The organism is Fontimonas thermophila (assembly GCF_900113085.1).
GTDB classification, from domain to species: domain Bacteria; phylum Pseudomonadota; class Gammaproteobacteria; order Nevskiales; family Nevskiaceae; genus Solimonas; species Solimonas thermophila.
This window is the reverse complement of sequence record NZ_FOOC01000002.1, coordinates 283,138-339,606: the sequence shown is the minus strand read 5'-3', so window position 1 is coordinate 339,606 and position 56,469 is coordinate 283,138. Positions and strand designations below refer to the sequence as shown.

General features: G+C 62.3%; 51 protein-coding genes and 5 tRNA genes (1 of these 56 only partly in view). 21 read left to right on the top strand and 35 right to left on the bottom strand.

The window, feature by feature from the left end:
* Positions 1-45: 45 nt before the first annotated feature.
* The 3 genes from BMZ48_RS03325 to BMZ48_RS03315 form a co-directional block, all read right to left on the bottom strand.
* Complete coding sequence (locus BMZ48_RS03325; protein WP_234981502.1) at positions 46-648, bottom strand: YeeE/YedE thiosulfate transporter family protein; 603 nt, start codon at positions 646-648, stop codon at positions 46-48.
* 14 nt (positions 649-662) lie between these two features.
* On the bottom strand, positions 663-1,178 hold the full coding sequence (locus tag BMZ48_RS03320; RefSeq protein ID WP_091531944.1) for a YeeE/YedE thiosulfate transporter family protein: 516 nt from the start codon (positions 1,176-1,178) through the stop codon (positions 663-665).
* 176 nt (positions 1,179-1,354) lie between these two features.
* Positions 1,355-1,741 (bottom strand): metal-sensitive transcriptional regulator, encoded by a 387-nt coding sequence (locus tag BMZ48_RS03315; protein WP_234981501.1) that lies wholly within the window; start codon positions 1,739-1,741, stop codon positions 1,355-1,357.
* Between the two features lie 78 nt (positions 1,742-1,819).
* Between BMZ48_RS03315 and BMZ48_RS03310 the strand changes: the two genes are divergently transcribed.
* Positions 1,820-2,251, top strand: coding sequence for a YeeE/YedE family protein (locus tag BMZ48_RS03310; RefSeq protein ID WP_091531800.1), 432 nt, complete (start codon positions 1,820-1,822; stop codon positions 2,249-2,251).
* A 13-nt stretch (positions 2,252-2,264) separates the two neighbouring features.
* A complete protein-coding gene (locus tag BMZ48_RS03305; RefSeq protein WP_091531936.1) occupies positions 2,265-2,726 on the top strand; it encodes a YeeE/YedE family protein in 462 nt (153 codons plus the stop codon).
* A 27-nt stretch (positions 2,727-2,753) separates the two neighbouring features.
* Here the strand turns inward: BMZ48_RS03305 and trxB are convergent, their stop codons facing one another.
* Positions 2,754-3,704: a thioredoxin-disulfide reductase gene (trxB, locus tag BMZ48_RS03300; RefSeq protein ID WP_091531796.1), complete on the bottom strand. Its 951-nt coding sequence runs from the start codon at positions 3,702-3,704 to the stop codon at positions 2,754-2,756.
* Between the two features lie 111 nt (positions 3,705-3,815).
* On the bottom strand, positions 3,816-4,412 hold the full coding sequence (locus BMZ48_RS03295; protein WP_091531793.1) for a peroxiredoxin: 597 nt from the start codon (positions 4,410-4,412) through the stop codon (positions 3,816-3,818).
* 242 nt (positions 4,413-4,654) lie between these two features.
* Here BMZ48_RS03295 and phoB point away from each other — a divergent pair, with 242 nt between their 5' ends.
* The 9 genes from phoB to dksA all read left to right on the top strand — a co-directional run bounded on the left by phoB (position 4,655) and on the right by dksA (position 16,025).
* Positions 4,655-5,347 (top strand): phosphate regulon transcriptional regulator PhoB, encoded by a 693-nt coding sequence (gene phoB, locus BMZ48_RS03290; protein ID WP_200769502.1) that lies wholly within the window; start codon positions 4,655-4,657, stop codon positions 5,345-5,347.
* A gap of 3 nt (positions 5,348-5,350) precedes the next feature.
* Positions 5,351-6,739 carry a phosphate regulon sensor histidine kinase PhoR gene (phoR, locus tag BMZ48_RS03285; RefSeq protein WP_091531784.1) on the top strand — a complete coding sequence of 463 codons (1,389 nt, stop codon included), beginning with the start codon at positions 5,351-5,353 and terminating at the stop codon, positions 6,737-6,739.
* Between the two features lie 146 nt (positions 6,740-6,885).
* Positions 6,886-7,857 carry a PstS family phosphate ABC transporter substrate-binding protein gene (locus tag BMZ48_RS03280; protein ID WP_091531780.1) on the top strand — a complete coding sequence of 324 codons (972 nt, stop codon included), beginning with the start codon at positions 6,886-6,888 and terminating at the stop codon, positions 7,855-7,857.
* Positions 7,858-7,867: 10 nt separating this feature from the next.
* Positions 7,868-9,124 carry an OprO/OprP family phosphate-selective porin gene (locus tag BMZ48_RS03275; RefSeq protein ID WP_143383606.1) on the top strand — a complete coding sequence of 419 codons (1,257 nt, stop codon included), beginning with the start codon at positions 7,868-7,870 and terminating at the stop codon, positions 9,122-9,124.
* Between the two features lie 140 nt (positions 9,125-9,264).
* Entirely contained in the window at positions 9,265-11,532 is a 2,268-nt protein-coding gene (locus BMZ48_RS03270) for an ABC transporter permease subunit (RefSeq protein ID WP_091531773.1), read from the top strand.
* Positions 11,533-11,547: 15 nt separating this feature from the next.
* Positions 11,548-13,260 (top strand): phosphate ABC transporter permease PstA, encoded by a 1,713-nt coding sequence (gene pstA, locus BMZ48_RS03265; protein WP_091531769.1) that lies wholly within the window; start codon positions 11,548-11,550, stop codon positions 13,258-13,260.
* A 41-nt stretch (positions 13,261-13,301) separates the two neighbouring features.
* Positions 13,302-14,147 carry a phosphate ABC transporter ATP-binding protein PstB gene (gene pstB / locus BMZ48_RS03260; protein WP_091531932.1) on the top strand — a complete coding sequence of 282 codons (846 nt, stop codon included), beginning with the start codon at positions 13,302-13,304 and terminating at the stop codon, positions 14,145-14,147.
* A 24-nt stretch (positions 14,148-14,171) separates the two neighbouring features.
* A complete protein-coding gene (gene phoU, locus BMZ48_RS03255; protein ID WP_091531765.1) occupies positions 14,172-14,888 on the top strand; it encodes a phosphate signaling complex protein PhoU in 717 nt (238 codons plus the stop codon).
* A 351-nt stretch (positions 14,889-15,239) separates the two neighbouring features.
* Entirely contained in the window at positions 15,240-16,025 is a 786-nt protein-coding gene (dksA, locus tag BMZ48_RS13140) for an RNA polymerase-binding protein DksA (protein ID WP_234981498.1), read from the top strand.
* A 58-nt stretch (positions 16,026-16,083) separates the two neighbouring features.
* On the opposite strand, the gene BMZ48_RS03240 is transcribed toward dksA, so the two are convergent.
* Positions 16,084-16,168 (bottom strand) — tRNA-Leu (locus BMZ48_RS03240).
* 44 nt (positions 16,169-16,212) lie between these two features.
* Complete coding sequence (locus tag BMZ48_RS03235) at positions 16,213-17,625, bottom strand: hypothetical protein (protein WP_091531756.1); 1,413 nt, start codon at positions 17,623-17,625, stop codon at positions 16,213-16,215.
* Positions 17,626-17,808: 183 nt separating this feature from the next.
* Here BMZ48_RS03235 and BMZ48_RS03230 point away from each other — a divergent pair, with 183 nt between their 5' ends.
* Positions 17,809-20,694: a hypothetical protein gene (locus tag BMZ48_RS03230; RefSeq protein ID WP_143383605.1), complete on the top strand. Its 2,886-nt coding sequence runs from the start codon at positions 17,809-17,811 to the stop codon at positions 20,692-20,694.
* Between the two features lie 66 nt (positions 20,695-20,760).
* Here BMZ48_RS03230 and BMZ48_RS03225 read toward each other — a convergent pair.
* The 3 genes from BMZ48_RS03225 to mtnA all read right to left on the bottom strand — a co-directional run bounded on the left by BMZ48_RS03225 (position 20,761) and on the right by mtnA (position 22,075).
* Positions 20,761-20,834 (bottom strand) — tRNA-Cys (locus BMZ48_RS03225).
* A 104-nt stretch (positions 20,835-20,938) separates the two neighbouring features.
* Positions 20,939-21,014: transfer RNA gene (locus tag BMZ48_RS03220), tRNA-Gly, on the bottom strand.
* A gap of 35 nt (positions 21,015-21,049) precedes the next feature.
* Complete coding sequence (gene mtnA, locus BMZ48_RS03215; protein WP_091531749.1) at positions 21,050-22,075, bottom strand: S-methyl-5-thioribose-1-phosphate isomerase; 1,026 nt, start codon at positions 22,073-22,075, stop codon at positions 21,050-21,052.
* A 50-nt stretch (positions 22,076-22,125) separates the two neighbouring features.
* On the opposite strand from mtnA, the gene BMZ48_RS03210 reads away from it, so the two are divergent.
* From BMZ48_RS03210 to BMZ48_RS03195, 4 genes are read left to right on the top strand one after another with little or no spacing between them, the layout of a single operon-like run.
* The gene (locus BMZ48_RS03210) at positions 22,126-23,439 is read left to right on the top strand and encodes a TRZ/ATZ family hydrolase (protein ID WP_091531746.1); all 1,314 of its coding nucleotides are present in this window, start codon (positions 22,126-22,128) and stop codon (positions 23,437-23,439) included.
* Positions 23,436-24,161 carry a bifunctional 2-polyprenyl-6-hydroxyphenol methylase/3-demethylubiquinol 3-O-methyltransferase UbiG gene (gene ubiG, locus BMZ48_RS03205; RefSeq protein ID WP_200769486.1) on the top strand — a complete coding sequence of 242 codons (726 nt, stop codon included), beginning with the start codon at positions 23,436-23,438 and terminating at the stop codon, positions 24,159-24,161. Before BMZ48_RS03210 ends, ubiG begins: the two co-directional genes overlap by 4 nt.
* Positions 24,158-24,829: a phosphoglycolate phosphatase gene (gene gph / locus BMZ48_RS03200; protein ID WP_091531734.1), complete on the top strand. Its 672-nt coding sequence runs from the start codon at positions 24,158-24,160 to the stop codon at positions 24,827-24,829. The genes ubiG and gph overlap by 4 nt, the downstream gene beginning before the upstream one ends.
* Before the next feature lie 26 nt (positions 24,830-24,855).
* The gene (locus tag BMZ48_RS03195) at positions 24,856-25,602 is read left to right on the top strand and encodes an SDR family NAD(P)-dependent oxidoreductase (protein ID WP_091531730.1); all 747 of its coding nucleotides are present in this window, start codon (positions 24,856-24,858) and stop codon (positions 25,600-25,602) included.
* Here BMZ48_RS03195 and BMZ48_RS03190 read toward each other — a convergent pair.
* The 6 genes from BMZ48_RS03190 to BMZ48_RS03165 are packed head-to-tail and all read right to left on the bottom strand — an operon-like array spanning position 25,583 to position 30,351.
* The gene (locus BMZ48_RS03190) at positions 25,583-26,431 is read right to left on the bottom strand and encodes a pseudouridine synthase (RefSeq protein ID WP_091531726.1); all 849 of its coding nucleotides are present in this window, start codon (positions 26,429-26,431) and stop codon (positions 25,583-25,585) included. The two genes, BMZ48_RS03195 and BMZ48_RS03190, sit on opposite strands and share 20 nt — an antisense overlap.
* Positions 26,432-26,445: 14 nt before the next feature.
* On the bottom strand, positions 26,446-27,162 hold the full coding sequence (gene scpB / locus BMZ48_RS03185) for an SMC-Scp complex subunit ScpB (protein ID WP_091531723.1): 717 nt from the start codon (positions 27,160-27,162) through the stop codon (positions 26,446-26,448).
* On the bottom strand, positions 27,155-27,991 hold the full coding sequence (locus BMZ48_RS03180; protein ID WP_091531720.1) for a segregation and condensation protein A: 837 nt from the start codon (positions 27,989-27,991) through the stop codon (positions 27,155-27,157). The genes scpB and BMZ48_RS03180 overlap by 8 nt, the downstream gene beginning before the upstream one ends.
* Positions 27,988-29,004, bottom strand: a complete 1,017-nt coding sequence (gene trpS / locus BMZ48_RS03175; protein ID WP_091531716.1) for a tryptophan--tRNA ligase — start codon at positions 29,002-29,004, stop codon at positions 27,988-27,990. Before trpS ends, BMZ48_RS03180 begins: the two co-directional genes overlap by 4 nt.
* 16 nt (positions 29,005-29,020) lie before the next feature.
* A complete protein-coding gene (locus BMZ48_RS03170) occupies positions 29,021-29,689 on the bottom strand; it encodes a site-2 protease family protein (protein ID WP_091531713.1) in 669 nt (222 codons plus the stop codon).
* A gap of 38 nt (positions 29,690-29,727) precedes the next feature.
* The gene (locus BMZ48_RS03165) at positions 29,728-30,351 is read right to left on the bottom strand and encodes an L-threonylcarbamoyladenylate synthase (protein WP_091531709.1); all 624 of its coding nucleotides are present in this window, start codon (positions 30,349-30,351) and stop codon (positions 29,728-29,730) included.
* 41 nt (positions 30,352-30,392) lie between these two features.
* On the opposite strand from BMZ48_RS03165, the gene ispZ reads away from it, so the two are divergent.
* Together ispZ and BMZ48_RS03155 are read left to right on the top strand one after the other, a co-directional pair.
* Positions 30,393-30,932, top strand: a complete 540-nt coding sequence (gene ispZ, locus BMZ48_RS03160; RefSeq protein ID WP_091531706.1) for a septation protein IspZ — start codon at positions 30,393-30,395, stop codon at positions 30,930-30,932.
* Positions 30,933-31,052: 120 nt separating this feature from the next.
* Positions 31,053-31,328, top strand: coding sequence for a BolA family protein (locus BMZ48_RS03155; protein WP_091531924.1), 276 nt, complete (start codon positions 31,053-31,055; stop codon positions 31,326-31,328).
* Here BMZ48_RS03155 and BMZ48_RS03150 read toward each other — a convergent pair.
* The 4 genes from BMZ48_RS03150 to smc are packed head-to-tail and all read right to left on the bottom strand — an operon-like array spanning position 31,325 to position 38,752.
* A complete protein-coding gene (locus BMZ48_RS03150; RefSeq protein ID WP_159431057.1) occupies positions 31,325-32,467 on the bottom strand; it encodes a mechanosensitive ion channel family protein in 1,143 nt (380 codons plus the stop codon). The two genes, BMZ48_RS03155 and BMZ48_RS03150, sit on opposite strands and share 4 nt — an antisense overlap.
* A 1-nt stretch (position 32,468) precedes the next feature.
* Complete coding sequence (gene ligA, locus BMZ48_RS03145) at positions 32,469-34,544, bottom strand: NAD-dependent DNA ligase LigA (protein WP_091531699.1); 2,076 nt, start codon at positions 34,542-34,544, stop codon at positions 32,469-32,471.
* A 12-nt stretch (positions 34,545-34,556) separates the two neighbouring features.
* A complete protein-coding gene (locus BMZ48_RS03140) occupies positions 34,557-35,246 on the bottom strand; it encodes a cell division protein ZipA (protein ID WP_091531696.1) in 690 nt (229 codons plus the stop codon).
* Positions 35,243-38,752 (bottom strand): chromosome segregation protein SMC, encoded by a 3,510-nt coding sequence (gene smc / locus BMZ48_RS03135; RefSeq protein WP_159431056.1) that lies wholly within the window; start codon positions 38,750-38,752, stop codon positions 35,243-35,245. The genes BMZ48_RS03140 and smc overlap by 4 nt, the downstream gene beginning before the upstream one ends.
* A gap of 143 nt (positions 38,753-38,895) precedes the next feature.
* Here smc and queF point away from each other — a divergent pair, with 143 nt between their 5' ends.
* Positions 38,896-39,318, top strand: coding sequence for a preQ(1) synthase (gene queF / locus BMZ48_RS03130; RefSeq protein WP_091531689.1), 423 nt, complete (start codon positions 38,896-38,898; stop codon positions 39,316-39,318).
* 40 nt (positions 39,319-39,358) lie between these two features.
* On the opposite strand, the gene BMZ48_RS03125 is transcribed toward queF, so the two are convergent.
* The 5 genes from BMZ48_RS03125 to BMZ48_RS03105 are packed head-to-tail and all read right to left on the bottom strand — an operon-like array spanning position 39,359 to position 45,262.
* Positions 39,359-40,921, bottom strand: coding sequence for an FGGY-family carbohydrate kinase (locus BMZ48_RS03125; protein WP_091531921.1), 1,563 nt, complete (start codon positions 40,919-40,921; stop codon positions 39,359-39,361).
* A gap of 19 nt (positions 40,922-40,940) precedes the next feature.
* Positions 40,941-42,470: a glycerol-3-phosphate dehydrogenase/oxidase gene (locus tag BMZ48_RS03120; protein WP_091531687.1), complete on the bottom strand. Its 1,530-nt coding sequence runs from the start codon at positions 42,468-42,470 to the stop codon at positions 40,941-40,943.
* Positions 42,454-42,813, bottom strand: a complete 360-nt coding sequence (locus BMZ48_RS03115) for an antibiotic biosynthesis monooxygenase family protein (protein ID WP_091531684.1) — start codon at positions 42,811-42,813, stop codon at positions 42,454-42,456. Before BMZ48_RS03115 ends, BMZ48_RS03120 begins: the two co-directional genes overlap by 17 nt.
* Positions 42,810-44,402 (bottom strand): FAD-binding oxidoreductase, encoded by a 1,593-nt coding sequence (locus tag BMZ48_RS03110; RefSeq protein WP_091531681.1) that lies wholly within the window; start codon positions 44,400-44,402, stop codon positions 42,810-42,812. Before BMZ48_RS03110 ends, BMZ48_RS03115 begins: the two co-directional genes overlap by 4 nt.
* Before the next feature lie 59 nt (positions 44,403-44,461).
* Positions 44,462-45,262 carry an HAD-IA family hydrolase gene (locus BMZ48_RS03105; RefSeq protein ID WP_091531677.1) on the bottom strand — a complete coding sequence of 267 codons (801 nt, stop codon included), beginning with the start codon at positions 45,260-45,262 and terminating at the stop codon, positions 44,462-44,464.
* Between the two features lie 127 nt (positions 45,263-45,389).
* Here BMZ48_RS03105 and gluQRS point away from each other — a divergent pair, with 127 nt between their 5' ends.
* Positions 45,390-46,310, top strand: a complete 921-nt coding sequence (gluQRS, locus tag BMZ48_RS03100) for a tRNA glutamyl-Q(34) synthetase GluQRS (RefSeq protein ID WP_091531674.1) — start codon at positions 45,390-45,392, stop codon at positions 46,308-46,310.
* 47 nt (positions 46,311-46,357) lie between these two features.
* Positions 46,358-46,876, top strand: a complete 519-nt coding sequence (gene phaR, locus BMZ48_RS03095; protein WP_091531670.1) for a polyhydroxyalkanoate synthesis repressor PhaR — start codon at positions 46,358-46,360, stop codon at positions 46,874-46,876.
* Positions 46,877-47,295: 419 nt separating this feature from the next.
* Here the strand turns inward: phaR and pnp are convergent, their stop codons facing one another.
* The 10 genes from pnp to secG all read right to left on the bottom strand — a co-directional run.
* Positions 47,296-49,404: a polyribonucleotide nucleotidyltransferase gene (pnp, locus tag BMZ48_RS03090; RefSeq protein ID WP_091531666.1), complete on the bottom strand. Its 2,109-nt coding sequence runs from the start codon at positions 49,402-49,404 to the stop codon at positions 47,296-47,298.
* Positions 49,405-49,618: 214 nt separating this feature from the next.
* Entirely contained in the window at positions 49,619-49,888 is a 270-nt protein-coding gene (gene rpsO / locus BMZ48_RS03085; RefSeq protein ID WP_091531662.1) for a 30S ribosomal protein S15, read from the bottom strand.
* 76 nt (positions 49,889-49,964) lie between these two features.
* A complete protein-coding gene (gene truB / locus BMZ48_RS03080; protein WP_091531657.1) occupies positions 49,965-50,894 on the bottom strand; it encodes a tRNA pseudouridine(55) synthase TruB in 930 nt (309 codons plus the stop codon).
* 26 nt (positions 50,895-50,920) lie between these two features.
* Positions 50,921-51,298 (bottom strand): 30S ribosome-binding factor RbfA, encoded by a 378-nt coding sequence (gene rbfA / locus BMZ48_RS03075; protein WP_091531653.1) that lies wholly within the window; start codon positions 51,296-51,298, stop codon positions 50,921-50,923.
* 31 nt (positions 51,299-51,329) lie between these two features.
* Entirely contained in the window at positions 51,330-53,972 is a 2,643-nt protein-coding gene (gene infB / locus BMZ48_RS03070) for a translation initiation factor IF-2 (RefSeq protein WP_091531650.1), read from the bottom strand.
* 32 nt (positions 53,973-54,004) lie between these two features.
* Positions 54,005-55,495 (bottom strand): transcription termination factor NusA, encoded by a 1,491-nt coding sequence (gene nusA, locus BMZ48_RS03065; protein ID WP_091531646.1) that lies wholly within the window; start codon positions 55,493-55,495, stop codon positions 54,005-54,007.
* Positions 55,496-55,500: 5 nt separating this feature from the next.
* Positions 55,501-55,965, bottom strand: coding sequence for a ribosome maturation factor RimP (rimP, locus tag BMZ48_RS03060; RefSeq protein WP_091531642.1), 465 nt, complete (start codon positions 55,963-55,965; stop codon positions 55,501-55,503).
* Between the two features lie 69 nt (positions 55,966-56,034).
* Positions 56,035-56,111, bottom strand: a tRNA-Met gene (locus tag BMZ48_RS03055).
* Positions 56,112-56,237: 126 nt separating this feature from the next.
* Positions 56,238-56,322: transfer RNA gene (locus BMZ48_RS03050), tRNA-Leu, on the bottom strand.
* A 61-nt stretch (positions 56,323-56,383) separates the two neighbouring features.
* A protein-coding gene (gene secG, locus BMZ48_RS03045) for a preprotein translocase subunit SecG (protein ID WP_091531639.1) crosses the window boundary here: on the bottom strand, positions 56,384-56,469 show its end. Its footprint extends 274 nt past the window's final position; 86 of the gene's 360 nt are visible here — the last part of the coding sequence; its start codon lies beyond the right edge, outside the window; its stop codon occupies positions 56,384-56,386.

Sequence of the window (56,469 nt, the reverse complement as noted above, 5' to 3'; positions counted from 1 at the left end):
ACAGGCGGGATGCAGTGTGGGCAGGAGACCGGCTGGACGGTTTGTTCACTGGAAGCTCCGTGCAGTGGTACCGTGTGCGAGCGTGGGAGAAGCATTCGAAGGTGTGGTGCCGGTTGGAACTGGTGTGCGCGTGAACCAGGCGACCGCGCCGAACACGACCCCCAGTGCGACCAGCACAATCCAGTCCGGCACACCCAGCAATTCGGAAACAGTCTGAGCCTCGGGGCCGGGCAGGGCGTGCATCAACGGCTCGATCCAGGTGTAAACACCGGCAAAAGCGGCCGTCCCGACAAGAATCCCAAGGAAGAACACCAAACCGTCGAGGCGACCCGACATGAAACTCACCACTGAGGTTCCCGGGCAATAACCGCCGATCGCCATGCCGGCTCCGACGCCGACACCGCCGAGCAAAGTGGCCCAGAAATAAGTGGTTGGGATGAAAATATCTTCCTTGGACAGCAAGCCCAACACCTGCAACAGCCAGATGCCGGTCGCCGCCACCAAAATCGCGGTGAACATCACCTTGAAGACAGCCCAGTCCGTGAAGCGGAGCTGGGCGGTGAGTTTGCACCCACTGGCGAAACCGGCTCGCTCCAGCGCAAACCCGAAGATACCGCCGCAAACCAAACCCGAGACCGGACCGGTCAAATCGAGGGGGAGCGTCATTGCCAATACCTCCTCATGAGTAATCCCAGGGTAGCGCCCGTGACAAAGAATCCAATCAGGAACAAGAAACCGGCCGATGCGAGGGTCGCCGCGCCGGACAACCCCAAGCCACTGGTACAACCTAGCGAAAGACGCGCACCAAAACCCGCGATCGCGCCGCCGACGCCGGCCAGAACCAGGCGTCGCGCGATGGATAAACGCGTTGGGCCGTCTATGCTCCAGCGGAAGCGGCCGGCACTCATTGCGCCGATCAGCGCACCGATCGCGACACCGAATACCTGCCAGGTGATCCACAGGTCGAGGAGGCTACCGTTCTCCACCATCGGGCCGAAATATGCGTTGGCCTCGGTGGCCGCAGGCGCGAGGATATGACTGGTGGCCGCTGTCAGCGCCGTCGAAAAACCGCTGGCGCCGAGCCCATGTCCAGTCAGAATGAAGGTGAGCAGTAACCCAAGGCCGAGAAGAACACCGGCGGCATAGGGATTCCACAACGGTTTGCTCGTGCCACTCATGGGGCGCTCCTGCCGTCTGTCGCGGCGCTGGGTGTTTATTTGATCTCCTCCGCTGGAGATACCCATGCGGGTACGGGTGTTTTACACCAGTGTGGAACGCCCGTCAATCAAACGGAAATGCGCGCCATCGGCGGCGCGGCTGAGGTCTGGAGCGGCCGTGCGACGGACGGGTTGCTTCAGCCGTACTTGACCAATAGGTCTGAAACCGAGTGGAGTTTGCGGATGATTTTTTCGTTTGCGTGTTCGGAGCAGGCCTCGGCTTCATACGCGCAAGCGACCGTGGCAAAGAATGCCCGCTCCAGGGCTTTGCGCGCAGCGGCCATCTGCTGCAGCACCTGCTCACAACTCTCCTCGCGCTCGATCATGTTCTGGATGCCTCGTAGCTGCCCTTCGATGCGCCGTAGGCGTGCAATCAGGGCTTGCCGTGGGTTCGCGGCGGGATTCAGTGCGGCGGCTTTCATCGGGATGCTCGGGATAAATGGAATACGATAGACAGCGACGATACGGCAAGGAGTATCATGGGAATCATGGCGCGCAGCGCTGGCGCTCCTCTGGTTGCGCATCGGTTTTGCGCCACTTGCTGCAGTATCCTGGCGGCAGGAGAAAACAGTCAATGACTTCCTATTGGATGGAATAAGCGTATGACTATAGTGGATTTTACGCCGCTGTCGTCGGCGGCAGGCGGGTTGATCATCGGGCTGTCCGTGGTGCTGCTGATGCTCGGCATCGGCCGTATCGCAGGCATCAGCGGGATCTTGGGCGGCGCGCTCGGACCTTTGTCGGACGGCGATCGTGGTTGGCGGCTGTATTTCCTAGTAGGGCTGGTGGCGGGCGGGGTGTTGTATTCACTCGTCGCTGGTCCGGTCGGGCCGCTGCTGAAGGGTACCGAGCAATTGGTGCCGGCAATGATCGGTGCTGGACTGGTCGGTTTCGGCACCCGCATGGCCAATGGATGCACGTCAGGGCACGGCATCTGTGGTATCTCGCGTTTTTCTGCCCGATCAATCGTCGCGACCTTGAGCTTCATGCTGTCGGGCGCCGCAACGGTTTTCGTTGTCCGTCATCTGGTCTAAGAGGGGCATGCCGATGAAGGGACGTGATGCACTGGCGCTGTCGTCCGGTATTTTGTTCGGTATCGGCCTTGCGCTCTCGGGTATGACCAACCCCAACAAAGTCAAGAATTTCTTGGACTTTTCGGGAACGTGGGATCCGTCACTCGCGTTCGTGATGGGGGGGGCATTGCTGGTGGCGACGGTGGGATTCCGCGTGGTGCTGCGCAGGCCACAGCCGCTGTATGCGCCGAAGTTTCAGTTGCCGACCGCAACCGACCTCGATGCACGGCTGATCGCAGGCTCGATGATTTTCGGGATCGGCTGGGGCCTGAGCGGGTACTGCCCTGGGCCGGTGGTGACGTCGCTATCGACGTTCAGCACCGGCGCAGTGGCGGTGTTCGCCGCGCTGGCAGCAGGTATGCTCGCGCACGACCTGACTCTGGGGCATGCGCGCAGAAACAAGACAGAAACCCGCGATTCCACGGCATCCAGCTGATATCCCGCCGGCTCCGCGGGGCAGAGCTTATGCGTCCGCGAGCTGCTCGAGATAACGCTCGGCGTCGAGGGCGGCCTGGCAACCGGTGCCGGCAGAGGTGATCGCCTGACGATAGACGTGATCCATCACGTCGCCGGCAGCGAACACCCCCGGCACACTGGTTGCCGTCGCGTTGCCTTCGGTGCCGCCCTTGACCTTGATGTAACCGCCGGCCATTTCGAGCTGTCCCTCGAACATCGCGGTATTCGGCTGATGGCCGATGGCGATGAACACGCCCTTGACCGGGATTTCCCGGGTATCCCCAGTCAAAACGTTCTTCAACCGCACACCGGTGACCCCGCTTTCGTCGCCGAGTACTTCGTCAAGCGTCGAATTCCAGACGATGTCGACCTTGCCTTCGGCAGCGCGCTTGAACAGCTTGTCGTGCAGAATCTTTTCGCCCTTGAACTTGTCGCGACGATGCACGATGGTGACTTTGTTGGCAATGTTGGCGAGGTAAAGCGCTTCCTCGACGGCGGTGTTGCCGCCGCCGATGACGACCACGTCCTGGTTTTTGTAGAAAAAGCCGTCGCAGGTTGCGCAGGCGGAAACGCCCTTGCCCCGGAACGCTGTCTCACTGGGGATCCCTAGATACTTGGCGCTGGCGCCGGTGGCGATGATCAACGCATCGCAGCGGTACTCGCCTTGATCGCCTTTGAGAATGAACGGGCGGTTTTTCAGATCGACCGAGTGAATGTGGTCGTAGATGAATTGTGTGTCGAAGCGGGCGGCATGCTTCTGCATGCGCGCCATCAGATCCGGGCCCAGCAAACCTTCGACATCGCCGGGCCAGTTATCGACCTCGGTAGTCGTCATCAGCTGACCGCCGACTTCCAGACCCGTGATCAGCACGGGCTTGAGATTGGCACGTGCCGCATAAATCGCAGCGGTATAGCCGGCAGGACCGGAGCCAAGAATGATCAGACGGTGATGGTTCATGACGTGATCGTGTCCGAGACGTAAGACGGGTGGCGCAGGACAAGAGAGAAATCTGCAGCGGAAGATGAGGCGCTCGGGCATGCGCCTCATCCCCACCGCTGGAGGCGCCGATCAGAGTTTGGCAGCGTTCTTCGCGAGGTACTCGGCCACACCTTCCGGCGTTGCCTTCATTCCGGCGTCCCCCTTCTTCCAGCCTGCAGGGCAGACTTCGCCGTGCTGTTCAGTGAATTGCAATGCGTCGATCAGGCGCAATGCTTCATCGACGTTGCGGCCGAGCGGCAGGTTGTTGATCGTTGCGTGCTGCACGATTCCGGCCTTGTCGATCAGGAACGTGGCACGGAAGGCGACGCCATCCTGATGTTCGACGCCATAGGCCCGGGTGATCTCGTGATGGATGTCGGAGACCAGCGGGAACTTGACCGGACCGATGCCGCCCTTCTCAACAGGCGTATTGCGCCAGGCAAAGTGCGAGAAGTGGCTGTCGATCGACACGCCGATCACCTGCACGTTGCGCGATTCGAATTCCTTGATGCGATGATCGTGCGCGATGATTTCCGACGGGCAAACGAAAGTGAAGTCCAGCGGATAGAAAAACAGCAGGACGTACTTGCCCTTATAGTCGGAGAGCTTGATTTCCTTGAAGCTGCCGTCTGCCATGACGGCGGTGGCCTTGAAGTCGGGGGCGGGACGATTAACAAGCGTGCTCATGTTTCCAATGTCCTTCTTGGGTGTTGAGTCATTCCAGGGGTATTCGGATAAACCCTCGCCGCAGCCATGGAGGTGCGGTGACTGCGGGAGGGGCGCCATGCTACGCAGCCTCGTTCGATAGGTCAAAACATTTTTGTTCATATGCCCCATAGACGTCGATAATCGATGCGGGCGCCGCGCTGTCATCGAAATTTCATCTCTTGTTCATATGCTGCACCTGATTTCTAATGATCTGAATGACGATGCAAGGCAAGCTGATTTTGATCGTCGAGGACGAGACGCCGGTGCGGGAGATGCTGCGTCTTGCCTTGGGGCGGGCCGATTTACGCGTGGCCGAGGCGGGCTCGGCGCAGGAGGCGCGTCTGCAGATCGCGGATGCCCGACCGGACTTGATTCTGATGGACTGGATGCTGCCAGGGCTCTCCGGCGTTGAGTTCACGCGCGAGCTGAAGAACCAGGTGACGACACGCGACATCCCGATCATCATGGTTACGGCGCGGGCCGAGGAAGAGGACAAGGTGCGCGGCCTGAACATCGGCTGCGACGATTACGTCTCCAAACCGTTTTCCTATCCCGAACTGCTCGCGCGGATCCAGGCAGTCTTGCGCCGGACCACGCCTGGCGGCGAGGACGAGCGGCTGTGCATCAACGGGCTGGAGGTCGATGTCGCCAGCCAGCGGGTCACGGCGCGCGGACAACCGGTGCGTCTTGGTCCCACCGAGTATCGTCTGCTCCATTTCTTCATGAGCCATCCTGACCGGGTTTATACGCGCGAGCAGGTTTTGGACCGCGTCTGGGGGCAGAACGTCTATGTCGAAGAGCGTACAGTGGATGTGCACATCCGCCGCCTGCGTAAGGCGCTGGAACCTTTCGGGTATGATGCAATGATCCAGACCGTACGCGGTTCGGGTTATCGTTTCTCCGACAAGATCTGATCGATGAGCGACCGGCCGCCATCGCCGCCGGTCATCCCGGCTACCCCCACAGATCCCCCGGCGCGCGCGCTCTGGCGCGTAGCGCTCGGCCGGCTGGCGCTTGTTGCCCTGCTCGGCGCAGGTGCGGGCTGGCTGTTTGGCGTGCCGGCGATGGGCTGTAGCCTTGCGTTGGCGCTATACGCAGGGGCGCAGATCCGCAACCTGATCCGCCTCCGCATCTGGCTGCGCCGTCCCAAACACTACGAATTGCCCGAGAGCCGGGGGCTGTGGGGGGAAGTGTTCGATGGCCTTCTCGAACTGCAGCGGAAAAATCGCAAGAAGAAAAAACGGCTGGCCGCCATCGTCGCCGAATTTCAGGCCTCGACCGCCGCCTTGCCGGATGGAGCCGTAGTGCTGGGAGAGCGGGGTGAGATCTCATGGTTCAACAATGCCGCGCGCCGGCTGCTGGGGCTACGCATGCCGCAGGACGTGGGCATTCGTGTCCCCAACCTGATCCGTCATCCGGAGTTCACCGCCTACTTCGAACGGGGTGAGTTCGAACGGGAAGTCGAAGTGCCCTCTCCGGTCAATGCGGCCAAGACGCTGTCGCTGCGCATCATCCCCTACGGACAGAATCAAAAGTTGCTGATCGTCCGGGATATCTCCGAGCGGCAGATGCTCGACGCCGCGCGCCGCGATTTCGTCGCCAACGCTTCGCACGAGTTGCGCACGCCACTGACCGTGCTGCGCGGCTATCTCGACATGATGGAAATGGACGCGCAGGAGCAGGGACCGCTTGCGCCATGGCGTGTGCCGATTGCCGAGATGCGCAACCAGGCGTTGCGTATGGAGGCGCTCGTCAACGACATGCTCAAACTCGCGCGGCTTGAATCGGGCCGCGCACAGATGCGCGAGGAATTACTCGATGTGCCGGCCATGGTTCAGCGCGCCGTCGAGGATGGCCGCCGGCTTTCCGACGGTCAACACCGTTTCGAGGCGGACATTGACACCGGCCTGCTGCTCTACGGCGGCGAGACCGAACTGCACAGCATCTTGACCAACCTGATCACCAACGCCGTGCGCTATACGCCAGCGGGCGGTGCGATCCGGGTGAGTTGGACCGAGGTGCCGGGGCAGGGAGGGCGTCTCTGTGTCGCCGATACTGGGATTGGCATCGCCCAGCAGGACATCCCCCGGTTGACCGAACGTTTTTATCGTGTCGATGTCGGCCGCTCGCGCGCAAGCGGTGGCACAGGTCTTGGGTTGTCGATCGTCAAGCATGCACTGGAAGCATTTGACGGTCGCTTGGACATCGAGAGCGAGGTCGGCGTCGGCAGCACTTTCAGCTGCATTTTTCCGCCGCAACGAATCACGCGCCGATCCTCGAAGCCGGCAGCTGCTACGTCACAGTAAGGCAAGGACCTCCTTCGTCGCTCGCTCTGGCTGGGCGGAGCCGACTTGTCATCGAACCGTCATCGATTCTTCATACGCTGTACACCATCGGCGTCGAAACTGTGTGCCGCCGTCGATCCAACCTGAATCAACGAGGAAAAGTAATGATGAAACTCAAGGCGATTGTCGCTGCGCTGGGGTTGACTGCAGGCCTGACGGCCGGAGCGGTTTCTGCCGCCGTCGATCCCGCGCTGCCCGATTACACTCCCGCACCCGGAATCTCTGGCAACTTCTCCAGCGTCGGCTCCGATACGCTGAACAACCTGATGACGCTGTGGGCCGAGGCGTTCCAGAAGTTCTACCCGAACGTCAACATCCAGATCCAGGGCGCAGGTTCATCGACGGCTCCGCCTGCTCTGACCGAGGGCACGGCCAACTTCGGTCCGATGTCGCGCAAGATGAAGGATCAGGAAATCCAGGCTTTCGAGCAGAAATATGGCTATAAGCCGACCGGCGTCGGTGTGGCCATCGATGCGCTCGCGGTCTTTGTCAACAAGGACAATCCGATCAAGAGCCTGTCGATTCCGCAGGTCGATGCGATCTTCTCGGCCACGCGCAAGTGCGGCGCGCCCAAGGACATCACGCGCTGGGGCGATCTGGGTTTGACCGGCGACTGGGCCAACCGGCCGATCCAGCTATACGGCCGCAACTCGGTGTCCGGCACCTATGGCTACTTCAAAGAACACGCCCTGTGCAAGGGCGACTTCAAAGCTAATGTCAACGAGCAGCCCGGTTCGGCTTCGGTCGTGCAGTCGGTTTCGACCGGCCTCAACTCGATCGGCTACTCCGGGATCGGATACACGACGTCTAGCGTGCGCGCACTGCCCCTGTCGAACAAAGATGGCGAGCCGCCCGTTGAGCCGACACATGAGAATGCTATCAGTGGCAAGTATCCGCTGGCTCGCGTGCTCTACGTCTACGTCAACAAGGCGCCGAACAAGCCGCTGCCGCCGATGGAGCGCGAGTTCTTCAAGATGGTGCTGTCCAAACAAGGGCAGCAGATCGTCGAGAAAGACGGCTACGTGCCGCTGTCCGAGAAGATCGCAGCCAAATACCGAGCAGAACTCGGGATCCAGTGAAGGACGGGCAGTGGGCGCTGTATTTGCGGCCGCGCCACTGGTCAGCCAGGTCTTCATTCCCCCAGCGTTTATCAGATTCATGGGAGTTTTTATGCACAATCTATTCAAATACGCAGCGCTCGCTGTGTTTGCCGGTGCCAGCGCGGTCGCGCATGCCGACACCGCGGAATCCAGAGGCGGTATCACGGTCAAATCGGACGATGGCCGTTTCGAGGCCAAGATCGGCGGGCGCATCCATTTCGATACGTATATCCCGGTGGATGATGACGATGTCGGTGACCTCACCGGCCAGACCAACTTCCGTCGTACGCGACTGATCCTCGACGGCAAAGCCTACGGTTGGGCTTATAAATTTGAGTGTGATTTCACCGGCACCGGAACGGGATGTTTCCGCGAAATGTGGTTGGGCAGCACACTCGGCCCGGTCAACTTCCGCATCGGCCAGGCCAAGCCTTATCGTGGCATGGAAGAGCTGACCAGCTCCAATGAGATCCTGTTCATGGAGCGCCCTTTTGCCACCGCATCCGGAATTTATAGCGGCAATCAATATGCTCAAGGCGTGTTTCTCGACAGTCACGGCGCCAACTGGACCTGGGCTGTGTCGGGTTACAGCCTGCGTAATGAGGAAGCTCCTCCCACCGAGGGTGTCGGGGCGGCGGCGCGTGTGACGTTTGCGCCCGTACTGAACGACGAAACGGTCTTGCACCTGGGTCTTTCGGCGAGCACAGACCGGCCGCAGGGTGAACAGCGCGATGGCAGCGGCAACCCAACCGGTATCTCTGTCCGGGATGCGTCGGGGCGTGCCTTTGGCCGAATCTCCGGTGGCACCCGTATCGCGCGTACGTCTGACGAGCGCACCGGATTGGGCGGAGAACTCGCTTTCCGCACGGGCCCGTTCTACGCACAGGGCGAGTACGCGAAGGTCGATTACAAGAGCGATACCGCCGGCGATGAATCGGTCGATGCCTATTATCTGCAGGCGAGCTGGCTGCTGACCGGCGAGACCAAACCCTATGATGTGAAAAAAGGTGTGTTCAAGAGCCCCAAGCCCAAGGCTGCCAGCGGTGCCTGGGAGCTCAAGGCGCGCTACGACGTGATGGAAGGCGAGACCGCTCCCAACGACAAGATCAGCAACTGGATCGTGGGCATGAACTGGTTCGTCAATCCCAACGTCCGCTTCATGCTCGAGTACCTCTCGGGCAAGATTGAACAAACGACGGATACGGAGACCCAGATCCTCCAGCTTCGCAGTCAGTTCAATTTCTGACGAGCAGCGCTGTTCTTTTTCCCGGCGGTGTCCGCGCACACCGCCGGGCCATTTTCTCAAGGTGCGTGCTGGGCAGTCGCCTGGAGAAAGTGCGGCGGGATAAACTTTCCGCGCTCATCGGACCCACTCATTTCCCATCCATGCACGAGTCTTCCTCTCTTTCTACCGCCAGAAGCTTCGAATCGATCGTTGCCGGCAAAGCACCAGGCGTGCGTGGGCGCTATCTCAAGGACAATCTTGCCCGCTGGGTGGTGGGCATTGGCGGTCTGGGCGTGATCGGTGCACTGCTGCTGATTTTTGTCTACCTGCTCAGCGAGGTCATTCCGCTGTTTGCTCCCCCGAGAGTCGAAGCGCGGCAGACAATCCAGGTACCAGGACCACAGGTTCCGACGGTTTACGTCGCCGCCGAAGAGCAGGGTGAGGTCGGTATGCGTCTCACCGCTGGTGGTGACATCGTCTTTTTCGATCTTCATACCGGTGCCGTACGCAGCATCCAGCAGTTGCCTCAGGCCAATCGCGGCATCGTCGGTGTCACGACACTGTCCGCCGACACCGGCGAGGTGGCCGTGCAATGGACGGATGGCCGGATCAGCATCTTCCGGCACACCTACCGGGTCACCTATCCCGATGATCGGCGCATGATCACGCCGGTCGTCGAGTATCCCTATGGCGAAACACCGCTTGCGTTCATGAACGAACCAGGCCACGCACTCGCCGTGCGCAGCGAGCGCGGCACTCTGTTGATGGCGGGTGCAGCGAGGAGCGGTGAGATCGTGCTCAAGCGATACACGCAAGAGGAATCGCTGTTTGGTGATGTGACCCTGCAGGAAGGTCCACAGAGCCGTTTTCTTCCGGCAGTCAAACCCGACATCCTGCTTCTCGAACCCCTGCTGACCTGGCTCTACGTCATCGACCGGCAGTCCGGCAAGATCGCGTTCTACCGTCTGCTCACCGACGAGGCGCCGGAGTTGGTGGAGGTGTACGCCATCGGCAGCGCCGCGCGCGATGCGCGGTATTTGGCAGGCGGCATCTCGATCATCGTTGCGCAGGCAGACGGCATTGTCTCGCAGTGGTTTCCTGCGCGCCGTCCGGATGGGACAGCGTACCTCGCGCGGGTGCGTACTTTCGCAGCCGATACTGATGGCGCGACCATCACGGCACTGGGTGCCGAGTTGCGCCGGCGCACGTTTGCCGTTGGTGATGAAACCGGTCGCGTGACGCTGTTCTACGCAACCGCCGGCCGCCGGCTAATCACTGAAAAGATGCTCGATGAACCCGTTGCGCACTTGTCATTCAATCCACGCGCAAAATACCTGATGGCTGTAGGCGCCAATGGCACGATTCGTGGGTACGATGTACACAACGAGCACCCGGAGGTTTCTTGGAGCGCACTGTGGGGGCGGGTGTGGTACGAAAGCTATGATGAGCCGCGATTCCTGTGGCAGTCATCTTCGGCCAGCGCGGATTTCGAGCCCAAGTTCAGCCTCACACCGCTTTCGATCGGCACGCTCAAGGGTGCTTTTTATGCAATGATTTTTGCAGTGCCAATCGCGGTCCTGGGTGCCATTTTCACGGCTTATTTCATGTCGCCGGAGATGCGCCAGCTCGTCAAACCGACGGTCGAGATCCTCGCGGCGCTGCCCTCGGTGATTCTGGGTTTTCTCGCTGGGCTGTGGCTTGCACCCTATGTCGAGACCAATCTACCGGGTGTGTTTCTCACCCTGCTGCTGTTGCCGCTGTCGATTCCGTTGTTTGGATACCTGTGGGCGCATTTGCCGCGGAAACTGCGTTATCGCATCCCGCCGGGATGGGAGGCTGCCATTTTGATACCCGTGGTGGTCTTGGTCGTCTGGTTCTGTTTTACGATCGACAAGTCCATCGAGGCGATGCTGTTCGGCGGCAACATGCAGGCGTGGATGGATCAGGAACTAGGAATCCATTACGACCAACGCAACGCACTGGTCGTCGGCATCGCCATGGGCATTGCGGTGATTCCGATCGTTTTCTCCATCGCCGAGGATGCGATCTTCACCGTGCCCAAACATCTCACCTTAGGTTCGCTCGCTTTGGGTGCGACGAGCTGGCAGACCCTCACACGCGTCGTGCTGCCGACGGCCAGCCCCGGCATTTTCTCGGCGATCATGATCGGCATGGGGCGCGCTGTCGGTGAGACGATGATCGTGCTGATGGCCACGGGCAATACACCCGTGACCGATTTCAGTCTGTTCCAGGGCATGCGCACACTGGCGGCGAACATCGCCGTCGAGATGCCTGAATCCGAGGTTGGCAGCACGCATTTCCGTCTGCTGTTCCTCGCTGGCCTGGTACTGTTTGTCTTTACGTTCATCTTCAACACCCTTGCCGAAATCGTGCGCCAGCGGTTGCGGGCACGCTATAGCGCCATCTGAGGCAGTCGAACTCATATGTCCATCACCAACCCAGATGCCCGATCGCTGGTTGCCGATACGAGAGCCAGCGTCGCTAGTTACATCAAGTCCGGACAGCCCTATATCTGGCTCACTGCAGCGGCGATCACTGTCGCGTTCATCATCACCTGTGCGTTGCTGGTGCTCACCGCAGCGCGTGGCCTGCCGCATTTCTGGCCAGCAGGCTTGGTGCAGGCGCGCTACTTACAACCGGGCGCACCTGCAGTCGATGTGCTTGCCGAGATCCGCAGTCGCGAAGAGGTGACGGCAGCGCGTTTGAAGAACGCCGGATTGCCGGTATCAGAAGACCAACCGCTGTACGAGCGTTTGCTGATCAAGGTGGGCAACCGCGACTTGCTGGGGTCTGATTTCCGTTTCGTGCTGTCGGACTGGTTGGTCGAGCGCAGTTATCCGCGCGATGCGGTCGTACTCGAGCGCATGGAGTGGGGTAATTTCCACGGCTTTCTAGAGTCCGTGCGCATCGACGGAAAAGTCGTCGAAGGGGAAGCCGCATGGACTGCGTATCGCGCCGCACAGGGACGTGTCAACGAGTTGCGCGAGCGCATCCGCGACATCGAAAAAGTACAGATCGGCTCTGTCAACTACGAGCTGGAGCGCCTGCGCCTGGCAGAGCGCCGCTTGCAGATCGAGGGCAAAACGCCGCAGTCACATCCGGATGCCTATGCCGAGCTGGCTGCCCGGCGTAAGGAACAGGACGCGCGTTATCAGCAGTTGCGCGAACAGCTCGTCGATCTCAACCGTGAGGCCAACCGCGACACGGTGACGATGCGCACCGTGGACGGCCAACTCATCGAAATGCCCATTTTCAAGCTGGTCGATGGCTATCGCCCCAACGCGATGGGTACGTTTGAGAAGCTGGGCCATTTTTTCGCGAAAGTCTGGAGCTTTGTTTCCGACGAACCGCGCGAAGCCAATACCGAAGGCGGCATCTTTCCTGCAATCTTCGGCACGGTGCTGATGGTACTGATCATGTCGGTCATCGTTACACCGTTTGGCATCCTCGCTGCGCTTTATCTGCGCGAGTACGCTCGACAAGGTCCGCTGACGCAGGCGATCCGGATCGCCGTCAACAATCTGGCGGGTGTGCCTTCCATTGTCTTTGGCATGTTCGGGCTAGGGTTTTTTGTCTATTTCATCGGCGCGGGCATCGATCGCGCGTTCTATCCGGAGGCCTCGCCAGCCCCGGTGTTCGGCACACCGGGCCTTCTGTGGTCATCATTGACGCTCGCACTTCTGACACTGCCTGTTGTGATCGTGGCGACGGAGGAGGGTTTGGCCCGCATCCCGCGTTCGATTCGCGAAGCCTCTCTCGCCCTGGGCGCAACCAAGGCCGAAACGCTGTGGCGGGTCGTGCTGCCGATGGCCTCGCCTGCGATGATGACGGGGCTGATTCTGGCGATCGCGCGAGCCGCCGGCGAGGTCGCGCCGCTGATGCTCGTCGGAGTGGTCAAGCTCGCGCCTTCATTGCCCTTGGACGGAAATTTCCCGTTCATCCATCTCGAACGAAAGTTCATGCATCTGGGCTTTCATATCTACGACGTCGGCTTTCAGTCGCCGAACGTCGAGGCGGCCCGCCCACTGGTCTATGCCACCTCGTTTTTGCTGGTGCTCGTGGTGATCAGCCTCAATGTCACCGCGATCACGATCCGTAACCGGTTGCGCGAGCGCTACAAAGCGCTGGATCATTGATCCGTCGCCAGCCGCGAGACCATACGATGGAAAATCTCAAAATGTCCGGCGTACAGAGCAAAACCCCGCTGACCCACGGCATCGATATCGACTCGCTCAAGCGTGAGCATGCTGGCTTACGCCTGCACGAAGAGACGATCGCCATCGAAGTCGAGGGACTGAATCTCTACTATGGTGACAAGCAGGCGCTGAGAAACATCAGCCTGAAAATTCCGGAGCGGAAGGTAACGGCCTTTATCGGCCCATCCGGCTGCGGCAAATCGACGCTGCTGCGCTGCTTCAACCGCATGAACGATCTCATCGATGGTTGCCGCATCGAAGGCCAGATTCGCCTGCACGGCAAGAACATCTTCGATCGCGATGTCGATGTGGCGATGCTGCGGCGGCGGGTGGGGATGGTGTTCCAGAAACCCAACCCATTCCCGAAATCGATCTATGAAAACGTTGCCTATGGAATGCGTCTGGCGGGCATCAACAAGAAGCGGGAGCTCGACGAAACGGTGGAATGGGCGCTCAAAGGCGCTGCCCTGTGGGATGAGGTAAAAGATCGTCTCGACGAATCCGCCCTAGGACTATCCGGCGGACAGCAACAGCGTCTGGTGATCGCCCGCGCGATTGCGATCCAGCCTGATGTCATCCTCCTTGACGAACCCTGTTCGGCACTCGATCCCATCTCCACGCTCAAGGTCGAGGAACTGATCAACGAGTTGAAGAACCGGTACACGATCGTGATCGTCACCCACAACATGCAGCAGGCGGCACGTGTGTCCGACTATACGGCCTTCATGTACATGGGCGATCTGATCGAGTTTGGCGACACCGACCAATTATTCACGAAGCCGCAACAGAAGCAGACGGAAGATTACATCACGGGTCGCTACGGTTAGTCTTTTTCGATTTCTATTACTGCCATGACCACCCCAGGTTACAAGCAACACATCTCCAGTCAGTTCAACGCCGAGCTCGAAGACGTGCGCCAGCGCGTGCTCGCGATGGGCGGCCTCGTCGAACAGCAAATCGTCGATGCAACACGTGCACTGATGGACGCCGATGCACAGCTCGGTGCAGAAGTCGTCAAGAACGACTACAAGGTCAATGAACTGGAAGTCTTCATCGACGACGAATGTGCGCGCATTCTGGCACGTCGGCAGCCGACGGCCAGCGATCTGCGCCTGGTCTATGCCGTGATCAAGACCATTACCGATCTCGAGCGGATCGGTGACGAGGCCGAAAAAATTGCGCGCATGGCTGTCGACCTGGCTTCGCATGACCGGTTCAGCGACGGCATGCTGGAGGTCCAGCACCTGTCCCGTCATGTCGTGCAGATGGTGCATGACGCGCTCGATGCCTTTGCGCGCATGGACGCCGAGGCCGCGCTGGCTGCCGCGCGTGAGGACCAGGCCATTGACCGTGAGTACGAGGCGTTGTTGCGCCAGTGCATCACGTTCATGATGGAAGATCCACGCAAAATCCGGCGCGTGATGGATATCATCTGGAGCGTGCGGGCGCTCGAGCGGATCGGTGACCACGCCAAAAACATTTCCGAATACGTGATCTATTACGTCAAGGGCAAGGACGTGCGGCACGTCTCGCTCGAGGCGATGGAAAAAGAAGTCAAGGGTGGGTGAAAACGGGCCACGCCAACACATCCAGGCCTGATTTTCAGATGCGCGCAAACCCGGAAGAGCCGCATGAAGGCTGTTTGCGGTGTCGACACACAGCCGGTCTCAATCGGCGTCTGCGATGGTCCAGCGATGACAGGGGCAACCGTCGCGTGGCTCAAACCGTGGGCTGACGTACTATCGCCCCCGCTCCGTTATTTAACATAATATACATTATGAGAAATTATGCCGCGGTCAACGGCCCAATGGCGGCGCGATCATGCGGCACTTCGCATGCAACGCATTGACCCGCAAGATCATGGGGTGTATAAGGCCAGCCTTTGCGCTGGTCTTTCCAGCGAATCGTGAGTGAGAAGCATGACTGCGAAAAAGACGGTGAAGTCTGCAAAGTCAAGGTCGGCTGCAAGCGGTTCGAAAAAACAGGTGGCGGCGAAACCCAAGGCTGCTTCCGGGCTCCTGGGCAAGCTCAAAAACGCCCTGAGCGGTAAAAAGTCGGCGGCTGGCAGCGCCAAGAAATCAGCGGCTCCTTCTGCCTCAGCTAAGACCAAGGTGGCCGCCAAGGCAAAGTCATCTACATCGGAGCGGTCCAGCGGTGCCAAACCAGCTGCCCGAGCGGCCGGGTCGGTTGCAACATCCACAGGCAACTCCAACCGCCCGACGCCATCTCCGACATCCACCCGGGCTGCGGCTTCACCCGCTGCCGCAAGACCGACTCGCACCCTGCCTCCCGGCGCCGTGCTGACCGAAGAAGACATCAAGGCGATGCCGGATGAGGATTATATGAATGATGCGCAACTGGAATTTTTCCGGCGACGCCTGTTGCAGATGCGTCAGGAAGTGCTCCAGCGCGAGATGGACGTCAAAGAACGGCTGCACGAGCGCGAGGTTTTCGCTGACCCGGCCGACCGTGCCACGGCCGAGGAAGAACACTGGCTCGACCTGCGCTTGCGTGAACGCGAGTCATTGCTGCTGCGCAAGATCGATGATGCCCTTCGTCGTATCGAATCAAAGGAATACGGATATTGCGAAAAGACGGGCGATCCGATCGGCATCCCGCGGCTGCTCGCGCGTCCGACGGCGACGGTATGCGTGGACGTCAAAGGTCAGGACGAACGCGTCGAAGCACAGTATCGCGACCGCTGACGCTTCAATTGCCGGATACCAAACGCCCCGTCCTACGGGGCGTTTTCGTTGACTGATCTGGTGCGACCGGCCGGAATCGAACCGGCATGCCTTGCGGCTGCGGATTTTAAGTCCGCTGCGTCTACCTATTTCGCCACGGTCGCAGGTGCGGGAAGATGCAGATGGTAGCCAATTGCCCGCGGCGGTTTCACCCCGGACCGGCCAGTGGCTGGGCCAGAATCCATAACCCACCGACCGTAAACAGCAACATCAGTGCCAGCATCGGCAGCTGACTGATCATGGCTGCACGGACGTTGCCGAATACGCACAACGCTACACGGTGCGCGAGATAGACGCTGATGCCGTGTCCGACAACGATCAGGATGACTTGTACGTGCCAGACAGTGATGGCATCGGGGATGATTGTATGCTGCAACCAATGCGCGGTTCCAAACAGATTCCACCCGCGACCGAAAGGATCGGAAACGAGGCTGATGAGCTTGACCCCCTGCGTCTGGATCAGCGTGTAATAGTGCGTCACGTGATATGCCAGTGCGATCGGTAGCAGCGTCGGAGCAAAACGCAGCGCAAGTTCCTTAGTACCTGCCGGTGGCGCGACGATCAGGCGCTGTAACCAGATGAAGCCCCCATAAATCGCCAGGTAAACGAACGATGAGGCGAACAGCCAGAACGCTCCCCACACGCTGAACAATTCGCGCATTGCCGGAAATGCCGCAAGCGGGTTGCGCCCCACGTACTTCTGAAGGAGTGCATGATACAGATCGACCCAGAACCAACGGTGCCACGCCACTGTCTCGGATAAGCCATCGAATGCAGTCGATGACAGCATGAACAGCAAGAACGCGAGCACACCGAAATCGTCGGCACGACTCTCGACGATGGCTGCGAAGGGTGTTCTGCGGCGTATGCGATACCCACCGTCCGCTAGCGCGATTTCGAACGGAGCAAGAAGAGCGATGAGGCGGAAGAACAATCCGAAGAACTCGCAGTGACGGAACCAGTCACGCAGACCGAACACACCTGCCCCAACGATATTCAGTGCGCTGTAGCCAAGTAGGATCAAGGCCAACGAATATGGCTGAGTTTCGCCGTACAGTTCGATCCAGATGAACCCACCATACAATGCAAATGCCGGCCAATGTCCCCACGATTGCGGGTAGCGAAACAGGCCTTGTCGGTAACGCGGGCATCGTTGGCCGACCGCCGCGCAGAGTGCCTGCCAGGGGTTGACGATCGCATAGAGATTGCCGAGGAGCGCCGTCACGTAGGTCATTCCCAACACAAAGGCGATCCAGAAGAACGTCATGTTGAAGTTCGCGTATGGGTTCGTCGTCCCAAGCAGGCCTGTCGCGATACACAGCGCGAACAGGCCCACACTGAGGATGCGCAGCGGCAAGATCGGGATGGGAAGACCGCTGTGCCGTTCCGTCTCCGCGCGGGAGATGCCGTAGTGCTTCGGGAGTGTGGATCTGGAGAAGTAGCCCGACACGACGAACGAAGCGACCAATGCCGCGACAGAGCCCCACGCATAGAGCCAGAACGGAACCGGCAGATTGAAACTGCTGCCGAAAGAGTGCGCAAAACATGCTGTGGGCAGCAAAATACTTGCCGCGGTTAGGACATTCGGTAACGGGGATGGCCGCATCACGGCGACAAGGGGCAGCGATGTAGTCGGGTTCTTGCTGGTTTTTACTATATACGGGGCGTGTCGACCGTATTACGCTGCTTTTCATGACCGGCCTACGTATGCCGAGCGCTCATGAATGTGGATACTGGAGGAGCCATGTTGCAGCAACTGACTGCAGTACCGATGGTCATTGCGGCTTTAATGCTCGGCGCATGTTCCGGAAATGATGAACGTGACGCCACACGGACCGTCGCCCAGTGCGCCGATGGCAGCGACAACGATGGTGATTCCCTGGTCGATTTCCCTGCCGATCCGGGTTGCGCGAGTGCGTCCGATACCAGCGAGGCCGAGCCACCCCGCCCTCCGGCCTGTGCCGATGGACTGGACAATGACGGTGACGGCAAGACCGATTTCCCGACCGATCCGGGATGCACCGCCGCTGCCGATTCCGACGAAGCCGATCCGATCCCCCCACCCGCCTGTGCCGACGGCCTGGACAATGACGGTGACGGCAAGGCCGACTTTCCAACCGACCCCGGATGTCATGACGCGGCCGATACCGATGAGACTGATCTGCAGGCTGCCAAGCGCACTCGTTATGCATTGAACAACGCCTGCTGGGCAATCAAGGCCAATGGCACCGGCAACTATGTCGTGCGTAACGCTTCGGGCTATGCCGCGACGGCCACAGACATCACGGCAGCGGAACCGTTCTTTCTCAAGCCCACGGCTTTGGGCAAATACGCGCTCTACAACCGCAACCGTCAGCTGATGAGCGTCGGCGATGCTCCGGCGTTGACACATGTAGCCAGTGCAGCCGCGACCGATGATGCCGAGTGGACGGTTCTGGGCGTGGGTGACACGACACCCTACCCGCCGACTCCGACGTTCAATCGCGAGCCCACTGCCGAAGAAGTGGCGCGATACCACAACTTCATCGATCCGGAACTGGAATTTTCTGAATTCACGCTTGGCTCGGACGCACGGCAGGCGAAGCTGGGGGTCGATCCGACGACCGGCGCTTTGGCACTGTCACCGCCCAGTGCGGACCCGAGATACCAGAGCTTCAGCTTCGAACCGACCACCGGCTGTGCAATCTACCCCGAGGCCTCGAGTGATTTTAGCGGCACGCCGTTCCGCGGTACGCAGCCGGATGGTTCTGTGCTCGGCCATGCCGACGTTCACGTACATATCAGTGCCACGACCTTTTTGGGAGGGGCGCACTGGGGTCTGCCTTACCACAAGTTCGGTGTCGAACATGCTCTCGGTAACTGCAGCGCGCAGCACGGTCCCGATGGGGAGCTCGATCTGCTCGGTGGTGTCTATACCCAGGATGTCGATGGCCATGCGACCGACGGCTGGCCAACATTCACTGAATGGCCCAGTCGCGACAACCTCACCCATGAGGCCATCTACTGGAAATGGCTGGAGCGTGCCTGGGCCGGTGGCTTGCGTGTCGTCGTCAACGATCTCGTCGATAACGAAACGCTATGCGAGCTGCAGCGTAATGCAACGGGCGATCCGTTACGCGATTGCAATTCGATGAATACCGCTGGTCAGCAGGTTGGCACGATGTACGGCATGCAAGACTATATCGACGCACAGTATGGCGGACGCGGTAAGGGCTTTTTCCAGATCGTTCACAACGCCGCCGAAGCCCGTGCAGTCATCGAGCAAGGACACATCGCCGTCGTGCTCGGGATCGAGATTTCTGAGCTGTTCAACTGCAAGGTCAACTATAGTCCGCTGCGCACCGAGCGTCCTTTCGAAGAAACCGGCAAGGGTGGTATCGAAAATTCGTACACATGCACGATGGAGGAGGGCAAACCCAATTCCATTCTTACCCAGATGCAGCGGCTGTACGGATGGGGTGTACGTCAGATCATCTCGATCCACGAATTCGACAACGCCTTCGGTGGTAACGGCATTTTCGATGGGATGATCCTCAACCTCGGCAACCGCGAGGATACGGGGGGTATTCCCTCGGGCGATGTCGCATCGCTGGTTGCGCTCTTGAGCGATGGACTCGATCCGGAGCTACTACAGCGGTTTCTCGAAAATCTGCCCGAGAGCGAGACACCCACTGGGGAATGGTGGACGACTTATGACTGCCCCGTCGAAGGCGAGACCCCCGGATTCAGCGGATATCTATGGGGCAATTCGGGCGGCGCGATACAGAACTATTTGTCGCCCCCGCTGTGCACCCCGATGGGTCAGGATGGCCGTTCCGGCGGACCAACGCCGTGCTATCCGGCCGGCGTGCCGCAGTGCAATGCACGCTGGATGACGCCGATCGGTTTGTACACCTACGGCAAGATGATGGAAATGGGCTTCATCCTCGACTGGGATCACATGGAAGTCGGTATGAAGACCCAACTCCTGGAACTCACTGAAGCGCAAACACCGGTCTACCCGCTGGTATCGACCCACGGAACATTCGGCGGGACGACGATCGATCAGGCCACGCGACTATTGCGCAACGGCGGTTTTCTTTACCCGAGCAATGGATCCAGCCGCGGTTTCCGGGCGGACATGGATGAAACTTTACAAATCTATGAGGCGGCAATGGCCGGTCGCGCTCCGTCCGAACGTTTGCTGTTCGGTTTCGGCTATGGCACCGACACGAACGGCCTGTCGGCACAGAGCCGTCCTCGTGGTGGAGACATCGCGGGCAAGGAAGTCGTTTATCCGTTCGTCCTGTTCGAAGGCCCGCCCTTCGATTCGTTGCCAGGCTTTGCAAACGTCGAACCGGTGCGGTTCGACCAGCCGAGCAGCCGTGATGTAGATGGTGTCGTCAGGCGCACTTGGAGCGAGGATCTGGACGGCAATGCTCACTATGGCATGCTCAGCGACTATATCCAGGAGATTCGCCTGGAGGGTCGGCCGGACCATATCCAGCACCTCTACAATTCTGCAGAGGCCTACTTGCAAACCTGGCAGCGCACCGAAGCAGCCAGTGCAGCGATCCGCGCTCATGGCCTGAAAATGCCGGATCGTCCGATTCTTCGCCCCGCACCCCCGGTGGGTGCGTTTGCTCCCTGAGCGGAACATACAAACCTGTCCCATCGGGCAGGTTTGATCGCGCAAGCAGGTGGCGGGTCAGAGAGATGGAGGCTAGGGTCGGAATTGAACCGGCGTACGCGGATTTGCAGTCCGCTGCATAACCACTCTGCCACCTAGCCTCAGTAGACCGTTGGGCGCGATTCTAACAGTCGCCGGTGCGACCGGACGATGGCGCCGCAAGACTAAAAAACCCCGTGGATGACCAGCGGGGTTTGCAAGAAGCTGGAGCGGGAAACGAGGCTCGAACTCGCGACCTCAACCTTGGCAAGGTTGCGCTCTACCAACTGAGCTATTCCCGCGTGAGGCGCGTATTGTAGAGACAGCAGAGACGAAGTCAAGAAACACCAGCTTGCGTCGCGTCTTGCGCCAGCAGCCGCGCCAATTTGTCGGCGGTTGGAGCGAGGATGACGCCGCGCTCGCAGACAATGGCATCGATGAGCGTCGCCGGGGTCACGTCGAACACCGGATTGAATGCCGACGAGCCGGCCGGCGCCACGGCCAAGCCCCGGAATTCGGTGAGTTCGCTGGCGGGCCGCTCTTCGATCGGAATTTCCGATCCGGATGCGCAACGCAGATCGAACGTGCTGCTGGGCGCTGCCACCATGACGCGCACGCCGTGGTGCCGGGCGGCGATGGCGAGTGCATAAGTACCGATTTTGTTCGCGGTATCGCCATTGGCCGCGATGCGGTCGGCGCCGACGATCACCCAGTCGATTTTTTCACGTGCCATCAGATGCGCTGCAGCGCCGTCGGCGATCAGGCGCGACGCAATGCCCTCCTGCTGCAGCTCCCATGCCGTCAGTCGTGCGCCCTGTAGCCAGGGTCGCGTTTCGGTGTGGTAAACCATCGCAATGCGGCTCTGGGCGTGCGCCGTGCGAATGATGCCGAGCGCTGTGCCATGCCCACCGGTTGCCAGCGCGCCGGTGTTGCAGTGGGTCAGCACACGGGCCTGCTCCGGGAGCAGCGCCGCGCCGAGCTCGCCGATCCGCAAGTTCTGCGCCAGATCCTCGTCGTGGATCCGCACGGCCTCGGCTTCCAGGTGCGCCACGTGTTGCGTTTGCTGCCACAGCTTGCGCATGCGCTCCAGCGCCCAGCGCAGGTTGACCGCGGTCGGCCGCGATGCGGCGAGCAGCGCATATGCGCGGTCGAACGCCTCGGGATCGCGTCGCACCGCCAACACCAAACCGTAAGCAGCCGCGATGCCGATCGCCGGCGCACCGCGCACGGCCATCGCATGGATGGCCTCGGCGACTTCTTCCGCGCGGGTGCATTCGAGCCAGCACACGGCATGCGGAAGGCTGCGCTGGTCGAGCAGACGCAGGCGTCCATCTTTCCACACGATGGGTTGCACGGATGACATGGAAAGCCTCGGCTAGAATGGCCGCGCCATTCTACTGATCCGGATTTGTCATGCTGCCCGTCGATCTGCTGGTCGCGCCACGCTGGCTGGTGCCGATCGAGCCTGCCGGTGCCGTGCTCGAGCATCACGCCCTGATCGTCGATGCCGGCCGCATCGTCGCCTGTGCGCCGCTCGACATGGCCTTATCCCAGTATCAGCCGCGCCAACGGCTCGATCTGCCTCACCATGCCGTGCTGCCCGGCTTCGTCAATGCGCACACCCACGCGGCGATGAGTCTTTTGCGCGGTATCGCCGACGATTTGCCCCTGATGGACTGGCTGCGCGACCACATCTGGCCGGCCGAGGGTGCGCACGTGAGTCCGCCGTTCTGCGCCGACGGCGTGCGTCTGGCTTTCGCCGAGATGATCCGCAGCGGCACGACCTGCGTGAACGACATGTATTTTTTCCCGGACACAACCGCCCGTGTCGCGGTCGAGGTCGGACTGCGGGTCACCGTCGGTCTGATCGCACTCGATTTCCCCACGGCCTGGGCGCGCGATGCAGACGAATATCTCCACAAGGGGCTTGAGCTGCACGACGCCTTCAAGCACACGCCGCTGGTGCGTACGATTTTTGCACCGCATGCGCCGTACACGGTCTCCGATGCCCCTTTGCTGAAGATCCGCAAATACGCCAACGAACTGGGCATCGGCATCCACATGCATGTACATGAGACCGCGGGTGAGGTGGCGATGGCCGTCGAGGCCACCGGCAAACGGCCCTGGCAGCGCCTGCGCGATCTGGAACTGCTCGGCCCCGACTTCATCGCCGTACACATGACCCAGCTCAGCGACGAGGAAATCGCGCAGGCCGCGGAGTACGGCGTGCATGTCGTGCACTGTCCCGAATCGAACCTCAAGCTCGCCAGCGGTTTCGCTCCGGTCGGCCGACTGCTCAAAGCGGGCGTCAACGTCGCGCTCGGTACCGACGGGGCTGCCAGCAATAACGATCTTGATCTGCTCGGCGAAATGCGCAGCGCCGCGCTGCTGGCCAAGGCCGTTGCCGGAGATCCGCAGACCTTGCCGGCAGCACGGGCGTTGCAAATGGCGACACTCGATGGCGCGCGCGCGCTCGGGCTCGAGCATGAAATCGGCTCGCTCACCGCCGGCAAGTCGGCCGATTTCATCGCGATCGATTTGAGCGCGGCACCGACGCAGCCGGTTTACAACGTCCTGTCGCAGCTGGTGTATGCCGCAAGCCGTGAACAGGTCACCGATGTCTGGGTGGCCGGGCGCGCGCTGATGCGCGATCGCATGCTGCTGACACTCGACGAAACCGCCGCACTGAGTCGTGCGGCTGAATGGCGGCAGAAGATCAAGCCATGACCTCCTCGAACGTCGATCCGAGCGAAATCGCCAAATTCGACCGGCTGGCCGCGCACTGGTGGGATCCGCAGGGGCCAATGGGCGCATTGCATGCGGTCAACCCTCCCCGCGTGCGTTACGTCGCGACTTGTGCGGGCGGACTCAAGGGCAAGCGCGTCCTCGATGTCGGCTGCGGGGGCGGTTTGTTGAGCGAGGCCCTGGTTGCCGAGGGCGCCCAGGTTCTGGGTATCGATCTTGCCCATGACGCATTGGAGGTCGCGCGTCAGCATGCGCAAAAGACTGGCTGTGCAGCAGAGTATCGTCTGATCTCCGCCGAGGCCCTCGCATCGGAACAGCCTGCGACCTTCGACGTCGTCTGCTGCATGGAGATGCTCGAGCACGTGCCTGCCCCCCGCTCCGTCGTCGCGGCGTGTGCGCAACTGGTGCGCCCCGGAGGCACGGTCGTGTTCTCCACGATCAACCGCAATCCCAAGTCGTTCGCGATGATGATTCTGGGGGCGGAGTATCTGCTCAACATCGTGCCGCGCGGGACTCATCAATATGAAAAATTCATCCGCCCCTCGGAGCTCGATGCCTGGGCCCGTGCCGCCGGTCTCGAGGTGCGCGGAATCAAGGGTCTGCGCTACAACCCCCTGCTGCGCGCGGCGAGCCTCGCCGACGACGTCGATGTCAATTACTTGATGTACTGCGCCAAGCCCGATACCGGGATCTCTGCCCCATGATCGTCGCGGATACGATGCGCGCGCTGCTGTTCGATCTCGACGGCACGCTGGTCGATACCGCCCCCGATCTTGGTGCGGCGGCCAACCACGTGCGGAGCTGTATCGGCCTTCCGCCACTGCCGATTGAAGCCTACCGGCCGGTGGCCTCTGCCGGCGCACGCGGCCTGCTGGCGCGGGCTTTGGCGATCACCCCGGAGCATCCGGAATTCGATGCGCGGCGCGAATGTTTCTTGACGTACTATCGCGCGCATATCGCCGAACATTCACGGCCCTTCGATGGTATCCCCACCCTGCTTGAGCGATGCAGAGTGGAAGGCCTGCGCTGGGGTGTGGTCACCAACAAACCTGGTTGGCTCACGCGCCCGCTGCTCGAGGCACTCGGACTTGCGGCCTTTGCCGCCTGCATCGTCAGTGCCGATGAGGTCTCGTGTCCCAAGCCAGCGCCAGACAGCTTGCTGCGCGCCTGCACCCTGCTGGACTTGTCACCCCGCGACTGTGTCTATGTCGGAGACGACCGGCGCGACATCATTGCCGGCGTTGCCGCCGGCATGCCGACCGTCGCTGCAGCCTGGGGTTATCTGGGAGAGAATGCGCCCATCGAAACCTGGGGTGCGGATCTGGTCGCGCAGAGCCCACACGCCTTGCAGCATCATCTGTTCGGACATTGATCGACGCGCACTTGCGCTGACCTGCCATGGCTGCCATCCCTCCTGCTGACTATGTTCCGTCCCCGCAGCTCCTTGCAGGGCGTCATATCCTCATCACCGGTGCCGGCGACGGCCTCGGCCGGGCGGCGGCGCTGGCCTGCGCGGCGCACGGCGCAACAGTGATCCTGCTAGGGCGAACGGTACGCAAACTCGAAGCGGTTTACGACGAGATCGAGCGCGCTGGGTATCCGCAACCGGCGATCTACCCGCTACACCTGGGCGGCGCCAGCTGGAAAGACTATGCCGACCTCGCCGATGCGATCGAACGCGAATTCGGGCGTCTCGATGGACTGCTGCACTGCGCGGCGCATTTCAAGGCCTTCATGCCGATGACCGACATCGATCCCCAGGAATGGATCGAAACCCTGCAGGTCAATCTCACGGCGCCGTTTGCCCTGACCCGGCAACTCCTGCCCTTGCTGCAAGCATCCGCAGATGCGGCCGTGGTCTTCGTCGCGGACCGCCACGGCCGCAAGGCCCATGCCTATGACGGGATCTATGGCATTTCCAAGGCGGCCGTCGAACAAATGATGCGCATCTGGGCACAGGAACTGGATAGCCACCCGCAGCTGCGGTTGAACAGCTTCGATCCCGGTCCGTTGCGCACCGCGCTGCGCCTGAAGGGCTATCCCGGCGAAAAGCCGACGCAGGTTCCGCCGCCCGAAACCGCAGTCCCGGCGCTGCTATGGCTACTCGGCCCGGACAGCCGGGGCATCAGCGGTCGCGCGTTCTAGCCCGCGCTTTTCCGCGCATGGATTCCCGGGTCGATCGGAGACTGCGTGGACGCGACCGTCCGGCGCTTGCCGGCGGTGGCGCTTCTTCCTCAAGGCCGACTGCGGACAGCAACGCCTGCAGCTCTGCCGGCGTGGCCTCGCGGTAACTGCCCGATTTGATGCCGCGCCCGAGTTCGATGGGGCCGTAACGAATGCGGATCAGACGGCTGACTTCCAGCCCCTGCGATTCGATCAGACGCCGCACCTCGCGGTTGCGCCCTTCCCGCAGACGCACGATGAACCACTGGTTGGACGCCGTACCGGCCTCATGCTCGGCCGGGCGCATCGATTCGAACCGGGCCAGGCCATCCTCCAGTTCGACCCCACGTGTCAGGCGCTGGACGATTTCATCATCGATGGGCCCGTGCACGCGCACGGCATACTCGCGCGGGATCTCGAAGCTCGGATGCGCAAGGCGTCTTGCGAGTTCGCCATTGTTGGTGAGCAGCAGCAGACCCGAGGTGTTGATATCGAGTCGGCCAACGGCGATCCAGCGGCCATGTTCGAGTTTGGGCAGCTTGCGGAATACCGTACGCCGACCTTGCGGATCATCGCGGGTGACGACTTCGCCGACGCGCTTTTTGTACAGCAGCACGCGGGTGGCAGGCGGCTTGCGTGTCAGTGCAACCAGGCGCCCATCGACGCGGACATGATCGTCGTGATCGATTTTTTGGCCGATTTCCGCTGGCCGGCCATTGACCAGGATGCGACCTTCGGCGATCAGGCGCTCGATTTCGCGGCGCGAGGCCACACCTGCAGCGGCGAGCAGCTTCTGGATGCGCTCGGGCACGTCATCGACTCCGGTCAGTGCACCGTCGGTGGCGGATCAGCCGGGCTCATCGCATCCGGATCGGGCGTTTGAATTGCCTCCGAGGGTGCGTCGGCGATGTGTGGAATCTCGTGTAACTGTTCACCCAGGCGCTGCAATGCCGCTTCGAGCTGCTGCGGATCCTTGATTTCGGGCAGGCTGGGCAGATCGTCGAGCGATTTCAAGCCGAGGTCGTCGAGCAATTGTTGTGTCGTGCCGAACAGCGATGGCCGGCCCGGGACCTCCTTGACGCCAACCTCCCGGATCCAGTTGCGTTCAAGCAGCGTGCGGATGATGTTCGGAGACAGCGCAACGCCGCGGATTTCCTCGATCTCCCCGCGGGTGATCGGCTGGCGGTAGCAAATCAGCGCCAGCGTCTCCAGCAGGGCGCGTGACAGCCGTGGCGGTTTTTCCTGCCAGAGTTTACTGACCCATTCGGCATATTCCTGCCGGACCTGGATGCGGAAACCGCTGGCGACTTCGCATAATTCGGCCGCACGGCCGGCGAGCGCGGCATCGAGCCGCGCCAGTGCCGCACGCAGATCCTTTTTCCCGACTCCGAGCTCATTGCCGAGCAGCCGGTGCAACTGTTCGATGGACAAGGGTTGGTCGGATGCGAGCAGCAAGGCCTCGAGCACACGCTCGAGCACCTGACTTTGCGCATCATCCGGTGCGGGCTCGTTTGTATCGTCGATCACAGTCGGATCACTCATCGACGGATTCCGGTTCAGGTTCTTGATAGTGGACCGGCGGAGCCAGCAGCATCGGCGCAAAGGGCGCATCCTGCTGCACGTCGAGCATTCCCGACTTGGCCAGCTCCAGGACGGCGAGAAAACAGACCACGACGCCGATGCGACCTTCCGCGGGATCGATGAGTTCGGCAAAGCGGGCGGGACCCTGGCGCAGGCGCGTCAGGATGCGCGACATGCGCTCGCGTACGCTCAGAGGCTCGCGCGAGATTTCGTGGTGTTTGAACAGGGCGCTGCGTTCCATGGCATCGCGGAAGGCGAGCAGCAGGTCGCGCAGTGTCGGCACCGGCAATCGCGCCGATTGCGGAATCACCTCCGGGCGTGCCTGCGCAACGAAAATGTCGCGGCCGACGCGCGGCAGTTTCTCCAAATTCTCTGCCGCGGTTTTGAAACGCTCGTATTCCTGGAGCCGGCGCACCAGCTCCATGCGCGGATCGCCCTGCTCTACGGCATCATCCGGCGGCGGGCGCGGCAGCAGAATGCTGGACTTGATCTCGGCGAGCAGGGCCGCCATGACCAGGTATTCTGCCGCGAGCTCGAGCTTGAGTTCGCGCATCAACTCGATGTACTGAATGTACTGCTGCGTGATCTTGAAGACCGGGATGTCGAGGATGTTGAGGTTCTGCCGACGGATCAGATACAGCAGCAGATCCAGCGGGCCCTCGAAAGCGTCAAGAAAAACTTCGAGCGCATCCGGCGGGATGTAGAGATCCTCAGGCAGCTTTTCGAGCGGCTGTCCGTGGACCTTGGGCACCCCCGTGGCCGTAGGTATGGGGCTGACGGTGTCGTTCATTCGGGGATGAAGCCCAGTACGTCGTGAACCTTGTGCAAGGTGGCGTCGGCACGTGCACGCGCTTTCTCGGCGCCGGCGCGCAGCACGCGACGCAGACCCTCGGTGTCTTCACGGATCTCGCGGTAGCGCGCCTGGACCGGTTTGAGCTGTTCGACGACGGCTTCGGCGGTCGTCTGTTTGAGCTTGCCGTAACCCTGGCCGTCGAATTCATCGACGATGGATTCGAAGGAACGGCCCGTCGTCGCGGCGAGAATCGCCATCAGATTGGAGACACCGGGTTTTTCGTCCGGCGCGTAGCGCACCTCGTTGCCGAGGTCGGTGACGGCGCGCCGGATTTTGCGCACGATCACGTCCGGCTCGTCGAGCAGATAAACGGCGTTGGTGGGCGCATCCTCCGACTTGGACATTTTCTTCGTCGGATCTTGCAGACCCATGATGCGCGCACCGACCGGCGGAATCATCGGTTCGGGGACGACGAACACCGGTGCATCTGCTGTGCCATAGAGATTGTTGAACCGGATGGCGATGTCGCGCGTCAGTTCCAGATGCTGTTTCTGGTCCTCGCCCACGGGCACTGCATTGGCCTGATACAACAGGATGTCCGCGGCCATCAACACGGGATAGTCGAACAGGCCGGCGTTGATGTTATCGGCATGTCGGGCCGACTTGTCCTTGAATTGTGTCATGCGGCTGAGCTCACCGAACTGGGTATAGCAGTTCAGGATCCAGGCGAGCCGCGCATGTGCCGGCACATGCGACTGCACGAACAGCACGTTGTGGGCGGGATCGAGTCCGCAGGCGATGTAGAGCGCCAGGAATTCGTAGCAACGCTCACGCAGTACCACCGGGTCCTGCCGCACGGTGATCGCGTGCAGATCGACCAGCATGTAGTAGCAGTCATAGCGTTCGTGCAGATGCACCCAGTTCTTCAGCGCGCCGAGGTAATTACCCAGCGTCAGGCGGCCGGAGGGCTGGATCCCAGAGAGAACGACGGGCTTGCGTGGAACAGTCACGGTTTCAGGCAATGAATCACAGTGCGGTGGCGGGTGGCAGTCCGAGGATGGCGAACAACGCCGCCTCGGCCAGCGTCAGCGGCCAGTAGAGAACGCGGCCCAACAAACCGGTCGCCAGAAGAATGACCAGAATCAACAGTCCATAGGGTTCGATGCGATCGAACTGGCGGGCCACATGCTCCGGCACGAGCCCGGTCAGTACGCGCCCACCATCGAGTGGCGGCAACGGCAACAGGTTGAGCACCATCAAGACCAGATTGATCACGATACCGGCAATCGCCATATAGCGCAGGCCGAGCCATACGCCCTCGTCGCCGCCGGCGAGAGCGAACTTGAGCAAGAGCCCCCAACCCAGCGCCATTGCGCAATTCGACAGCGGACCGGCCGCGGCGACCAGCGCCATGTCGCGGCGCGGATGGCCGAGATTGCGCATGTTCACCGGCACCGGTTTGGCCCAACCGAACAGAAAGCCACCCAACGCCAGCAGGACGGCCGGAACGAGAATGGTGCCGACCGGATCGATGTGCCGGAGCGGATTGAGGCTCAGACGTCCCAGCGCCTCCGCGGTGGGATCACCGAGCGCGCGCGCCACATAACCGTGGCTCGCTTCGTGAACCGTGATCGCGAGCAGTACCGGGAGGGCCCAGACCGCGAGCTTCTGGACCAGCGTCATGTCGATGGGCATACGGCATTATACCGGTGCGGCTGCGGCAGGATGCCGGCCTATAAGCCGAGACGCGCCAAGTCCCCCTTGCCCCGGCGCAGGATCTCGATTCCTTCGCCGCTGATGTCGAGCACGGTGGTGGGGTCGGTCCCGCAGGGACCACCGTCGATCACGATATCCACCGCGCGATCCAGATTTTCCCGGTACGCATGCGGATCTCCAACCGGCTCCGGATCGCCCGGGAACTGCAGGGTGCATGAGATCAGTGGTTCTCCCAAGGTCTCCAGCAATGCCTGTGCGATCGCATGCCGCGGCACGCGGATCCCGACGGTCTTGCGCTTGTCATGGGCGATGCGCCGGGGCAGCTCCTTGGTGGCCTGCAGCACGAAGGTATAAGGCCCCGGCGTAAGCGTCTTCAGCAGCCGGAATTGACGGTTGTCGACGCGGGCATAGGTCGCGATCTCGGACAAGTCCCGGCAGACCAGGGTGAAATGATGATGGCGATCGAAACCGCGGATCCGGCGCAGGCGATCGGCAGCCTCGCGGTCATCGAGCTGGCAGCCAAGCGCGTAGCAGGAGTCGGTCGGATAGGCGATGACCGCCCCCTGGCGCAGACGCACGGCGACCCGCGCCAACAGGCGTTTCTGAGGGTTCACCGGATGAATGTCAAACCAGTCGGCCATGCCGGAGGGATTCTACGCCCTGCGGGCCGTACAATAGCGCCATGAATCTGCTACTCGACTTTGCCCCTGCCCTGCTCTTCTTCGGGGCGTACTACGCGTATGGCATTTATGTCGCGACCGCGGTACTGATCGTTGCGCTGTTTGCGCTCGTCGCCGTGTACTGGTTCAAAGAGCGGCGGCTGCATAAAGCGCATTTGCTCACCGCCCTGGCGGCCGCGGCACTGGGCGGCTTGACGCTGTGGATACGCGACCCCGCTTTCATCCAGTACAAGCCGACGGCGGTCTATGCCGTGTTTGCGCTGGCGCTCTTGTTGAGCCACATCGTCGGCGACAAGGTCTTGCTCGCGCGCCTGCCACAGAAATCGATCAGCCTGCCGGATCCGGTATGGCGCAAGGTCAATCTGGCCTGGGCAGTGTTCTTTGCGGGTTGCGCCGTGCTCAACGTTTATATCGCCCACCACTTTTCCGAGAAGGTCTGGGTGCAGTTCAAGACCTTTGGCTTCACCGGATTGATGTTCGTGTTCCTGATCGCGCACCTGCCGTTTTTGAAGCAGTACCTGCCGCAGGAGGAAGAACCGTGATGCCCGGCATGCCCGGAGATGAAAACGGGCTTGATGTCAAACTCAGGCATGCACCAAGAGCTGCGTGCCTGGAATGTCGGGCAGATTCGCCATCGTCCGCCCATTGACTCGGGCACGGCCATGAATCGCACCGAGCGGATCCGCGCAGCGCTGGAGCAGGCATTCCGGCCGACGGTATTGCAGATCGAGGATGAAAGCCACCGGCACGCCGGCCATGCCGGGGCGGCGGGCGGCCGCGGTCATTTCCGCGTCGAGATCGTCAGCGCGCGTTTTGCCGGCATGAAGCCCATTGAACGGCACCGCGCCGTGTATGCCGCGCTGGCCGATTTGCTACAGACCGACATTCACGCGCTGTCGATCGTAACGCGCGCACCGGAGGAGGTTTCCGCTGATTAACGGCCAGGGACGGTGTGCAGCCAGACATCGTGTTGGGGAAACGGAATCTGGATGCCAGCCTCGCGGAACGCTGTGTCGATGGCAAAGCGTAGATCGCTGGACACCGACAGCCGCTTGCTGACTTCCCTGACGTAAGCCCGTAGTTCGAAATCCAGCGAGCTTGCGCCGAAGTTGACGAAAAAAACCCCCGGGCCGGCGATGTCGGGAACCTCACCCTCCTTGATTACCAGCGGATGCGCCAGTGCGACCTCCAGCAGCTTCTGCTTCACCAGCGCCGTATCCGATCCGTAGGCAACCCCCACCGGGATGATCACACGACCGTATTCGTCGCGCAGGTTCAAGTTCTTGAGATGGTTTGAGAGTAAATCCGAGTTGGGGACGATGATCGTCTCGCGATCCCAGGTTTCGATTTCGGTGGAACGGATGCGGATGCGGCGCACGAAACCCTGAGTCTGGCCGACGAAGATGTAATCCCCGGTGCGCACGGGGCGCTCGAACAGGATGATCAGCCCCGATACGAAATTATTGACGATGTTCTGCAGGCCAAAACCAATGCCGACGGACAGCGCACCGGCGACGATGGCGAGTTTGGTGAAATCGAAGCCAGCCGAGGACAAGCCCACGACAACCGCGAGCGCGAAAGTCGCATAGCCGAACAGGGTCGCGATCGACTCGCGCGTGCTTGCCTCGACACCCGCGCGCGGCAGCCAGTCATGCTCGATGCGGCTCTTGAGCCAGCGCGTGAACGTGAACAGCACGAGAAAATAGACCAGTCCCAGAAGCAGCTTGCCCGGAACGATGTGGACGCCACCGACCTGCACACCCGTCGAGAACAAGGCGTGGGTCAAGCTGCGGCCAGTTTCGTGCATGCCCCAAACGTGGAAGACCGCCCAGGCGACGAGCGGCCACAGCACCAGATGGAATACGAGCAGCATCCAGCGCAATTCGCCGATGGCGCGCCCCGGCGGTACGCCCAGACGTGCGCGCAGCCGGCGCTGCCAGTTGCGGCTGCCCGCATTGAGTTCGCGAACCAGCCAGTGCAGCAGCAGCATGGTGAGGGCAGCGGCGGCAACGATCACACCGCTGGCCTGAAGCGGATGCGCGAGCAGCATGCGGTACAAGGCCTGAGCCGGTTCCATCTCAGTTTCTCCCTTCGAGCAATGCCCTGAATCCGTCGGCATCGAGGATCGGGACACCGAGCTTCTGGGCTTTGACGAGTTTGGAGCCCGCCGCCTCGCCGGCGATGACGTAATCGGTTTTCTTCGATACCGAGCCGATCACCTTGCCGCCGCGGGCTTCGATCAGTGCCGTCGCCTCATCGCGTGTCATGCCCGGAAGCGTACCGGTGAGCACAAATGTCTTGCCGGAAAGAGGGCCTTCGACAGGAGCCTGTGACACGGGCCAGTGCACACCCGCATCACGCAATTCGGCGATCAGTGCGCGGTGTTTGTCCTGCGCGAACCACTGCGCGATCAGGCGCGCCACCTCAGGCCCGACGTCCGGCACGGCGCGCAGGCGCGGAAAACGGTCTTTGTCTTTTAGGTTCGGATCATCGGCCGATGCGGCATCGGCGAGGGCGGCCTCGATCAAGGCCTCCAGCGTGCGGAAATGGGACGCGAGCTGCTGCGCCGTGGCTTCGCCAACCTGCGGGATGCCCAGGGCATAGAGGAAACGTGCGAGCGTCGTCTTTTTGCTGCGTTCGATCGCATCGATCAAGTTTTGTGCCGATTTCTCGCCCATGCGGTCGAGTGCAGCCAGACGCTGTACATCGAGCCGGTAAATGTCGCTGCTCTTGCGCACCAACCCCTGCTCGATCAATTGCCCCAGCAGCTTCTCGCCGAGACCTTCGATGTCGAGGGCGCGGCGGCTTGCGAACTGCTGCAGCGCGCGGGTGAGCTGTGCCGGACAGGTGAGCCCGCCGGTGCAGCGGGCGACCGGATCACCTGCCTCCCGCACCACCGGACTGCCGCAGGCCGGACAATGCGTCGGCACTTCGACCCGGCGTGCATGCGGCGGGCGTTTGGCGAGAACGACTTGCTTGACTTCCGGGATGACATCGCCGGCACGGCGGACGATCACCCAGTCACCGATGCGTACATCCTTGCGCTCGACCTCATCGAGATTGTGCAGGGTTGCGTTGGACACATTGGCGCCGCCCACGAACACGGTGCGCAGCCGCGCCGTCGGTGTCAGAGCGCCGGTGCGGCCGACCTGGAAGTCGATGTTCTCGACCACGGTTTCGGCTTCTTCCGCAGGAAATTTGTACGCCACGGCCCAGCGCGGTTCGCGCGATACCGTGCCCAGTTCCTCGCGGCCGGCAAGATCATCGAGCTTGAACACGACACCGTCGATGTCGAACGCAAGCTCGCCGCGGCGCGCCTGCATGGCCTCGAAATAACGCTGGCAGCCGCCAGCACCTTGTACGCGCTCGATCAAGTCGGAGACCGGAAATCCCCAGGCACGCAGATGATCGAGCACCTCGGAGTGCAGCCGCGGCAGCGCCCAGCCCTCGACATAGCCAATACCATAGGCATAGAACGCCAGCGGCCGCTGGGCGGTGACCGACGGGTCGAGCTGGCGCAGGCTCCCCGCTGCGGCGTTGCGTGGATTCACCGGTGGTTTCTCACCGCGCTGCACGGCCTCTTCGACCCAGCGCCGGAATCCAGCGAGAGGCAAATAGACTTCCCCCCGCACTTCGAGCCAGGGTGGTGGCGCATCATCACCGCCGCGCAGGCGCAGTGGGATCGACCGGATGGTCTTGAGGTTTGCAGTGATGTCCTCGCCGGTCTCTCCATCCCCGCGCGTGGCACCGCAGACCAAGACGCCGTGTTCATAGATCAGGGATACGGCAAGGCCATCGAGCTTGGGTTCCCCGACGTAATCGACCGATGCAACCCCCAGCGTTTCGCGCACGCGTCGGTCGAAATCCCGCAGTTCGCCCTCGTTGGTGACCTTGCGCAGCGACAGCATCGGCAGGCGGTGGCGTACTGGCGCAAAGTCGGCGCGGACCTGCCCTGCGACCCGCTGCGTCGGCGAATCGGGGGTGAGCAGCTCCGGATATTCGCGCTCGAGTCGCTGCAGCTCGTCGAACAGACGGTCGTACTCGGCGTCGGAGATCGTCGGCTGATCGAGGACGTAGTAGCGATGATCGTGTTCGCGCAACTGCTGTCGCAATGCCTCGGCGCGATCGCGCGCAGCCTGGGGAGTACCCATCATGCACCCGCGGTGTCACAGCCCGTGTTGACGGGCCCAGGCCTTGACGTCGGCAATGAGCGCTTTTTCCGCTGCGACCGTGAGTACCTGCCGGTTGCTGTCATAGACCTCGGCGTTGAGCTGCTGTGCCAGCGCGCGTGCCGTTCCCAGCATGTCGCCGATCGCCGTTTCCGGCGGTACCGGCCCCGGCAGCAGCATGAACACCGTCAAGCCGGGCGTCGAGAACGCCTGTTGCTCGGCCGGATCGAGATAGCCAGGCTTGATCAGGCTCGCGACCGAAAATACCGGGCGGCCGCCCTCGATGCGATGGTAGATCCGTTTGTCACCGAAGCGCAGGCCTTGCGCGCGCAGCGCTGCGTGGATCTTGGGGCCAAAAATCGCCGTACCTTCGCGCTCGGCGATCAGCACCGCGATGATGCGCTCCTCGACTTTTGCCGAGGTCGGCGCCTTGGCCTCGGGTTCGGCAGCCGGCATGCTCGGGGCAATCCGCTTGCGCGGCTTGCCGACGCCCAGTTCGTCGAAACCGCCGCGCGCGAACATGTCCATCTGATCGTTGACGGCCGGCGGCGCCGATGATCCGACGGCTGGTGTCGGAACGTCGGGCCGCCCGCGCGGCGGATGCGCGCGTTCGCGACGGCTGTAGATGTAGATCGCAAGGACGGCAACCGCCCCGACGACGAGAAGCGCCCACTGCAACGGACTCATGCCTTGGCTTCCTGCTCGGTGGCGAGCTCCACAGCCTGCTGGATGTCCACGCTGACCAGGCGCGAGACGCCGGGTTCCTGCATGGTCACACCGTGCAGCTGCTGGGCCAGCTCCATGGTGATTTTGTTGTGAGTAATGATAATGAACTGGACGTTCTGCGACATTTCCCGGACGACTTCACAAAAGCGCCCGACGTTGGCATCGTCGAGCGGCGCATCGACCTCGTCCATCAGGCAAAACGGTGCCGGGTTGAGCTGGAACAGCGCGAGCAGCAAGGCCACTGCGGTCATCGCCTTCTCACCGCCGGACAGCAGGTGGATGGTGGAATTGCGCTTGCCCGGCGGTCGCGCCATCACGCGCACACCGGTTTCCAGCAGATCTTCTCCGGTGAGTTCGAGATAGGCCTCGCCGCCGCCGAACAGTCTGGGGAAGCGATCGCGGAACACGCTGTCCACCTTGTCGAAGGTTTGCTTGAACAGCTCCTTGGTTTCGGCGTCGATTTTGCGGATCGCGGCTTCCAGCGTCTCCAGCGCGCCGTGCAGATCGGCGTGCTGTTCGGCGAGGTAGTTGGCCCGTTCGCGCGCTTCTTCCAGTTCTTCGATCGCGGCCAGGTTGATGGCGCCCAGCCGCTCGATGCGCCGGGTCACCGTCGCCAGACGTTCTTCCCAGACCGGCAGGCTCGCCTCGGGATCGAGCCCAGCGAGCAAGGCTTCGCGCTCGAAGCCAGTCTCGGCGATCTGCTCTTCGAGGCTCTCCCGGTGTGCGCGCAGATTCTCGAACTCGAGCCGCGCCCGCTGCGCCTGCTCCTGTGCGGCCTCTTTTTCGATCTCCGCGCTGCGTGCGGCCTCGATGGCCGCCTGCAAGGCCGCCTCTGCCGCATCGACCTGTTCGCGCACCGCCCGCAGCCGCTCGCGCGCTGCCTGTACCGACTCGCGCGCAGCCTCCACTTCCGCCGCCTGCGTTGCGAGCGGCGCGTCGAGATCGGCGGCATGGCGCTCCTCCTCGCTGCGCCGGGCCTGCAGGGTTTCCCGGCTCGTCTGGATATCGCGGATCGTCTGTTCCAGCGCGGCAGCGGCACTGCGACGCCCGGCCAACTGGACCTGGAGTTGGTTGCGGGCCTGCTGTGCCTGAGCCAGCGCCAAGCGTGCACGGCTGACGAGATCGCGCTTGCGCTGCAAGGTTTGCTGCATCTGCGCGCGCCGGTCGCGCAGTTCTTGCGCGATCCGCTCCAGCGAGACCAGTCGCGAGCGTGCTTCTTCGAGCTCCTGGGATAGCTGCTGATGGGCCTGCGTCAATGCCCTGAGTTCCTGTTCCAGGGCAGCGGCCCGCGCCTGCGTCTGCTCCAGTCGCACGGCCTGCGCCTGGCGGAATGCGAGCTTTTGCGCCTGACGGTGGCGTAGCTGGTCGAATTTCGATGATAAGTCGCGGCGTTCCTGCTCGGTGGCATGAATGCGTGTGCGCAGTTCGCCGAGCACGCGCTCGCGTTCGAGCACCAGGCGTTGCTGTTCCTCGACCTGGACCTTGAGCTGCTTGAGGAGCTGGCTGCGGGCGATGACACCGGCGCGATCATCTCCGCGCCTCGGATGACGGCGGAAATGGCGCCCGCACCAGATACCCTCGCGCGTGATCACCGATTCACCGACATCCAGCATCGGAATGATGCGCTCGGCCTGCTCGATCGACTCGGCCGTACGAATGCCCTTGAGCCATTCGATCACCGCGCGCGGTCCCCCGACATGAGCCGCCAGACCCTCGGTTCCGCGTGCGCTCTCATCGGACAGCAGCGTGATGCCGGATTTGGGCGCATCGCCGAACTCGTGCAGACGTTGCGCGAAGGCCGGCACCAGCGGAGCCTGCAGGACATCTTCGAGCACGTGCTCGACTGCGGTCTCCCAACCATCGTCGACCTGCAGCGCCTGCGCCAGGCGCGGGCATTCGGCGAGCTGGTGGCTGCGCAACCACTGGTTCAGTTCCGGATCGTCCTCGCGCAGAGCCGCCTGCTGGAGAATTTCCAGTGAGGCCACACGGCCGCGCGCCGATTGCAAGGCCTGACGTGCCTCGTGCAAGGCCGCCTCGGCGGCCGCCCCTTCGTCGCGCAGATGCTGGAGTTCGGCATCGACCGCCGCCAGTCGGCCCTCGGCGGTGGCCAACTCATCCTGCAGGGCCGCCAGTTCGGCGTCGGTCTCGGCGAGGCTCGCGCGGATGGGTTCGATGTTGAGCGCTGCATGCTCGGACTGCAGCCGTCGGTGACGCTCCTCGTTCTGGAAACGTGCGCGTTCGAGTTGCTGGACGCGCACCTTCTCCGCTTCGGTCTGCGTCAATGGTGTTTCGGCATCGTGGACGAAATCGTCCCAGCGCCGCTGTTCGTCCTGGGCCTCTTCCTCGGCCGCGAGGAGCTGCGACTGCGCCTCGGCTTCCGCGGCTTCTGCGGCTTCGATCTGGCGCTCCAGCGCCTCGAGCTGGCGCAGGGCTTCTTCCAGCCGCTGCTGTTCGCGCATCTGACGCGCATCGAGTTCGGCGAGCTGACGCGCGATCTGGTCGAGTTCGCGCGTCTTGATCTGCTTGAGTTCGCGCGCATGCTGCAGGTTCTGCTCGCGCCGTGCCAGGCTGGCTTCGGCCTCGTAGACCTTGCTTTGCTCTTCGTTCAACCGATGGCCTTGCGCACGGCTTTCGATCTCGGCTGCGATGCGCGCCTCGGCCGCCCGATGGGCTTTCTGCCGCGCCTGTTCCAGCGCCGCATCGAGCGTGCCGATCTCGTTCTCCAGCCCTTTGCACTGGCCTTCGATCTGGCGCAGGCGCAATGCCAGGATCTCGGCCCGTAGCTGGCGTTCCTGCGCCTTGTACTCCTTGTATTTCTCGGCGTTGGCGGCCTGCTTGCTCAGAACGTCGAGACGCTGCTGGATCTCGGTGCGCAGATCGTTCAGGCGCGCGAGGTTCTCACGGGTTTGCCGGATCCGCGATTCGGTCTCGCGTCGGCGGTCCTTGTAGCGGGAAATACCGGCAGCCTCTTCCAGCCATTGCCGCAGCTCCTCGGGCTTGGCCTCGATCATGCGCGAGACCATACCCTGCTCGATGATGGCGTACTGATTCTTGCCGCCGAGTCCGGTACCCAGGAACAGATCGGTGACATCGCGCTTGAGGCATTTGGCGCCGTTCAAGTAATACTGCGAGCCTCCATCCCGGATCAGTTCCCTGCGCACGGAGATTTCCGCATACGCCGCATAAGGGCCGCCGATGGTGCCGTCGCTGTTGTCGAACAAAAGTTCGACGGATGCCCGCCCCACGGGCTTGCGCGTCTTGGAGCCGTTGAAGATCACATCCTCGCTGTCGGAGGAGCGCAGATTCTTCATGCTGGTCTCACCCAGCACCCAGCGCACAGCATCGATGATGTTGGATTTGCCACAGCCATTCGGCCCGACGATGCCGGTCAGATTGGCCGGCAAGGGCAGATAGGTCGGATCGACGAAAGACTTAAAGCCGGCCAGTTTGATGCCAGAAAGTCGCATGCGGTTTGGGATTCGTTCGCCCCTGCAGGGGCGTAGTTCATGGAGGGCCTTTTCCGGGCCACGAAGCGGCGTAGTGTAAATTATGAGCGCCAGCCGTCCAGCGGACGGGGCCATCCTCCCACCAGAATCCGATTCCGGCACGTATGTCCACCCAGCCGAGCAAAACGCTGGAAACCTTCCCCAACCCCGCTCCGCAGCGCGACTATGCGATCCGTATGCGGATTCCGGAGTTCACCTGTCTATGCCCCAAGACGGGCCAGCCGGACTTCGGCACGCTTTATCTCGAGTACGTGGCCGACCAGGCTTGCGTTGAGCTCAAATCGCTCAAGCTTTATGTCTGGTCGTTCCGCAACGAGGGGGCTTTCCACGAGGCGGTGACCAACCGCATCCTCGACGATCTCGTCGCCGCGACACAGCCGCGCTTCATGCGCCTGACTGCCGTGTTCAATGTGCGCGGCGGGATTTATACCCACGTGAGCGCCGAATACCGGCGGCCGGGCTGGACCGGTACGTTGCCGCCGCCCGCCTGGCACGTCGATCCGACGGGTCAGGGACAGACGCCTTGACCTTCACCCTGCCGCAGGCGAGCCCCGGTCACGGCCAATCTCACGGCGGATAGCCGGTAATGGCGCGGATGCGCGTGTAGAGCGGCTTGAGCTGGCGGTACATGTGCTGGTAGACCTCGCGATACAGTGCGTCATACAGGCGCACCGCTCCCGGATCGGGTTCGAACCGTCGTTCGATGCGGGTCATGGCGCGAATCGCCGTTGCATAGTCCGGATATAGGCCCAGACCCACGGCGGCGTTGATCGCCGCGCCCAGCGCGGAAGTTTCATAGACCTGCGGGCGGTCCGCCGGCAGATTGAAGACATCGGCAGTGATCTGCATCGCAACATCCGACTGCGATCCGCCGCCAGCGACGCATAGCCGTGTGATGCGTCGGCCGATGCGCCGCTCGATCTGCTCGCGTCCGCTGCGCAGGCCATAGACCAGTCCCTCGAGGATGGCGCGGTAGAAGTGCGCGCGGGTGTGCACGTCACCAAAGCCGATCACCGCACCCTTGGCTTCCGGACCCGGATCGCGCACGCCCGGCGACCAGTAGGGTTGCAGCATCAAACCCATCGATCCCGGCGGCACGCTGCGGACCAGTTCGTCGAACAATTGCTCGGGCGCGATCCCACGCTGGGCCGCGAGCGTTTGCTCACGGTGTGCGAACTCGCGCTTGAACCAGGACACCATCCAAAAGCCCCGGTAAATCTGGATTTCGGTGTTCCAGGCACCAGGAACGGCGGCCGGGTACGGTGGCAGCAGGCGCTGCACTTCCACGTAACGCGTCTGCGTCGTGTTGATCGTCGCGGTGGTTCCAAAACTGAGCTGGGCCGCGTCGGGGGCGAGCACGCCGCAGCCCAGCACCTCGCATGCCTTGTCTGCGGCCGCGGCAATCACTGGGATGCCCATGGGCAGACCCAGCGCGTCGGCGGCCGTTGCGGTGAGCGTGCCCAGGCGTTCGCCGGGACGCACCAGGCGCGGCAGTTGTTCGCGGCGCACCGCCAGCGCGTGCCACCGGAAATCGCCCGGCCGTGCCCAGTCCAGACGCCTGTAATCGAAAGGCACGAAGCCAACCTGGCACCCAGTGGAATCGACGTAATCGCCGACCAGCCGGTGACTAAGCCAGCCAGACAGAAACAAAAAACGGGCAGTTTTCTGCCACAGTGCTGGCTCGTGCTGGGCCAGCCAGTTGGCTTCAGCCTCGCGCTGCAGATGGGCGATCAATGGCGTTGCCCCGACGACATGAAAAGCCGCACGCCAGAACATCGGCAACGGCGGCGGTGCGGTGCACCGCCGCTGGTCGAGCCAGACGATGGCCGGGCGCAGGATGCACCCGGCCTGATCGACACAGACCATCGTCGCACGTTGTGTCGTGAGCGTCAGTGCAGTGATCTGATGAGGCCGGATCCCGGTATCGCGCCACAGCGACTGGCAGCATTCGACGACCGCATTCCAGTACATCGCCGGATCCTGTTCCGCCCAGCCTGGCTGAGGCGCGACATAGGCCGGGTCGAACACCCGTTGCGCTTTGCCGAGGAGCTGGCCGGATGCGTCGAACACGATCGCACGCGCGCTCTGGGTTCCGACGTCGATGCTGAGGATGCGTGCCGCCGCGTGCATGGCTTTTCTTTCCGCCCGATCATGCCGGCGGCGCATGGCGGGCGCGCCACAGCGCGCGATACCGCTGAGCCTCAGCGGTGCACCGGTCGGCATCCCAGCCAAGCTCTTCGCGGCAGATGTCGAGAATGCGCATCAGCCAGGCCTCGCCGCCATGCGCGCTGACCAGTCCCAACCGCGTGCGCCGCAACAACAGGTCATCGAGATGCACCACCGCTTCGTGGCGCGCGGCCCAGCGCAGCTCACCCCAGCTATAGGGTGTATCGCCGACGGGCTGCAGTTCATCGCCAGGGATCTCCTGCAGGAAGGCGCCTGCGGCTGCAATGCCAAGACGACCGTAGAGACGTTGCTGGGTGGCCGGGACCATGGCCGAGGTGAACACTGGACGGTCCGCACCCGGCGCAAGCTGCGGCAGTTGTCTGGCCGCCGCACGCAGCACCTCGCGCGCAGTCGTGCGGAATGTCGTCAGCTTGCCGCCGGTGATGCCGACCAGACCCGGGCTACTCCACAGCGCGGACTCACGCGATTCGGCGGATGGATTGGCCTTGCCGCTATCGATGACCGGGCGCACGCCGGCATAGGTACTCAATGCGTCGGCTGCCGTGATGCGCAGCCGCGGAAACTGCCGAGAGAGTCCGGCAAGCAAGTAGTCGAGCTCGGCGGACGTGATGCGCAAAGCGGCCAAATCCTCACGGTGATCCAAATCGGTGGTGCCGTAGACGACCGCGCCCTCCCAAGGGTAGGCGAAGACCGGACGCCCATCCTGCGGATGCAGCCAGGACACGGCATGGCGCAGCGGCAGCCGCTGCAGCGGCAAGACCAGATGGCTACCGCGCAACGGGCGCAGCCGCGGTGCCCCGTCTGGGGCTCCGGGCAATTGTCCCGCCCAGGCGCCGGTTGCATTGATCACGAGTTCTGCGTCGATTTCGCGCACCGTTCCGCGAATTTCGTCGTGCAGGCGCACACCGCGAACGCGGCCGGATGTCTGGCACAGTTCGGCGCGGACGTAGTTGAGTGCTGTTGCACCTTCGGCAACCGCCTCGAAGATCAGCCGCAAGACCAGACGCGCATCGTCGGTGCGCGCATCTTCGTAGGCCATCGCGCCGAGCAGATGCCGCTCGTCCAGGCATGGCTCGGCGGCGAGCAGAGCCTCACGCGTCATCCAGTGAGAGCGGCGAACCCCCGCCATCGCGTCGTAGATGCGAAGACCGATTTGCATCAGCCAGCGACCTGGCTTGCGATCCGCGTAGATCGGCATCAGAAACGGCTGTGGATCGACCAGGCCCGGTGCCTCCTCGAGCAGCCGCTGGCGCTCACGCACGGATTCGAGCGTCAGGCGCCATTGCCCGTTCTTCAGGTAGCGCAGACCGCCGTGGACGAGCTTGGACGAGGCCGAAGACGTACCCGATGCAAAATCCGCTGCCTCGACCAGCAGCACGCGCGCGCCGCTGCGCACTGCCTCGCGCAGAATACCAGCGCCGGTGATACCGCCGCCGACGATGACCAGATCGTAGCGGCGTGCCAGCGCGCCCAGCTCAGTGCGTGGTGTCATCGGGCCGGTCGTGCCGGGCGTGTTCGGGAATCAGGCAATCGCTGACGGTCGTCAGCAGCATCGGCGACCAGGTTTCCTCGACGGCCTCGAGCATGCGCCGGGACAATTTCTCATCCAGCTCATGCAACGCGCAGGAGCGCTCCCAGGTCTGTTGATCCGGCCACTGCGCATAAGCGACGAAATGGCCGTTATCGGTGCGATGCAGACGCGATCCGCGTGCACCGCGGGTCGCCAGCAGGATCGCGGTCAGCTCTTCCCAGGCCTGGCGAAACTGCTCCTCCATGCCGGGCTTGAGGCGCCACTGGTAAACGACGGCAAAGCCGGTCCGAGTCGTCGTGCTCATGCGAACAGCTTACCCGGATTCATCATCTGGTCGGGATCCAGTTCGCGGGCAGCGGCGCGGATCAAGTCCATGCCCAGCGCGCCCTTTTCTGCCGGCAAGTAGGGCGCGTGGTCGAGGCCGACTCCGTGCTGGTGGCTGATCGTACCGCCATGCGCGACGATGGTTTCGCTCACACGCGTCTTCAATCGACGCCAGCGCTCCAGGTCGGCAGCGGGGTCACCGGCCGCGCGCCAGACGAAGGTCGAATAAATGCTGCACCCCTGGCGGTACATATGCGACAAATGCGTGAACGCATGTACGCGCTCATTATCGGTGGCGAGCGCCTCCCGGGCGGCCTGTTCGATACCGCGCATCAGGGCTGTGACCTTAGGCCAGTTGACGGCGGTTTCCACCGTGTCGACGGCATAGCCGAGTTCCCACAGCGAGTTGCGCAGCAAAGGCCCGCGGAACCGGTTTTTCGCCCAGCTCTTGCCCAGCGTCTTGCCGACATGCACACCCCGGAAGCGCTTGGCAATCGCCAGTGCATCGCGCCGCGTACGTCGTACCTCGACCGCGGACCCGGTGATGCCCATCATCAGCATGCATTGGCCGCGCTGAATACCGCGCATGCCCAGATAGCGCTGTAGCCAGCGCACCCGTTCGGGATGACCGGCCAGGCGCAACTGGGTTTCGGTTTCGACCTCGTTGGACAAACGCAACATCGACAGCGGCAGATCGGCCTGCACCATCGCCCGCACGGCCTCGATCGCCACATCCCAGTTTGGGAAAAACACACCGTGGAAATCCTCGACGGCAGGGATCCGGCGCACGCGCACGGTGACTTCGGTCAACAGGCCCAGACGACCTTCGGAGCCGAGAATCAGCTCACGCAGATCAGGGCCGGCGGACGAGGCGGGAACACCGCCCACACGCAGCTCACCGCGCGGTGTGATTACACGCCCGGCTGCGAACATCTGCTCGATGCGCCCATAGCGCAGCGATTGCTGACCGGAGGAACGGGTTACCACCCAGCCCCCGACGGTGGAGTATTCGTAAGACTGTGGAAAGTGACCGAGCAGAAAACCATGAGGCCGTAGCTGGGCTTCGATCTGCGGGCCTGGCGTGCCAGCGCCCAAGGTCGCGAGCAGCGAGCGTTCATCGACGGCCAGCAAGCGATTCATGCGCTCCAGCGAGATATTGACGACGGGGCGGTCGCTCACCGGCACGCTGAGATGACCGACGACGCTGGTTCCACCGCCATAAGGCACGACCAGAGCCCCGACGCGCCGGGCAACGGCCAGCGCCTGCGCCGCTTCGTCGTGACTGGTCGGCAGCGCCACGCCATCGGCATAAGGACCGAGCTGGCCGCTGCGCATCGCCAGCCAGTCAGGAAAGCTCTGCCCGCGCGCGTGCAGCAAGCGCACGCGGACATCGGTCTGGAAAGGCGTACCGGCCGGCAGGCGGCTGTCGGGAACGGTCTGCAGCGCCTGCTCCAACGTGGCATCACGCGGTGGCCGGGAGGGCCCCAGGCGTTCGGTCAGGAACGCCTGCGCGTCCTCGCTCAGCGCGAAATGATCGGCTTCATCGCCCCATCCGTTCCAGCGTCGCATGCAAACTCCCCTGCGTCGATGCGCGCGAAAGTATATGCGCTACCCTCGAATCGGCCGGCTTACGCGGCGTGTGCGTGCTCACGCGCAGCCCGTTCGGCGATGTCTTGTAGATGGGCGATCGTGACCCACTGCGGACCTTCCAGCTTCCCGCGCAAGGCGCGCGCCGGCGCACCAGGCTCGCCCAGGCTCGACAGCACCAGCGCGGCCTCACGGAAATCCTGCTCCAGCGTATCGCGATTGACCGTGATGACGGCGGGAATGCCCGCCGCGGCAGCGGCTTCAAGCCCTATTTCGGAGTCCTCCAGGGCGACGCATTCATGTGGTGCGACCCCGAGACGACGCAGGGCCAGGCGGTACAGATCTGGCGCCGGTTTCTTGTGCGCCACTTCTTCGCCGCTGGCGATGACATCGATCTCGGCGGCGAGCTCGGGTCCCATGCAGTACTTGAGAACGGGCTTGAGTGTCTTGAGACTGGCGTTGGTGACGATCGCAAGCTGAAGTCCGTGCGCGCGCGCTTCGCGCATCAGGCGCGCGATACCCGGTCGCAACGGCACGCGGCCCTGGCGCATGCGCCGGCGAAAGTACTTGGATTTGAGTTCGTGTACCTTGGCAACCCAGGCATCGAGGTCGGCAGCGGCCTCGGCTGCCTGTGAGCCGAGATCCGGAGCGTAGTGTTCGATGTAATACCGCAAGCGTTCGCGCCCCCCCGGCAGCTTGAGCAGGCGGCGATACAATTTCGGTCCCCAGCGCACAGGCAAACCGAGTTTACGGAATGCGCGGTTGTACGCAGGCCGGTGGCCCAAGGCCTCAGTGTCGGCAAGCGTGCCGTCGACGTCGAACAAAACGGCGCGCAGGGTCATGAGACCCGATCCAGAGACTGCGCGCCGAGTGCTTGTTCAGAATCCATCCGACTGTGGTTCAGCGGGTTGCATGCTGAAGTTAATGTAGCATGAGATGCTCCCGAATCTGTGATCCGCGGCACGCGCCATGATCGATCCCTGCCGCTATCGCGGCCGTTTTGCGCCCACTCCGAGCGGTCCCTTGCACTTAGGCTCACTATTGACGGCACTGGCGAGCTGGCTGCAGGCGCGCAGGCATGGCGGATGCTGGCTGCTGCGCATCGATGATCTCGATCAGGAACGCTGCCTTCCCGGAATGGACAGTGTCATCTTGCGGCAACTGGAAACCCACGCCTTGGTGTGGGATGAGAGCCCGCGCTATCAGAGCCGGCACCTGGACGAATATGCCGATGCGCTCGAACGACTGCGTAGGCTCGGCGGTGTGTACGCCTGCCGCTGCACACGCCAGCAACTGGCGGTGACGGCCCGTCCCGGTCCCGATGGGCCGGTGTACCCCGGCACCTGCCGCATCCGCGCGCTTCCCGAACCGGGCCATGCGCTGCGCCTGCGGGTCGGCGACGGCGAGATAGCATTCGTCGATGGCTGGCAGGGCGAGCAGACGCGCTGCCTGGACAGGGACGTCGGCGATTTCGTAGTGCTTCGGCGCGACGGTGTGCCGGGATATCAGCTCGCCTGCGCCATTGATGAACACGCGCAGGGCATCACTGAAGTGGTGCGCGGCGCCGATCTGCTCGGCTCGACGTTCCAGCAGCTCGTCATCATGGATGCCTTGCAGTTACGGCGCCCGGCATATCGCCATCTGCCGGTTCTCGCCGGCATTGACGGCCGCAAGCTGTCCAAACAAAACCGCGCGCAGCCGCTGGTATCCAGCACCGCCGGGGAGAACCTCTGGCGCTGCCTCGACTGGCTGGGCCAATCCCCGCCATCGGCTTTGCGCGCGGCACCAGCCGCCGAACTCTTGCGCTGGGGGCTGGCGCACTGGGAGGCGTCCCGCGTGCCCGCCCAAACGCGCATCACAGTAGATGCACCTGCCGACGGTCTGGCATGATGCCCTGCAGCAACCGCACTGCAACAAACCAGTCGAATGAAGGTCTTATGTCCGAACCACGCATCATCAAGAAGTACCCGAACCGGCGTCTGTACGATACCCACATCAGCCGCTACATCACGCTGGAAGAGATCCGTCAGCTGGTGTTGCAGAACATTCCTTTCCGCGTCGAAGACAAGCGCACGCACGAGGACATCACGCGCAGCATCCTGTTGCAGGTGATCGCCGAGCAGGAGGAAGGCGGCAATCCTATTTTCACCACGGACTTGCTGCGCTTCATCATCCGCTATTACGGCGATCCGATGCAGAACAGCATCGGCCGCTACCTGGAACTGTCGGCACAGTTGTTCCAGGAACAGCAGCATCACTTTGCCGACCAGCTCAGGGAACTGCTCGGCCAGGCGCAGCAACCGATCCAGGCGCTCAAGGAACTGGCCGAACGCCAGGTTCCCATCTGGCGCTCGGTGCGGGCCGAGTTCCTGCGCAATCTTTCCTCGAAGGCCAAATCGATCAAGCGACGTGCGGGTATCGAGGATGGCCCGCCCAGACCGCCCGCCCGCGACTGACGTGGCGACGGCAATGCCGCCGGAATTGATGACGACTGCGTCACGAAACGCGATTCGATCAATATAAATTATTGTCTAATTTAATTTTTTTGACGGGTCTGCATCTTGACAACACCGTCAGTCAAGCTTATACTGCACCGCAACATGACACGGACACAAAAAACCCGGCCATGCCGGGTGGCGTGACCGGGTCCAATCAGTCTCCTCCAGAAAGGCCCCCGCGCCTTTCTCGCACCTTGCCACCGGTCTTACCGGGGGTTCTTTTTTTGCCCGCGCATCGCTGCGCAGCCCCCCGATCTCCCCATAAAGGCAAAACCGACGCTCGGCGGGAAAACGTCGGTGCACCATCATTCAGGAATGGGCCGAATTCTGACGCAGAATCCGGCCATCTTCAACCAGTGGCGCATCGCCGCGGTGCTTCAGCCCCCGATGCCGATGTCCACCGCCTTCATCGACAGGCGGATCTTGCCATCGCGGCTGACTTCCAGGACTTTGACTTTCACGGTCTGGCCTTCCTTGACCACATCCTCGACTTTCTCAACACGCTTGTCGGCGAGTTGTGAGATGTGGACGAGCCCGTCCTTGCCCGGAGCGATCGTGACGAAAGCGCCGAAATCCATGATCTTGGCCACCTTGCCTTCATAGACCGCGCCTACTTCGACCTCGCGCGTGAGGGCCATGATCCGGGCGATCGCCGCTTCTGCGGCCCTGCCATCGACGGCAGCGATCTTGATGGTGCCGTCATCTTCGATATCGATCGTCGTCCCTGTTTCCTTGGTGATCGACTGGATCGTCGCGCCGCCCTTGCCGATGACTTCACGGATTTTGTCGGGATTGATCTTGATGGTCGTGATGCGTGGGGCAAACGGCGATAGCTGCTCGCGCGGCTTGGGCAGGACTTGTTTCATCTGCGCGAGGATGTGCAAGCGCGCGGCTTTGGCCTGCGTCAAGGCCTGCGCCATGATTTCGGCGGTGATACCAGCGACCTTGATATCCATCTGCAGCGCGGTGACGCCGTCCTCGGTACCCGCGACCTTGAAATCCATGTCGCCGAGGTGATCCTCGTCGCCGAGGATATCCGTGAGCACGGCCCAGCGATCGCCCTCGAGAATCAGCCCCATCGCGACGCCGGCGACCGGCGCCTTGAGCGGAACGCCTGCGTCCATCAGTGCGAGACAGGCACCACAGACCGAGGCCATCGAAGAGGAACCGTTGGATTCGGTGACTTCCGAGACCACGCGCACGACGTACGGGAATTCCTTTTCAAGATCGGGCATCACCGCGGCGACGCCGCGCTTGGCCAGACGGCCATGACCGATCTCACGCCGCTTGGGTGCATTGAGGCGACCGGTCTCACCGACACAGTACGGCGGGAAGTTGTAATGGAAGAGGAAATGCTCATGCCACTCGCCGTCGATGGCGTCGATGATCTGGTAATCCTTGCCGGTACCCAGGGTTGTCACCGCGATGACCTGCGTCTCCCCGCGTGTGAACAGCGCCGAGCCATGAGCACGCGGCAACGTGCCGGTGGACATCGCGAGCGGGCGGACCGTCGTGCGGTCGCGGCCATCGATGCGCGGATGTCCGTCGAGGATGCGGTTGCGGACGACCTTGGCTTCGAGTTCGTGCAGTTCGGCCTTGAGCTGATTCTCGGTGAATGGCGCATCGGCGGGACGTGCGGCGATGGCCTGCGCGCGAATCTCGCCGAGACGGGCATAGCGCGCCTGTTTCTCGGTGATCGTGTAAGCCTCTGCGATGGCGCTTTCGTAAGCCGCGACGAAGGCCTTGACCGCGCTGCGATCCGGCGCTTTCCACTCCCATTTCGGCTTGCCGGCCTCGGCGGCGAATTCCTTGATCGCCTGGATCGCAGCCTGCATCTGCTCATGGCCGAACATGACGGCGCCGAGCATGACGGGCTCCGGCAGCATCTTGGCCTCGGATTCGACCATCAACACGGCGTTCTCGGTGCCCGCAACGACGAGATCGAGCTCCGAGGTTTCAAGCTCGCTCTCGGTTGGATTGAGGATATAGTGACCGTTCTTGTATCCGACCTTGGCGGCGCCGATCGGCCCCATGAACGGCACGCCCGAGAGGGCGAGCGCCGCTGAGGCGCCGAGCATCGCCGGGATGTCGCCATCGACTTCGGGGTTGAGCGACATCACCGTCGCGACGATTTGCACTTCGTTGTAAAAACCGTCCGGGAACAGCGGGCGGATCGGACGGTCGATCAGGCGTGAAGTGAGCGTCTCTTTCTCGGTGGGCCGCCCTTCGCGCTTGAAAAAGCCGCCGGGTACGCGCCCGCCGGCGTAGAACTTCTCCATGTAATCAACCGTGAGCGGGAAGAAGTCCTGCTCGGGCTTGGCGTCTTTCTTGGCAACGACGGTGACGAGCACGACGGTCTCATCCATCGTCACCATGACCGCGGCGGTCGCCTGGCGCGCGATCGCGCCGGTTTCGAACGTGACCTTGCGGTTGCCGTACTGGAATGTCTTGCGGATCGGGGTTGCCGGTGTGGCTGGAATACCCATACTGGTATCTCACTCGTTCTGGGGGCGGCGACGCGAACTGCGTGTACGGCGCCGCACCTGGATGGATGGGGTGTTTACTCGCGGCCAGCCGCGGTGACAGCGAAAATCCGCTGGCGTGTGCCGTGGCGCAGATGGCGGTTCAAAGCGAAAGACCCCAGTGAACCCTGTGGTATCACTGAGGGTCTTCCCGTGTACACCGCTGCGTGATGGCCGATCAGCGGCGCAGGCCGAGCTCGGCAATGAGCTTGGTGTAGCGCTGCTCGTCTTTGCGCTTGAGATAATCGAGCATCTGGCGGCGCTGGTTGACCATTTTCAGCAAACCGCGCCGAGAGTGATTGTCTTTCTTGTGCCGCTCGAAATGGGGGGTGAGCGCATTGATACGCTCGGTGAGCAAGGCCACCTGCACTTCCGGCGAACCGGTATCGTTACTGCCGCGGGCAAACTTCTTGATCACTTCCGCTTTGCGCTCTGCCGTCACAGTCATTGCTGCCAACTCCGAAATGCTCGAATATTCGTCTGTCATTACAAAGTCTAATATATTAACTTTTTCCACAAACTGATCACAAGGCGCCGTGGACTGGCCGCAGCCAGCGGCGTGGTGCCACCATACCCTCATCGGTGGTCTCGGCCAGTCCGAGCAGCCGGCCGGCCTCATCGAGAACCGCAAGACGGCTGTTGCGCACGATGCCCGCCACACGAACGGCCTGTCCTTGCGCCAGATAGCTGGCCCGCACGGCATCGATCCGAATCTGCGGCCAGTGCCGCACACCGGCTGCGGGGTCCAGCAGCAACTGGTCTAGTGCCGCAAGCCCTCCAGTCCGAGCGGTCGCTTCGAGCATTTCCAAGGTCACCGGCCGGTCGTCGTCGAACGGCGTCACCGCCGTGCGCCGCAGCGCGATCAGATGCGCACACTGCCCTGCCGCGCGGGCGATGTCCTCGACCAACGTGCGGATGTAAGTGCCCTTGGAACAACGGATGAACAGAACAAAGCCATCGCCGCTGAAATCCTCGAGCTCGAGGGTGTGAATCGTCACTTCCCGCGGCGCACGTTCTACCTCGACCCCCTGGCGAGCCAGCGCATAGAGACGCTGCCCTTCATGCTTGAGGGCCGAATACATCGGCGGAACCTGTCGGATCGTGCCGCGGAAACGCGGCAACACCGCCAGTAAAGCGGCGCGATCGACCGGTTGCCGCGAGGTTTCGACAATCTCACCCTCGAGATCGCCAGTACTGGTGCGCGCGCCCAGCCGGGCCCGTGCGCGATAGCACTTGTCTGCATCGAGCAACACGCCCGAGAGTTTGGTGGCCTCCCCGAGACAAATCGGCAATACGCCGGTGGCCAATGGATCGAGGCTGCCGGTGTGGCCGGCTTTATCCGCCTGGTACAGGCGCTTGACGTGCTGCAGTGCAGCATTGGAGCTCAACCCCGGCGGTTTGTCGAGCAATAAGATGCCGCTCACCGCACGGCGCGGGCGCCGGGTTTTATTCATCGTTGTGCAGAATCGTGCAGAGAACTTTAGCTTTCGGGCGGATTACGCCGTTGCGCATCGCGCCGCACCGCGTCGCGGATGAGTGCATGCAGGCGATCGCCATCGCGCATTCCGACATCCGCGAGAAACTGTAGCTGCGGGATATAGCGCAGACTCAAGCGCCGACCCAGGCCGTGACGCAATCTACCAGCGGCGTGATTCAGGCCCTCGACGGCTTCGGCCAGGCGCGCATCGTCGCCAAGCAGGCTGACGCTGACGCGGGCATTGCGCAGATCAGGCGATACGTCGACCGCCGTGACCGTGACGCCGGCGACGCGGGGGTCGGACAATTCGTCGCGGATGAGCACGGCAAGCTCGGCCTGCAACTGCGCGTTAAGCCTCAGTTTGCGCGGATACTCCCTCATTGCATCAACGTGCAGACGCGCTCATGCCGCTTCAGGCCGCGACCGGGACCGTGCGCCGAACCTCGATGCGCTGGAAGCATTCGATCTGATCGCCCACCTTGACATCGTTGTAGTCCTTGACGCCGATGCCGCATTCCGTGCCAGCCTCGACCTTCTGCACATCGTCTTTGAAGCGCCGCAGCGACTCGAGCACACCTTCGTAGATGACCGTGTTGTTGCGCAGCACGCGAATCGGCAGATTGCGCTGCACTGAACCCTCGATGACCAGGCAGCCGGCGATATTGCCGAATTTGGAGCTGCGGAACACCTCGCGCACCTGCGCGATGCCGACAATCTGCTCGCGCACCTCCGTTCCCAGCAAACCGGATACGGCATCCCGCACATCATCGAGGATGTCGTAGATGATCGAGTAATAGCGGACATCGACGCCGGTTTCCTGGATGCGCTTGCGCGCACCGGCATCGGCACGGACATTGAACCCGATGATCGTTGCCTTGGATGCCAGCGCCAGATCGACATCGGACTCGCTGATGCCGCCGATGGTCGATGACAGCACATTGATCTTGACTTCCTCGCTGGGCATCTTGCGCAGCGCATCGGCGATGGCTTCGGCGGAGCCTTGCACATCGGCCTTGATCATCAGATTGAGCTGCTTGGTTTCGCCCTCGCCCATCTTGGCGAAGACCTGATCCATGCGCAGCACCTGCGATTGCGCCATCTTCTGCTCGCGCAATTTCTGCTCACGCAGCTGCGCCAGCTCGCGCGCGCTGCGCTCGTCGGCGACCACGACGACCTCGTCACCGGCATCAGGCGCTCCCGACAGACCCAGGATTTGCACGGGGATCGACGGGCCGGCTTGCTTCACGGGGCGGCCGTTCTCGTCGAACATCGCGCGCACGCGCCCGAAGTGCGGGCCCGACAACACGACATCGCCCTGCTTGAGCGTGCCCGAGCGCACCAGCACCGTCGCCACCGGACCGCGGCCTTTCTCGATCGAGGATTCGAGAATCGCACCACGCGCGAGCGTATCGACGGGCGCCTTGAGCTCCAGGATTTCCGCCTGCACGAGAATGGCATCGAGCAAGTCATCGATACCTTCGCCGGTGTAGGCCGACACGCCGATACACTGGACATCACCACCCCAATCTTCCGGGATGATTTCCTCCTTGGCCAGCTCGGTTTTGACACGGTCGATATCGGCTTCCGGCTTGTCGATCTTGGTGATCGCCACAACGATCGGCGCCTTTGCCGCCCTTGCGTGCTGAATCGCCTCGCGTGTCTGCGGCATCACGCCATCGTCAGCCGCAACGACGAGAACGACGATATCGGTGATTTGCGCACCACGGGCACGCATGCGTGTGAAAGCCGCGTGCCCCGGTGTATCGAGAAAAGTGACGATGCCCTTGGGCGTTTGGACATGATAAGCACCGATATGCTGGGTGATACCACCGGCCTCGCTGGCGGCGACTTTGGTCTTGCGGATGTAATCGAGCAAGGACGTCTTGCCGTGGTCGACATGTCCCATGATCGTGACCACAGGCGGCCGCGGTTTTTGCTCGACGTCGTGATGCTCGCCGCTAACTGCAAGCTCCAGGCGCTCCTCGACGTCGGTGGCCTTGACGATCCGCGCCTTGTGGCCCATTTCTTCGACCATCAGCGCAGCCGTGTCCTGATCCAGCGTCTGGTTGATCGTGGCCATGATGCCGTTTTTCATCATGACCTTGATCAATTCGGTGGCCTTGACCGCCATGCGGTTGGCGAGTTCGCCGACGGTGATCGCCTCCGGAACCTCGACCTCGCGCACGATCGGTGCAACCGGCTTTTCGAAGACGTGGACATTTTCGACGCGTACGCGGCCGGACGGTTTCTTCGCCTTCTTTTCACGACGACCGGCCTTGTCCTCGGAAAGATGAAGTTCGGCGCGGTGCTGACGCTCTGCCAGGCGATCGCGGACGGCACGATCGGGCGAGGCTTTCTTGGGAGCGGCGGCGCTCGCTGCTGGCGTAGCAGTGCTGGCAGGCGTAGCTGCCTGCGCGGCAAGTGCTTTCGCCGCCTCGGCGGCACGGCGCAGATTTTCGGCGGCACGCTTGCGCGCCTGTTCGGCTTCCCACTTCGCGCGGTAAAGCGGATCTTCCTTGAGCCGTCGCTGATGCTCTTCGCGCGCGCGCTGCTCAGCCGCCTGCTCTTCTTTGCGCCGGCGAGCCTCTTCTTCCTCACGCAGTTTGCGCTCGAGCTCTTCCTGGTGCCGCCGAGCTTCGGCCTCTGCAGCCGCACGTGCCGCAGCCTCGCGCTCGGCTTGCTCCCGCGCGGCAGCTTCCTCGGCCTGACGCTGCGTTTCTAGATCGACGGGTTCCGGGACATCTTCGCGTTTGACGTATGTGCGCTTCTTGCGCACTTCGATACTGACCGTCTTGGCTGGCGTACCCCGGCCACCGCCGAGCTTGAGCTCGGTGGTTTCGCGCCGCTTGAGCGTGATCCGCCGCGGTTCGCTGGAGACCGCTATGCCACGGGTTTTCTGCTGCAAATAGCTCAGCAATGCGACTTTGTCATCCGCAGTGATCACAGAGTCGGCCTTGGCGACGGCCACTCCGGCCTCCTTGAGCTGCATCAGCAGTTCTTCGACCGGCCGTCCCAGCTCTTTGGCGAAATCCTGTACGGTTACCGTTGTCGACATATGATCTTTCCTGATAGTCGGCCGCGCGGTACCTATGCGTAAGCCTTGGCACGCGCTGCCATGATCAGCGCCGATGCGCGCGCCTCACCGAGATCGGGCAGCAGCTCGAGCAGCTCATCGGTGGCAAGGTCTGCTAGGGACTCGCAGGTGCTGACGCCGGCTTCCGCGAGTTGATAGGCCGTATCTTCATCCATGCCATCGAGCGTCAGAAGATCTTCTGCGGGCTGCGCGTGGGCGCGCTGCTCGGCCTTGGCGATCGCCTTGGTCAGCAGAACGTCGCGCGCACGGTTACGCAGTTCCTCGACGATGCCCTCGTCGAACTCTTCGATCTGCATCAGCTCCTGCGCCGGCACATAGGCAATCTCTTCGAGCGTGGTGAAGCCCTCCTGGACGAGAATGCCCGCGACTTCCTCATCGACGTCGAGCCATTCCATGAAATTGCGGAGGACCGACTGGTTCTCCTCCTCTTTTTTGGACTCCGCCTCAGCGGTGGTCATGACGTTGAGCACCCAGCCCGTGAGTTCGGAGGCCAGACGGACGTTCTGGCCTCCGCGGCCGATCGCCTGCGCAAGTTTCTCCTCGGCAACGCCGATCGTCATCGAGTGCGATTCTTCGTCGACGATGATCGTTTCGACCTCGGCCGGCGCCATCGCGTTGATGACAAACTGCGCGATATTCTCATCCCACGGGACGATATCGATGCGCTCACCCGCAAGCTCGTTGGAGACGCTCTGCACACGCGAGCCACGCATGCCCACGCAGGCGCCGACCGGGTCGATGCGCTTGTCCTTGGCCTGTACCGCAATCTTCGCGCGCAGTCCCGGATCACGTGCAGCACCCTTGAGTTCGATCAGTCCCTGGGCGATCTCCGGGACCTCGAGCTTGAACAGCTCCATCAGAAACTTCGGCGAGGTGCGCGACAGGAACAATTGCGGGCCCCGCGCCTGCGGACTGACTTCGTAGAGATAGCCGCGGATACGGTCACCGGGGCGGATCTGTTCTCGCGGAATCAGCTGATCGCGCAGGATCACCGCTTCGGCATTGCCGCCCAGATCCACGATGACGTTTCCACGTTCGATGCGTTTGACTTGCCCGGTGATCAGCTCGCCAACGCGATCGCGGTATGCTTCGACAACCTGAGCGCGCTCTGCCTCGCGGACTTTCTGGACAATGACTTGCTTGGCCTTTTGTGCCCCGATGCGGCCAAAATCGACCGACTCGACTTTGCGTTCGATGACATCGCCGGGCTTTACGTCCGGATTCTCCTTGCGGGCATACGACAGCTTGATCTGACGTTCGGGGTATTCGAACTCCTCGCTGTCATCCTCCAGAACGGTCCAGCGGCGGAAGGTTTCGTAATCGCCGGTTTCACGATCGATGACGACGCGCAGGTCGGCCTCATCGCCATACCGCTCCTTGGCCGCGGATGCGAGTGCAGCCTCCAGCGCCTCGAAGATGAGCGCCTTGTCCACGCCCTTTTCATTGGACACGACATCCACCATCACCAGGATGTTTTTGTTCATAACCTTTACTCTCGATCGTATTCCGGAACCAGCCGAGCACGGTCGATGTCCGCAAGGGGAATCTCGACCATGCCTTCCGATGTCTCCAGACGCACCGCGCCGTTTGCAAATCCGCGAATCCAGCCGACGAAACGCCGGCGGCCCTCACGTGGGGCGATCAACTGGATACGCGCCTGCTCGTTGACGAACCGCTCGAAATGGGCCGGCTTGACCAGAGGTCGATCGAGCCCCGGAGACGACACCTCGAGTCGGTAAGCGCTGCTGATCGGATCTTCGACGTCGAGGACGCCGGAGACTTCTTTGCTGACGCGTTCGCAATCGTCGATCGTGATGCCGCCTGGCGCGTCGATATACAGGCGCAGCAACGCGCTCTTGCTGCTGGGACTGAATTCCAGCAGCACGAGTTCGTAGCCGATGGCCTCGACCACCGGCTCGAGCAATTGCTGCAAGCGTTCACGCAAAACGGTCATCCGAGGCGACCTGCTCCTGTTGTACCAACAAAAAAGGCCCTCGAGGGGCCCTTTTCAAGCCAGCGGTTTTGGTAGCGGGGGCAGGATTTGAACCTGCGACCTTCGGGTTATGAGCCCGACGAGCTGCCAGACTGCTCCACCCCGCACCAGAGGACGACCAGTATAACTTTCGCTCCGATTCGAAGCAAGAAAAACACACCGGCCCTGCGACTTCCGACCGGCACACAACGGCCCGGATTGTGGCCGGCCAACCCAGTTCCCGATCCTGCGAATGGTGCCCACGGAGAGACTCGAACTCCCACGGCTTTCGCCACTACCACCTCAAGGTAGCGTGTCTACCAATTCCACCACGTGGGCATCGCAGGGGCGCGAAGTGTAGCGCCGGGAACAGGTTTTGTCTCGGGTTTTGTCTCGAGTTTTATTCTGGAACGACCGGAGCCGGTTCGGAGTCGTTCGTCGTCTGCGCCGGCGGATCCTGTGGCTGTTCTTTTGCAGACTCTGCGC

What these genes read in the sequence shown, in the direction of transcription:
- BMZ48_RS03320 (WP_091531944.1), bottom strand. Translation starts at nt 1,178, where the DNA reads ATGAGTGGCACGAGCAAACCGTTGTGGAATCCCTATGCCGCCGGTGTT.
- BMZ48_RS03315 (WP_234981501.1), bottom strand. Translation starts at nt 1,741, where the DNA reads ATGCGCAACCAGAGGAGCGCCAGCGCTGCGCGCCATGATTCCCATGAT.
- BMZ48_RS03310 (WP_091531800.1), top strand. Translation starts at nt 1,820, where the DNA reads ATGACTATAGTGGATTTTACGCCGCTGTCGTCGGCGGCAGGCGGGTTG.
- BMZ48_RS03305 (WP_091531936.1), top strand. Translation starts at nt 2,265, where the DNA reads ATGAAGGGACGTGATGCACTGGCGCTGTCGTCCGGTATTTTGTTCGGT.
- trxB (WP_091531796.1), bottom strand. Translation starts at nt 3,704, where the DNA reads ATGAACCATCACCGTCTGATCATTCTTGGCTCCGGTCCTGCCGGCTAT.
- BMZ48_RS03295 (WP_091531793.1), bottom strand. Translation starts at nt 4,412, where the DNA reads ATGAGCACGCTTGTTAATCGTCCCGCCCCCGACTTCAAGGCCACCGCC.
- phoB (WP_200769502.1), top strand. Translation starts at nt 4,655, where the DNA reads ATGCAAGGCAAGCTGATTTTGATCGTCGAGGACGAGACGCCGGTGCGG.
- phoR (WP_091531784.1), top strand. Translation starts at nt 5,351, where the DNA reads ATGAGCGACCGGCCGCCATCGCCGCCGGTCATCCCGGCTACCCCCACA.
- BMZ48_RS03280 (WP_091531780.1), top strand. Translation starts at nt 6,886, where the DNA reads ATGAAACTCAAGGCGATTGTCGCTGCGCTGGGGTTGACTGCAGGCCTG.
- BMZ48_RS03270 (WP_091531773.1), top strand. Translation starts at nt 9,265, where the DNA reads ATGCACGAGTCTTCCTCTCTTTCTACCGCCAGAAGCTTCGAATCGATC.
- pstA (WP_091531769.1), top strand. Translation starts at nt 11,548, where the DNA reads ATGTCCATCACCAACCCAGATGCCCGATCGCTGGTTGCCGATACGAGA.
- pstB (WP_091531932.1), top strand. Translation starts at nt 13,302, where the DNA reads ATGTCCGGCGTACAGAGCAAAACCCCGCTGACCCACGGCATCGATATC.
- phoU (WP_091531765.1), top strand. Translation starts at nt 14,172, where the DNA reads ATGACCACCCCAGGTTACAAGCAACACATCTCCAGTCAGTTCAACGCC.
- dksA (WP_234981498.1), top strand. Translation starts at nt 15,240, where the DNA reads ATGACTGCGAAAAAGACGGTGAAGTCTGCAAAGTCAAGGTCGGCTGCA.
- BMZ48_RS03230 (WP_143383605.1), top strand. Translation starts at nt 17,809, where the DNA reads ATGTTGCAGCAACTGACTGCAGTACCGATGGTCATTGCGGCTTTAATG.
- mtnA (WP_091531749.1), bottom strand. Translation starts at nt 22,075, where the DNA reads ATGTCATCCGTGCAACCCATCGTGTGGAAAGATGGACGCCTGCGTCTG.
- BMZ48_RS03210 (WP_091531746.1), top strand. Translation starts at nt 22,126, where the DNA reads ATGCTGCCCGTCGATCTGCTGGTCGCGCCACGCTGGCTGGTGCCGATC.
- ubiG (WP_200769486.1), top strand. Translation starts at nt 23,436, where the DNA reads ATGACCTCCTCGAACGTCGATCCGAGCGAAATCGCCAAATTCGACCGG.
- gph (WP_091531734.1), top strand. Translation starts at nt 24,158, where the DNA reads ATGATCGTCGCGGATACGATGCGCGCGCTGCTGTTCGATCTCGACGGC.
- BMZ48_RS03195 (WP_091531730.1), top strand. Translation starts at nt 24,856, where the DNA reads ATGGCTGCCATCCCTCCTGCTGACTATGTTCCGTCCCCGCAGCTCCTT.
- scpB (WP_091531723.1), bottom strand. Translation starts at nt 27,162, where the DNA reads ATGAGTGATCCGACTGTGATCGACGATACAAACGAGCCCGCACCGGAT.
- BMZ48_RS03180 (WP_091531720.1), bottom strand. Translation starts at nt 27,991, where the DNA reads ATGAACGACACCGTCAGCCCCATACCTACGGCCACGGGGGTGCCCAAG.
- BMZ48_RS03170 (WP_091531713.1), bottom strand. Translation starts at nt 29,689, where the DNA reads ATGCCCATCGACATGACGCTGGTCCAGAAGCTCGCGGTCTGGGCCCTC.
- BMZ48_RS03165 (WP_091531709.1), bottom strand. Translation starts at nt 30,351, where the DNA reads ATGGCCGACTGGTTTGACATTCATCCGGTGAACCCTCAGAAACGCCTG.
- ispZ (WP_091531706.1), top strand. Translation starts at nt 30,393, where the DNA reads ATGAATCTGCTACTCGACTTTGCCCCTGCCCTGCTCTTCTTCGGGGCG.
- BMZ48_RS03155 (WP_091531924.1), top strand. Translation starts at nt 31,053, where the DNA reads ATGAATCGCACCGAGCGGATCCGCGCAGCGCTGGAGCAGGCATTCCGG.
- BMZ48_RS03150 (WP_159431057.1), bottom strand. Translation starts at nt 32,467, where the DNA reads ATGGAACCGGCTCAGGCCTTGTACCGCATGCTGCTCGCGCATCCGCTT.
- ligA (WP_091531699.1), bottom strand. Translation starts at nt 34,544, where the DNA reads ATGATGGGTACTCCCCAGGCTGCGCGCGATCGCGCCGAGGCATTGCGA.
- BMZ48_RS03140 (WP_091531696.1), bottom strand. Translation starts at nt 35,246, where the DNA reads ATGAGTCCGTTGCAGTGGGCGCTTCTCGTCGTCGGGGCGGTTGCCGTC.
- smc (WP_159431056.1), bottom strand. Translation starts at nt 38,752, where the DNA reads ATGCGACTTTCTGGCATCAAACTGGCCGGCTTTAAGTCTTTCGTCGAT.
- queF (WP_091531689.1), top strand. Translation starts at nt 38,896, where the DNA reads ATGTCCACCCAGCCGAGCAAAACGCTGGAAACCTTCCCCAACCCCGCT.
- BMZ48_RS03125 (WP_091531921.1), bottom strand. Translation starts at nt 40,921, where the DNA reads ATGCACGCGGCGGCACGCATCCTCAGCATCGACGTCGGAACCCAGAGC.
- BMZ48_RS03120 (WP_091531687.1), bottom strand. Translation starts at nt 42,470, where the DNA reads ATGACACCACGCACTGAGCTGGGCGCGCTGGCACGCCGCTACGATCTG.
- BMZ48_RS03115 (WP_091531684.1), bottom strand. Translation starts at nt 42,813, where the DNA reads ATGAGCACGACGACTCGGACCGGCTTTGCCGTCGTTTACCAGTGGCGC.
- BMZ48_RS03110 (WP_091531681.1), bottom strand. Translation starts at nt 44,402, where the DNA reads ATGCGACGCTGGAACGGATGGGGCGATGAAGCCGATCATTTCGCGCTG.
- BMZ48_RS03105 (WP_091531677.1), bottom strand. Translation starts at nt 45,262, where the DNA reads ATGACCCTGCGCGCCGTTTTGTTCGACGTCGACGGCACGCTTGCCGAC.
- gluQRS (WP_091531674.1), top strand. Translation starts at nt 45,390, where the DNA reads ATGATCGATCCCTGCCGCTATCGCGGCCGTTTTGCGCCCACTCCGAGC.
- phaR (WP_091531670.1), top strand. Translation starts at nt 46,358, where the DNA reads ATGTCCGAACCACGCATCATCAAGAAGTACCCGAACCGGCGTCTGTAC.
- pnp (WP_091531666.1), bottom strand. Translation starts at nt 49,404, where the DNA reads ATGGGTATTCCAGCCACACCGGCAACCCCGATCCGCAAGACATTCCAG.
- rpsO (WP_091531662.1), bottom strand. Translation starts at nt 49,888, where the DNA reads ATGACTGTGACGGCAGAGCGCAAAGCGGAAGTGATCAAGAAGTTTGCC.
- truB (WP_091531657.1), bottom strand. Translation starts at nt 50,894, where the DNA reads ATGAATAAAACCCGGCGCCCGCGCCGTGCGGTGAGCGGCATCTTATTG.
- rbfA (WP_091531653.1), bottom strand. Translation starts at nt 51,298, where the DNA reads ATGAGGGAGTATCCGCGCAAACTGAGGCTTAACGCGCAGTTGCAGGCC.
- infB (WP_091531650.1), bottom strand. Translation starts at nt 53,972, where the DNA reads ATGTCGACAACGGTAACCGTACAGGATTTCGCCAAAGAGCTGGGACGG.
- nusA (WP_091531646.1), bottom strand. Translation starts at nt 55,495, where the DNA reads ATGAACAAAAACATCCTGGTGATGGTGGATGTCGTGTCCAATGAAAAG.
- rimP (WP_091531642.1), bottom strand. Translation starts at nt 55,965, where the DNA reads ATGACCGTTTTGCGTGAACGCTTGCAGCAATTGCTCGAGCCGGTGGTC.